We start from the raw sequence: 57,671 nt of genomic DNA, 5'->3' as shown, positions 1-57,671 counted from the left end.
GGTGATGAATGCGGCGACATCAGCCATCGTGACCAAGAGCCCGCTCGTGGTGCGCACCTCCTTCACCACCTGGCAGACCTCAGCGCCGATGGCCAAGGTCGCCAAGGAGCGCGGCGCCAGGAAGGCGATCACGGTGGTGAGCGATTATGGTCCCGGCGTCGATGCCGAGAACGCTTTCAAGACCAGCTTCACCGGCGTGGGCGGCGAAGTCGTCGGCACGATCCGCATGCCCCTGTCGACCAACGATTTCAGTCCGATCATGCAGAGGGTGAAGGATTCCGGTGCCGATACCCTGTTCGCCTTCCTGCCGTCGGGGCCGACCACGCTCGGCTTCGTCAAGGCCTATAACGAGAATGGCTTGGCCAAGGCGGGCGTGAAGCTGCTCGCGCCCGGAGACCTCACCCAGGAGTCGGACCTGCCGGCGCTTGGCCAGGCGGCGGAGGGCCTGCTGACCACCTTCCACTATGCCGTCTCGCATGACTCGGCCGAGAACAAGAAATTCGTCGAGGCTGCGCGAAAGGCCATCGGCAACCCGGGCGAATTGTCCTTTCCCGCCGTCGGTGCCTATGACGGCATGCATGTCATCTACAAGATGATCGAGGCGACGGGTGGCAAGCAGGACGCCCAGAAGGCCGTGGATGCCGTGAAGGGCCTGGCCTGGGAGAGCCCGCGCGGACCTGTCTCGATCGACCCTGAAAGCCGCCACATCACGCAGAACATCTATCTGCGCGAGGTCGCGAAGGCCGGGGATGGCAGCTACTACAACAAGGAAATCGCTACCTTTGAGAAGCAGGGCGATCCCGGCCTTGCTGCTTCGAAATAGGAGCCGCGCACCGCGCGCCCTCGATGAGGCGCCCGGCGGCGTTTGGACGAGGGCATTTTCTGGAAAGAGCCTGGGTTCAATTCAGAAAATACATTAGGAAAAGAAGATAGGGTGAATGAAGATTTGAAAAAATCATCCTTCCTTTGATGTTGGACGAAGTCATGCAAACCATTCTCAGCGTGGGTATCGATGCCCTTGCCTATGGCATGGTGCTGTTCGTCATTTCCATCGGACTGTCCGTGACCATGGGGCTGATGCGGGTGATCAACCTTGCCCATGGGGCCTTCGCCATGATCGGCGGCTATATCGCTTCCTACGCCGCCCAATCGCTTGGCCTGGGATATGCCCTGGCCATCATGCTGGCCATCGCCGGCACGGTGGTGATCGCCCTTCCGTTGGAGCGTCTGCTCTACCGCCGGCTCTATGGCGCACCCGAACTCACCCAGGTGCTGATGACCATCGGCATCACCTTCTGTGTCATCGGTGTCGCCAATTACGTCTTCGGCCCCACACTCAAGACCATCCCCTTGCCGGAGATGCTGAGGGGGCCGGCGGATCTCGGCTTTCGCTTCATCGCCGCGCATAAATTGTTCGCCATCGCCTGTGGCCTGGGTGTCGCCCTGGCCCTTTGGTATCTCATCGAGAAAACCGGTTTCGGCATCAAACTGCGCGCCGCGGTGGACAATGCCTCCATGGCTGCTTCGCTGGGCGTGCGCACCGGGACCGTCTACGCCGTCAGTTTCGCGATCGCCGTCGGCCTTGCAGCTTTTGGGGGCATTGTCGGTGCCGAACTCCTGCCGATCGAGCCCTACTATGCCCTGCGCTACATGGTGACCTTCCTGGTCGTGGTCTGCGTCGGCGGGGCGGGCTCGATCCCCGGCGCCTTGCTGGCCTGCCTGGTACTGGGCCTGGTGGACACCGCCGGCCGCTATCTCCTGCCTGAATATGGCGAATTCTTCTTCTATCTTGCCGTGATCGCCATCGTCTGCGTCTTCCCGCGCGGCCTGATGGGCAGGAGCGCCTAAATGGAGATGGCGGAGAACAAACCTATGGCCGGCCGGGGAGAGATGCCGCAAACCAGCTGGCTGAGACGCGACCTGGCCGGCCTTGCGGCCATCCTGGCCTTCGCCGCCATCGGCTATGCCCTCTTTCCGGACAACCTGGCCCTGCTGACCCGCATCCTGGCGGTGGCACTGCTCGTGCTTTCGCTCGATCTCGTCACCGGCTTTTGTGGTGTCGCCACACTGGGGCATGCAGCCTTGTATGGTGCCGGCGCCTATGCCGCGGGCATGGCTGCCGTGCAGTGGAACGTCACCGATCCCTCGGCGATGCTCGCCATCTCGGCCGCGGGCGGCGCGCTTGCCGGCCTGGTCTCGGGGGCGGTAATCCTGCGCGGGCACGGGCTCGCACAATTGGTGCTGTCGATTGCGGTCGTCCATCTCTTCCATGAGGTCGCAAACAAGGCCTCGGCCTATACGGGCGGCAGCGACGGGTTGTCGGGCATCGCCCCCGATCCCGTCTTCGGCCTGTTCGAGTTCGATCTGTGGGGGCGTACCGCCTATGGCCTGGGCGTCGCCCTTCTCGTCATCGTCTTCGTCCTGCTCAGGCTCGTGGTGCGTTCGCCCTTCGGCATGCTCTGCCGCGGTATCCGGCAGGACCCTGTCCGCGTCCGCGCCATGGGCGCCTCGGTGCAGGGCACGCTTTTGAAGATGTATGTGATCTCCGGCGCCGTGGCCGGCCTGGGCGGCGGGCTCAACGCCCTTTCCACCCAGGTCGTCGGCCTCGACAGCCTGAGCTTCACCCTCTCGGCCGAGGCCCTGGTCATGCTCGTGCTCGGCGGCACCGGTTCGCTCTATGGGGCGCTCGTCGGCACCATTGCCTTCATGGGCTTCGAGGATTTCGTTTCGGCAGCCAATCCGTTCCATTGGCTCACCATTGTCGGCGCCTTGCTGATCGCAGTCGTGCTGTTCGCGCCGCGTGGCCTCTACGGCTCGGTGGCCATGCTGCTTGCCCGTTTCAAGGGTAGGCACGGATGAGCGCGGTCTTCCAGACCCTCGATCTGAAGAAATCCTTCGGCGGCCTTGCGGTGACGCAGGGCCTGTCGATCACCTTGAATACCGGCGACCGTGTCGCCCTGATCGGCCCAAACGGTGCCGGCAAGACAACCTTCGTCAATCTGGTCACCGGCCACCTCGTGCCCAATTCCGGCACGGTGATGCTCGCCGGCAGGGACGTCACCGGGCTTGGGCCGACGGCGCGGGTCCGCCGGGGCCTCGTGCGCTCCTTCCAGGTCACCCGGCTCTTTCCTGACATGACGCCGCAGGAGCATCTGGCGCTCGCCGTGCTGCAAAGAACGGGCCGCGCCGGCCGCTTCTTCGGCCATTACCGTGCGAAGCCGGACATCATGGCCGAGGTTGACGAATTGCTAGCCACGCTCGGCCTCACAGCTATTGCCAGCCGCCCGGTGGCCGAGATCGCTTATGGCCAGCAACGCCTGCTCGAGATTGCGCTGGCTCTGGCGCTCAAACCCAAGGTTCTCCTGCTCGACGAGCCGGCTGCCGGCGTGCCGCAAAGCGACACCCCCCGCATCGAGGCGGCGCTCGCCGGCCTGCCGCCCGATCTCGCCGTGCTGATGATCGAGCACGACATGGACCTGGTCTTCCGCTTCGCCAAGCGCGTCATCGTGCTCGCCGCCGGTGCCATCATCTTCGATGGTTCTCCCGAGAACGTGACGAAGGATGCCCGGGTCCGCCAGGCCTATCTTGGAAACTATGCCCAGGAGAAGCAGTCAGCATGACCGCGACGCCGCTTGAAATCAGCGACCTCAGCGCCGGTTATGGCCCGACCTGCGTGCTGGAGAACATTTCCTTCGCCGTTCCCGCCGCTGGGCGCCTGGCCGTGCTCGGTCGCAACGGCATGGGCAAGACGACGCTGCTCGCGACCATCGCCGGCCAGACGCGGCGCTATGGCGGCACGCTGCAGCTCGGAGGCAAGGATATCGGCCCGCTCGATAGCGCCGCGCGTGCCCGCCAGGGCCTCGGCTATGTCCCGCAGGCCCGCTGCATCTTCGCCTCGCTGACGGTGGAGGAGAACCTTTTCGTCGGGCTCAAGAACCGCGGGCGACAGGCGATTGAGGAAGCCTATGCGATGTTTCCGCGCCTCAAGGAGCGCCGCAGGAATCTCGGCTCGCAGCTCTCGGGAGGCGAGCAGCAGATGCTCACCACGGCCCGCACCATCCTGGGCAAGCCTACGCTGCTGCTGCTCGACGAGCCGCTGGAAGGCCTGGCCCCCGTCATTTGCGAGGAGTTGATGGCCGTATTCTCGCGTCTCGCCGCCGGGGGCGAGATGACTATCCTGCTGGTCGAGCAGCGCATCCAGACCGCGATCGACTTTGCCGATCATGTCGTCATTCTGGAGCGGGGCCGCATCGCCTGGTCCGGCGCCTCGGCCATGCTCTCCGAGCAGCCGGAGGTGATCGAGCGGCTGCTCGGGGTCGGCGGGCTGCATGGAGCATGACCCGCCGCCTGGACAATTCCCAATTCGTCAGGCTTCCAGCTGCACCACGCGCATGTAGGGGGTCAGCGTGGTCTAGCCCTGCGGAAAGCGCTCGCGGGCCGCTTCGTCGCTGAGGCTTGGCGAAATGATCACCGGCTGGCCGGGTTCCCAATTGACCGGGGTGGAGACCTTCTGGGCGTCGGTAAGCTGCAGGCTGTCGATCGTGCGCAGGATCTCGGCGAAGTTGCGCCCGGCGCTCGGAGGATAGGTCAGGACCAGCCTTACCTTCCTGGCCGGGTCGATCACGAACACGGCGCGCACGGTGACATTGGCGTCGGCCTCGGGGTGGATCATGCCGTAGAGATGCGCCACGGCGCCGTCCGCGTCGGCGATCAGCGGGAAATTGAGGGCATGGCCCTGCGTCGCCGCGATATCCTTGCCCCAGGCGGCGTGGGCGTCCAGCGGATCGACCGACAGGCCGAGCACCTTGACGTTGCGCCTGTCCCATTCAGGCTTGAGGCGGGCGACCTCGCCGAGTTCGGTGGTGCAGACGGGCGTGAAATTGCGAGGATGGCTGAACAGGACACCCCAGGACTCGCCCAGCCAGTCATGGAAGCTGATACGCCCTTCCGTGCTGCTCTGGATGAAATTGGGGGCGATCTGGCCGAGCTGAATCGACATGGTGCTCTCCTTCTTGAAATTGGGGAATGGTGCGGCCTCAGCTGTTGAAATCGCCTCCGGCCTTGACCTCGCGGACATAGCCGGCGCGGATGACGAAATCGCCGAAGCGTTCGCCCTGACGCCGTTCCCTGGCGAAATGGCCGAGCGTCTTGTCGAGGGCTGCGAGAATGGCGGCCTCGCCGACATTTTCGAGATGCATCTTGTTCAGCCGCTGCCCGTGGAAGCCGCCGCCGAGATAGAGGTTGTATTTGCCCGGCGCCCGGCCGGTGAGACCGATCTCGGCGATATAGGGGCGCGAGCAGCCATTGGGGCAGCCGGTCATGCGGATGGTGATCGGCTCTTCCGCAAGACCGTGGCTGCGCAGGATCTCCTCCAGCTTGTCGAGAAGTTGGGGCAGATAACGTTCGCTTTCGGCCATGGCGAGACCGCAGGTCGGCAAGGCCACGCAGGCCATCGAGTTGAGCCGCAGCCCGCTCTCGCCCTTGCTGGCGCCCAGCCCATATTCGGCGAGCGGCGTCTCGATGCCGGCCTTGGCATTCGGCGCGATCTCGGCGATGATCAGGTTCTGGTTGGGCGTGAGACGGAAGCTGCCGCCATGCATCCGCGCCGCCGCGCGCAGGAAGTCCATCAGGGCCCGGCCAGGATGGTTGGCGATGCGGCCATTCTCGATGAACAAGGTGAGGTGATGGCGGCCGTCCTCGCCCACCTGCCAGCCCAGCGCATCGCCATTGGAGGCAAAGTCGAAGGCGCGGGCCGGCTGCAGGCCGAAGCCGAGCCGTCGCTCGATCTCGGCCGTGATCCAGTCGAGCCCGCGGTCGTCGATCGTGTATTTGAAGCGCGCATGCGAGCGGTCCTTGCGGTCGCCGTAATCGCGCTGGAGGCCCATCACGGCATCGCAGACCGCCAGCACCTTGTCGGCCTTCACGAAGCCGATCACGTCGGCAAGGCGCGGATAGGTCGCCGGCGCCTGGTCGGTGCGGCCCATGCCGCCGCCGATGGCGACGTTGAACCCGGCCAGGCGTCCCTGTTCGGCAATGGCAATGAAACCAAGGTCCTGCGCATAGACGTCGATGTCGTTGACCGGGGGAATGGCGAAGCCGATCTTGAATTTGCGCGGCAGATAGGTACGGCCATAGAAGGGCTCCTCCGGCTCGGAGGAGGCCACGCGCACCTCACCATACCAGATCTCGTGATAGGCCCGCATCCGGGGAATGGCATGATCGCTGGCCTGCCGGGCGTGCCGGTAGACCTCGGCATGCAAGGCCGACAGATGCGGGTTCACCGAGGCCATCACCCCGCGTGAATCGTCGCCGCAGGCCGCGATCGTATCGAGCAGCACCTCGTGCAGGCCCTGGAGAGTCGCCTTGAGGTCGTGCTTGAGCAGCCAGTGGAACTGGAATGTCTGGCGCGTGGTCAGCCGCAGCGTCTCCCCGCCATAGGCCCGCGCCAGTTCGTCGAGCTTGAGCCATTGCGCCGGCGTGCACACGCCCCCGGGCAGGCGTACCCGCGCCATGAACTGATAGGCCGGCTCCAGCTTCTGGCGGCGGCGCTCGTCGCGCAGGTCGCGGTCATCCTGCTGGTAAATGCCGTGGAACTTCATCAGCTTGGTGTCGGTGGGCGTGACCGAGCCGGTCAGCCGGTCGAGCAGGCTGGTCTTGACGGTGCCGCGCAGCTGGTCGCTCTGCGCCTTCAGGGTTTCGTCGGGGCCGAGCTTTTCCAAAGGTTGCGACAGGTCGCGGCTGCGGTCGGTGGGGGCGAGGAGATCGGTCATGGCGGCCTCAATAGACGTCGCGTTGGTAGCGGTGCTCGCGCTGCAGGCGCTGCAGATAATCGTCGGTGGCATCCGCGCCGAGGCCGCCTTGCGTGGCGATGATCGAGCGCAGGGCCTGGTGCACGTCGGGCGCCATGTGGCTGGCATCGCCGCAGACATAGAAGCAGGCGCCTTCCTCCAGCCAGGAGAAGACCTCACGCGCCTGTTCCTTCAGCCGGTGCTGGACATAGATCTTGTCATGGCCCTCGCGCCGGCCGTCGCGGGAGAAGGCGACGTCCATGCGGGTCAGCAGCCCGGCGGACAGCATGGCCAGCCATTCGCTCTGGTAGAGGAAGTCGGTGCGGAAATTGCGCTCGCCGAACACCAGCCAGCTGCGTCCGCCGGCGCCTCGTGCCTCGCGCTCCTGCATGAAGGCCCGGTAGGGCGCCACGCCGGTGCCGGCGCCGACCATGATGATGGGCACGTCGTCGGCCGGCAGGCGGAAATGCGGATTGGCGTGTATATAGACGGGCAGCGCCTCGTCAGGCTGGGCGCGATCGGCCAGGTGCCCGGACGCAACGCCGGAACGGGGCTCGCCCGCCAGCTCGTAGCGGACGGTGGAAACCGTCAGATGGGCTTCGTCCGGCGCGGAGGCGAGGCTCGAGGCGATGGAATAGAGCCGGGGCTGCAGGGGCCTCAAGCCGGCGATCAGGGCCTGAGGGGCAAGGCCTCTGGCAGAAAAGCGGCGGATCGCATCGAGAATATGGTGCCCGCGCATGAAGGCAGCCCGATCTTCGACCGAGGCGGGATCACAGAGGTGCCTCAGGACATCGGCACCGGTGATTTCAGCCCAATGCTCGATGAAACGCGGGGTGAGGGCGGTGATTTCGAAATATCGGGCAAGGGCCTCCTGGATCGGAAGGGGCCTGTCCTTCACGGTGACCGTGGCCGCGGCGTCATAGCCGAGTTCGCCGATGACCGCCTCGACCAAGGCTGGATCGTTGCTCGGCATCAGGCCCAGGCAATCCCCCGGCTCATAGGCCAGTCCGGAGCCCTCCAGCGAAATTTCGACGTGGCGGGTTTGCTTGGAGGAACCGCGCCCGCTGAGGACGAGGTTGTCGAGGATACGCGCGGCGAAGGGATGCCGCTTGTCGAAACCGGTGATGGCGTGCGGTTTCGCCGCTACCGAGGGGGGAACTGCCGTAGAGGCCGGCTTGGCGATATGGCCGAGCACACTCGTCATCCAGGCCGAAGCCGGTTCGTCATAGTCGACATCGCAGTCGACACGCGGGAGCAGCCTGATGGCACCGAGTTCCTCGAAACGCCGGTCGAGCCGCTTGCCCGCCTCGCAATAGCGCTCATAGGTGGAATCGCCGAGCGCCAGCACCGCAAAGCGCAGCCCTGCCAGCTTGGGCGTCTTGCGGCTTTCGACGAATTCGAAGAAATTCGCCGCCGGCTGCGGAGGGTCTCCTTCGCCATAGGTGCTGGCGATCAGAAGGAGGTCCTGCTCGTCCTTCAAGCCGCGCAGCTTGTAGCCGGCCATGTCGAACAGCTGGGGCGAGAGGCCTTCGGACCGGGCGCGCTCGGCCAGGCTCGCAGCGAGGGCGGCACTGTTGCCGGTTTCGCTGCCATAGAGGATGGTGAGCTGGCGGCTCGACGCGATTTCCTGCTGCGTTGGCAGGAGAGGGGTGTGCGTTCCCCAGTCGCCGGCCTTGAACTCGATCCCCGCAAAGAAGCCGCTCAGCCACTGCAGCTGGCGGTTGTCGAGTGTCGTGGCCAGTACCTGGATCTGCTGCCACTGGCTTTCGGTCAGTCCGGGGCCGCGGAATTCGGTCACGCTCATGGCGGGTCTATCCCAGAGGGAGGCCTGCCACATGGACGGCAGCACCAATCAACAAATATCAGATGTGATTTTTTTGATCACCGAAACAATCCTGGCATTTGATTTGAATGCATACAAACGCATTTTCTTACCAAATAAATCCAAGTTTGATGCACTTAAATTCAGATCGCGGAGAGGAGCCAAGCCCAATCGGAGCGTCGCGCCTATCGGATCATGTCGAAATTGATGTCACCGTAGCCGGCAAACACATCCGGATGCTGCTTTCGCAGCAGGCGGAGGTTTTCGAACAGGCTGTCGAGCTGGAATTGGAGGGCGGTGACGCTGGCCTGTTCGCTTCTGGTTCTCAGGCCTTGGTAGATCGCGTCATGCTCGGCCATCACGACATCGAAACTGTTCTCGAAGGCAAAGGCGAGCCGCCTGACGCGATCGAGCTGTCCTGTCGCGGCACGGAGGATGCGCCAGCTGTGGCTGACGCCGGAGATTTCGCAGATCAGCTTGTGGAAGGCGTTGTCGAGAGCGAAGAATTCATCGGTATCGTGCCGTCTGGCGGCTTCGCCCTGCAGCGACAGGCAATGCTCGAAATCCCTGGCCCGGGCTGGGACGAAGTGTCGAGCCGCAAGGCGGGTTATCCGGACCTCGAAGGTTTCCCGGACGATCTGACCGGTGAGCACTTCGCCGATGTCGATCGCGGCGACGAGAGTTCGGCCGTCCGGCTCGATGATGACGAAACGTTCGCTTGCCAGTTGCAGGATGGCATCGCGCAAAGGTGGGCGCGGTATCGAAAGCCGGGCGCAGATCTCCTTTTCCTGGATTGGTTCCCCGGGGGCCAACACCATGGCGATGATGGCGTTGCGCAACAGTTCATGGACCTGGAATGTCTCGGACAGGCCTGTATCCAGCTTGACGGCTTTGAACAAATCGAGGGCCGATGTCATCGCCTGCCCCTCTGCGCCGGATTGATGCGGCGGACTAATCCGCTCTTTCCTCAATAAAACACCTCGCGGGGGTGGATTACAATTGCAGATATCAGGCGATCGATCACATTTCCGCGGATAAATTCTACAAATATACTATAAAATCATTTCATCTCTCAAAGCATGGGCATGTTCAGAGGCCTTGCCGCCGTAGGGCGCCGGCTCTGTGGGGGGGAGTCAAGAGGCAGCGCTCGATGAATTGGCCAGTGGCTGGTTACTTCGTCGCGCTATTGCTCGCCAGGTGGACAAGCGGTTCGGGTGGGACGGATCAGGCCAAGGCAAGCAATGCGCCGCCCGCCGACAGCAAGGCTACGACGATCCAGGGTGGTATTTTCCAGACCGTGAGCAACAGGAAGCCGGTCAGCGCGAGCGCAAAGTCCCGCGGCGAAAGGACCGCGCTGGTCCAGACGGGGGTATAGAGGGCCGCAGCGAGGATGCCTACGACCGCGGCATTGGCCCCACGCATGGCGGCCTGTGCCGCAGGACGTGACCGCAGCGTGTCCCAGAAGGGCAGCATGCCATAGGCCAGCAGGAGGCCCGGTGCGAAGACGGCAACCAATGCGATCAGCGCGCCCGCAATGCCGTTCGGCGTGGGTGTCATGACGGCGCCGAGATAGGCGGCGAAGGTGAAGAGTGGCCCCGGTACCGCCTGGGCCAGGCCATAGCCGGCAAGAAAAGCCTCGTTGCCGACCCAGCCTGGTGCCACCACCTCCGCCTGCAGCAGCGGCAGGACGACATGGCCGCCGCCGAAGACCAGCGCTCCCGAACGGTAGAAGGCATCGAACAGCGTCATTGCGCCGGAGAAGGCGGTATCCCGGCCGACCATACCCGCGAGCAAGGCGGGAAGGAGGAAGCAGGCCGCGAACAGAGTCAGGGCGAGGATGCCCTTGCGCCGCGATACCGCAAAGCCGAGGCGCCCGACGGGGACGCTTTTTCCGGTGCGACAGAGCCAGAGCCCGGCGAGTGCACCGATCGCGATGGCGCCGATCTGGTTGAGCCAGCCTGCCGTCAGGGCGGTGAGGATGACAGCCGCCAAGGCAATGGCGACGCGTTCCCTGTCCGGCGTGAGGGTTTTGGCCATACCCCATATCGCCTGGGCGACGACGGCGACTGCCACCAGTTTCAGGCCGTGGAGCATGCCTGCCGCCAGGGGACCGGCCAGCGCCGATGCGCCGAGGGCAAAGGCGGTGAGGATGATGGCCGAGGGTAGGGTGAAGGCGAGCCAGGCTGCAAGCCCACCCAGCAAGCCGCCCCCCCGCAGGACGCCCAGGCAAAAACCGACTTGGCTGGAGGCGGGGCCCGGCAGGAATTGGCAGAGTGCCACGAGGTCGGCATAGCCAGCCTCGCCGATCCAGCGGCGGCGCACGACCAATTCGTCACGGAAATAGCCGAGATGGGCAATCGGCCCGCCGAAAGAGGTCAGTCCGAGCTTGAGGAAGACGCCGAAGACTTCGAGCGGCGAAGCGTTGCCTGGCCCTCCCCCTTTGGCCGCCAGGTCTTGCTCCTTCTTGCCGGCTTCGGAGGGCTGCGGAGGCCGCTTGGGAGGAACTGGTGGTCCGTCGGCCGTCATTGCCACAGTGCTCGTTTCTTCGAAAATCACTATCGATTCCCGATGATAGAGACGGCAGGTTTCGGGTCAATGACGGCACCGACGACTTGCGGCGGCACGCCTCTCAGCGCGCGCCCCAGGTATCGCTCAGCTTGTAGCCTTCGGGCCAGGGATCGGAGGGGTCGAGCATGTGCTGGTGGGTGCCGGTGATCCAGGCGCGGCCCGAAATTTCGGGCAGCACAGCCGGGCGGCCGCCAACCTGCGTGGTGCCGACGATGCGGCCCGTGAAGGTCGAACCGATCACCGATACCGCTGTCAGGCTGTCTTCCAGGGTCATCTGCCCGCGGGCGTGTAGCACGGCCATGCGAGCCGACAGGGCCGTGCCCGTCGGCGAACGATCGACCTTGCCGGGCTGGATCGCCACGGCCGCCCCGGCGCGCAAGCCCTCGGCCGTGCGTTCGACGGCGCCGGCGAACAGGCAGAAGGAGAAATGGCGCCAGTCGGGATTTTCGGGATGATGGAAGCCGAGCGCCGCGTTGGCCGCATTGGTGATCTTGACGCCGAGCGTGGCGATGTCGTGGGCCTCGTCGGGCTTGAGCGAAAAGCCCAAGGCGGCCGCATCGACGATGACGAAACTGTCGCCGCCATAGGCGGTGTCGACGGTGAGCGTACCCAGTCCTTCGACTTCAAGCTTGGCATCAAGTTTGTCTGCGAAGCTTGCGAGATTGCGTACGAAAATACGCTCGGCCTTGCCGTTCCGGCACTCCGCGCGCACGCGGACGAGCCCGCCGGGAGCCTCCAGGGTGATCTCCGTCACCGGCTCATGCATCGGCAGGATGCCGCTGTCGAGCAACACGGTGGACACGCAGATCGAGTTGGAGCCGGACATCGGCGGGGTGTCCTCCGGCTCCATGATAATGAAGGCGGCATCGGCTTCCGGGTGCTTGGGCGGCACCAGCAGATTGACGTGGCGGAACACGCCGCCGCGCGGCTCGTTCAGCACGAAATTGCGCAGGGTCTGGTCGCGGGCGATCCAGCGGCTCTGTTCCCAGATGGTATCGCCGGGCGGCGGGGTGACGCCGCCGACGATGACGTCGCCGACCTCGCCCTCGGCATGGGCCGAAATCACGTGAATAGTCTTCGTGCTGCGCATGGAAGGGTCCTCAGGAAAGCCAGTTCGGCAGACGTTGGGGGGCGTGGCCGGTCAGGGCCGCAGTCACGCAATCGGCAAGGCTGCCCAGGCGCACGGCGCGGCCGGACAGGCCGGGACCGTAATGGGCGTATTTGCCGGAATTCGTCATCACGGCACGGGTCCGTGTCGGAAAGACCGGCTCGGAAATCGAGCACCAGCACAGATCCGGCAGGACCTGCACGCCGCTGTCCTGCAGGCGCGCGAGGGTGCCGTCGCTTTGCGCTTGGTCGATGACCTGCTGCCCGGCGGTGACGATGACGGCTACATCGGCACGGCGCTGGCGGCCCGCCAGCACCTCGGCAAGGCTACGGCATTCGTCGAGCGAGGCATGCGGGCTGCCGATGGCGACGAGCTCCACCTGTTCCGGCCCCTCGTTGAGGCGCTGCCAGGCGGCGGCCATGTCGGCACGCGTGATGACGACATTGTCGGCTTCACCGGCCACGGCGCCATCGGCCTCTGGCGTGACCCCTTCGACATGCAGCATCGGTGCCGCCGAAGTGGTGCCGAAGGCGGCGCAGAGTGCCTTGAGGTCATCCCGCGAAGGACGGGCCGGGGCCAGGCCGCGCAACAGTGGGATGCGCTCGGGTGCGGCACGGCCGGCGAGATAGCCGATCAGCGGCCAGAAGGCATCGTCCACCTGGTCGGGGAGTTCGACATCGATGATGCGGCGGGCCCTGCGGTGCTGGTCGAGATAGACCCCCGACAAGGGGGCACGCCCGGTCACCGCGATGCACAGGTCGAGGAAGTCGGGATGCTTGGCGGTCCGCGCGCCGAGCACGGTGTTGGCGAAGATCACCGCATTGGATTCGGCCCAGGCGATGGTTTCGCCCGCATGGGGAGCGCTGTCGAGCAGATAGGGCGAGCAGGTGAAGGTCGGCCGGCAGCCCATGCGGACATAGGCATCGGCAAGGCGCGCGGCCGGCGCGCCGAAGGCGGGCGGCACGCCCTGCTCCTGCCAATGGGCGCGGTCGACCGAAATGGCGTTCATGGTGGTGGGCACGCGGACACGCGCTCCCATCTCGGCCATCTTTTCGGCAAAGGTCAGGTTGGCCGGGCTGGCATAGATGCAGCCGTCGATATGGCCCTGGGTGACGTCGACCAGCCTCTGTGCGCCCTGCTGGGCCGCCATGGCGCAGATGATGCGCATGGCCTGCTGCATCGCGGGCCCATCCCGCCCATCCAGCATGGCGCGATCGGCCTCGGTGAGGTCGAGCCTGGCGATGGCGGGGGGAGCGAGGGGCAAGGAAAGGCCATCGGCCTCGATGCCCGTCTCGCTGATCCGCACGGACTTTGTGCGTGCCAAGGCTGCGAAAGCCTCCGGTGCCAGGCGCAGCACGGGCAGGGGTTTGCCGAAGAGCTCGGCGGCGATCAGGGCGCCCAGGGTCAGCACGTCCTCGGGTTCGCAGAACACCAGCGCCGCCGGTGCCCGCGCGTTGAGGACCAGGTCGAGCAGCACGCCCGAACCCGTGCAGGAGCCCCGGCTGGAGGGCATCATCAGGATGCCGCCGGTGAGGCAGGTCCCGTGCAGGGGGTGGTGCACGTCGATCACGCGGCCCGTGGCGGGATCGACCCCGCCCCAGAAGCTGAGCGCTTCCTGGCTAGCAATGACGGGCCCGTGGGCGGTGCCTGCCAGGATATTGTGCGAGGAAAGGGAGGCGCTCATTTCACCACCAAGCCAGCTCACTTGACCACGAAACCATGGGCGAAGGGGTCGCGGTCATCGATGAAGATGGTGTTGATGCCGGTCATGCGCGCCCAGCCCGCGACGGAGGGGATGATGGCGTCGCGGCCGGCGACCTTGGCCGCCGCCTCGACCCGGCCCTTGAACAGCGAGCCGATGATCGATTCATGCACGAATTCGTCGCCGACCTTGAGCTTGCCCTTGGCGGCGAGCTGGGCCATGCGCGCGGAGGTGCCGGTACCACAGGGGGAACGGTCGATCGCCTTCTCGCCATAGAACACGGCGTTGCGGGCATGCGCGCTTGCCTGCGTCGGCTTGCCCGTCCACTGGATGTGGCTGAGGCCCTGGATCTCAGGGTGCTCGGGGTGGACGAATTCGTATTTGGCGTTCAGCGCCGCGCGCAGCTTCGGGCTCCAGCCCACCAGTTCGCCGGCAGTATGGTCGGCCATATCCCGGAAATTTTTCTGCGGCTCGACGATGGCGTAGAAATTGCCGCCATAGGCGACATCGACCACGATCTCGCCCCGGCCCTCGACCTCGGCCGTCAAGCCCTCGGCATGGAGGAAGCCGGGCACGTTGGTAAGGCGCACTTCCTCAACGAAGCGGCCTTCCTGGCGATAGGTGATGTCGACCTTGCCGGCGGGGGCATCGATCGAGAGCTTGCCCGGTTCACGCGGCGTGATCAGGCCGTGCTCGATGCCCATGGTGATGGTACCGATGGTGCCGTGGCCGCACATCGGCAGGCAGCCGGAAGTCTCGATGAACAGCACGGCGACATCGCAATCGGGCCGGGTCGGCGGATAGAGGATCGAGCCCGACATCATGTCGTGGCCGCGCGGCTCATACATCAGTCCGGTGCGGATCCAGTCGAATTCTCGCAGGAAATGGGCGCGCTTTTCCAGCATGGTCGCGCCTTTGAGAAGCGGGCCGCCGCCTGACACCAGGCGGACGGGATTGCCGCAGGTGTGGCCGTCGATGCATGAGAACGTATGGTTGGCCATGGCAGGACCTTTTCGTCAAAAACGCTGAGGCGAGAAAGAAGCGATATCGATGGCGGGCGTGTGGCCGGTCAGCAGATCGGCGACGATCCGCGCCGTCCCGGCCGATTGGGTCAGGCCGAGATGGCCATGACCGAAGGCGTGGATCACGCGCGGCGTCGCGCTGGAACGGCCGATGGCGGGCAGGCTGTCGGGCAGGGAGGGACGGAACCCCATCCATTGCACGCCGCCTTCCGGCTTGAGGCCTGGCAGGAAGGCCTGCGCCTTCCTGAGCATGGCTTCCGAGCGGCGGAAATTCGGCTTGAGGTCCAGGCCACCGAGCTCCACGGCACCGCCGACGCGGATGCCGGTCGACAAACGGGAGACGACGAAGCCATGCCCGCCGAAGGTGATCTGGGTGTTGAGGTCGAGGGCGCCAGGCGGCAAAGTGGTGTTGTAGCCGCGCTCGGTTTCGAGCGGGATGGCCTCGCCGATGGTTCTGCTGATCCGGTGCGAGAAGGCGCCCGCTGCCAGCACCACCTGGGCGGCCCGCCGCACACTGCCATCCGCGCCGAGGATCTCGACGCCGTTTTTGCATGGGCGCAGCGCCTTGACCTCGGCCCGCTCGATCAGCCCACCCTGGGCGCGCAGATGGTCGGCTAAGGCGAGGGTATAGAGCTTGGGGTCGGCGATGGAGTACCAGCCGGGTGTGAAGGTCCCGTGGGTAAAACGCGGGGCGAGCCCCGGCTGGATCGCGGCCATGCCGGCGGCGTCGAGATGACGGAACTCGATGCCGTGGGCGGCGCGGGCAGCCCAGCCCGGCAGCGAGGCCTCGAGTTCAGCCTGGCTCTCATACACCTGCAGATTGCCTTCCTTGCGCAGCATCGGCAGCGTGCCGGTCTGGGTGAGGAAGGGCTCGAGTTCCGCCTTGGAGAGATCCATCAGGGCGGTCTGGGCGGCGGTCGAATGGGCGACGCGTGACGCCGAACAGGCCCGCCAGAAGCGGAACATCCAGGGAGCAATCTTCAGGACATAGGCCGGCGGCACACTTAGGGGGCCAAGCGGATCCAGCAGCCATTTCGGCGCCTTCTTCAGGATACCGGGCGAGGCGAGCGGCAGGATGTCGGTGAAGGCGAAGGCCCCCGCATTGCCGGCGGAAGCGCCGGCGGCAGGGCCTTCCCGATCCAGTACCATGACCGACAGCCCGCGCGCCTTGGCGGCGATGGCGGAGGAAAGGCCCACCACGCCGGCGCCGATGACGATGACATCGAGATCGGGGTTCACCGCACGCTCGCCAGGAATTTCTGGGTTTCGGGGTTTTGCGGCGCGCCGAAGAGCTGCTCCGGCGTGCCGATCTCCGCCATCACGCCCTGATGGAAGAAGGCCACCCGGTTGGAGACGTCGCGGGCGAACGCCATTTCATGGGTGACGCAGATCATCGTCATGCCCTCTTCGGCCAGCATCTTGAGCGTGTCGAGCACTTCGCCGACGAGCATCGGGTCGAGCGCTGATGTCACCTCGTCAAACAGCATATATTCGGGCGACATCGCAAGGGCCCGGGCGATCGCCATGCGCTGCTGCTGGCCGCCGGACATGCGCGTGGGATAGACCGAAAGCTTCTCGGCCAGCCCGACATGGCTGAGCTGCTTGACCGCGATTTCCTCGGCCTTGGCCTTGGCCATGCCGAGCACCTTGCGCGGGGCGAGCATGACGTTTTCCAGAACGGTCAGATGCGGAAAGGCATTCCATTGCTGGAAGACGATGCCGACCTTCTGGCGCAGCCTGTTGAGGTCGGTGCTCTTGGCATGGACCTCGGTGCCGTCGATGGTGATCCGGCCCGCATTGATCGGTTCCAGCCCGTTGATGCAGGTCAGCAGCGTCGACTTGCCCGAGCCGGAGCCGCCGATGATGCTGACCACCTCGCCCTTGTCGACGGTGAGGTTGATGCCTTTCAGCACTTCGAGAGCGGCGAAGGATTTGCGGACGTTCTGAATCTCAATCATTGGGGGACCACCGTCTTTCGAGATAGCCGCCGAGACGGGCGATGGGAAAGCTGATGAGGAAGTAGATGGCGCCACAGATCATCAGGATGAACAGGGGTTCCTGCAGGCGGGTGACGAGGATCTGCGAGGCGCGCAGGAGCTCGATCAGGCCGAGCCAGAGCACCAAGGCGGAGTCCTTCATCACGCCGAGCGTCAGGCCGATCCAGGAGGGCAGCGAGACGCGTATGGCCAGCGGCGCTACGATGTAGCGCATGTCCTGCCACCAGCTCATGCCGAGCGAGCGGGCGGCCCGGCGGGTGGTCGTCGGGACAGAACCGATGCCGCCGCGCACGATCTCGGTGCAGTAGGCAGCTGTATATAGGCTCAGCACCACGCAGGAAGTGGTGAAGGGCGGCCAGCCCAGCCGCGCGATCGACTGGAAGGCGTTGGCCAGTACGAGCTGGATCAGCAGCGGGACCGAGCGGAAGATGTCGAGCAGGAAGGTCAGCGGCATCGACCAATAGGGGCCGAGCTGGACGCGGATCACGCCGAAAAGAATGCCGAGGATGGTGCCGGCGGCAACCGAGACTGCGGTGACCGCCAGCGTCATGCCGGCGCCTTGGGCGAGAAAGGCGAGATCGCTCCAGGTGAGGGCGGTGTTGAACATGATCAGCCCTCTCAATACCGGAACATGCGCCAGGCGACCGCCCGGGCTGCCAAAGTGACGGCCTTGGCGATCAGGTAGTAGATCACCGCGGCCAGCGCGAAGAATTCGAAGGTGCGGAAGGAACGGGCGTTCAGCTCCTGCGTGACGCCGGCAAGGTCCGTGTTCATGCCCACGGTGACGCCGAGCGAGGTCATCAGGATGGCCCAGACCATCTGGTTGGTGGCGGGCAGGAAGGCGACGCGCAGCATCTGCGGCACGACGATCATCCGGAAGGCTTGCAGCGAGGTCATGCCGAGCGAGCGGCCGGCCCGAGCCTGCGTGTCGGGAATGGCCTTGAGGGCGCCGCGGAAACTCTCGGCCAGGTAGCCCGCATTGTTGAAGGCGATGCCGGCGAGCAGCGCGGCAAACGGTGTCAGGTGGAGGCCGAAATTACCGAGGCCGAAATGGGCCATGTAGATCTGGAACAGCGCCGGCGTGTTGCGCGCCACCTCGACCCAGGCCGTGGCGAAGCCACCGAGCAGGCGGTTGCCGGACAGGCGGAACAGAGTGAGGAGGATGGCGATGGCGAGGCCGATCGCCATCGACAGGAGCGCGATCTGCAGCGTCACCAGGGCACCGTCGAGCAATTGCGGCAGCGCCTTCAGGGCCTGGTTCCAATGGAAGGCATATTTGAACATGCCGTTTCACCTCTCGAGCAGGATCGGCGGCGCGCCGCTTGCCAGCGCGCCGCCGGTGAAACGGTCAGATCAGCGATAGGAGCCGTTGACGGTGAGATTGGGAACGTTCTCGTCCACCCACTTCTTGTAGAGTTCGGCATAGCGGCCGGTGCGAACCTGCTGGTTGATGAACAGGTTGAGATAGTTGATCAGGCCGTATTCCTCGCGATTGGTGAACAGCGACACATAGTCGATGTCGAAGGGCGCCTTGCCGACCACGGCGATGCCGGGGAACTTGCCGGTCTTCACATTGGCCTGCGCGACCGTGGAGGTCGAGACGGTGGCGTCGAGCTGGCCCTGGCTAAGGGCGAGGAAGACGTCGGCCTGGGTCTGGTAGGGACGGAACTCGCCGGAGCCCCAGGCCTTGACCTGCTTTTCCAGCGCGATGGCTTCATAGGTGCCGGCAGTGGCGCCGACGACCTTGCCCTTCATGTCCTCAAAGGACTTGACGCCCGACTTCTCATTGGCCGTCACTGCCATTTCGAAGGCGAAGTAGGGAATGGTCATGCCGACGGTCTTGGCACGCTCCAGCGTGTCGGAGGTCGAGGCGACGCCGACATCGACGCGGCCGGACATCAGGGCCGGGATGCGCTCGGGGAAGGGGGTCTCGACGATCTCGGCCTTCACGCCGAGGGCCTTGGCCAGATCGTTGCAGTAATCGACGTCGAAGCCGATCGGGTTGTTGTTGGCATCGCGCGCGCCCATGGGCGGGAAGTCGAGCACGACAGCGCAGCGCAGCGTTCCCGAAGCGATGATGTCATCCAGTTTGTCAGCCTTGGCGGGGCTGACCATGGCGATGGCGGCCATGAGGCCGAAGGCGGCAACCGATTTCCTCATTCTAACGCTCTCTCCCTGCGTTGGCCCGTGTTTTTCACGGCGGGGCCACTATTGCGTTTTCACGTGCGAAATCAACTAAAAATACAATATGAATACAAAAAGAATTTTATGTGTGGGCATAAATTATTCCGGCAACGCTCTCATCCTGGCGAGCGGAGAGGGGCACGGTCTTCGGCCGTGCCGGGGATGATGGATGCTCTCATTCGGAGACGATCGGAGCGCGGACGGTTTACCTCAGCTGTCCAGATCGTCCGGCAACAAGCCCTGGGGCAGGTTCTGATAGGCCACCGGCCGCAGGAAGCGTCGGATCGACAGGGTGCCGACGCTGGTCGCACCGAAATTGGTCGAGGCCGGATAGGGGCCGCCATGCACCATGGCATCGACGACCTCGACGCCGGTCGGAAAGCCGTTGACGAGCACGCGCCCGGCCTTGCGCTCGAGGATGGGCAGCAGGCGGCGCGCGGCGGCGAGATCCGCCGGTTCCATGTGAATGGTCGCGGTCAACTGCCCCACGAAGGCGCGGGCCAATCGCTCCATGTCTTCCTGGGACGATGCCCGCACCACGAGGCCAAGCGGCCCGAATACCTCCTCGCCGAGCGCGTGGTCGGCGACAAAGCGCTCGCTCGAGGTTTCGAACAGGCTGGGCGAGGCCTCGCGCCCGGACATCGGCGTCGCCAGCAGGGCGCGCACGGCATTGCGTGCGGTCATGCGGGCCTGGCCTTCATGATACGAGCGGGCAATGCCGTCCGACAGCATGGCCTGCGGCGATACCTTGCCAAGAGCCTCGCTGGCGGCGGCAGTGAAGCGGTCGGCATCGGGCCCGTCGATTACGATGGCGATGCCGGGATTGGTGCAGAACTGGCCGGCCCCCATCGTGAGGGATGCCGCCCAACCCTGGCCGAGGGCCTCGGGCCGTGCCTTGAGCGCTTCGGGCAGCAGGAACATCGGATTGACCGATCCGAGCTCGCCAAAGAAGGGGATTGGTTCGGGGCGGGCTGCGCATAGATCAAAGAGCGCCCGGCCGCCGGCGAGCGAGCCGGTAAAGCCGACGGCCTTGATCAGGGGGTGCCGTACGATGGCCTGGCCGATCTCGCGACTATTGCCCTGGATCAGGGAGAAAACACCCGGATGCATACCACTCCGGCGGATGGCGGCGTCGGCCGCTTCGGCTACGATCTCGCCCGTTCCCGGATGGGCCGAATGCCCCTTGACTACCACGGGGCAGCCGGCCGCGAGCGCGGCGGCGGTATCGCCGCCGGCGGTCGAGAAGGCGAGGGGGAAGTTGGAGGCACCGAACACCGCGACCGGGCCAATGGGGCGCTGCATCATGCGGATCTCGGGCCGCTGCGCCGGCTGGCGATCGGGCAAGGCCATATCCACGCGGCGGTCGAGATAACCGCCCAGCTCGATATGGTCGGCAAAAAGCCGGAGCTGGCCGGTGGTGCGGGCTCGCTCCCCCTGCAGGCGCGCTGGAGGCAGTCCGGTTTCCTGGCTGCCGATCTCGGTGATCGCCTCGCCTCGAGTCTCGATCTCGTCGGCGAGAACACGCAGGAAGGCGGCGCGCTCCCAACGCCTGGCATAGCCGAAATGCCAGAATGCTTCCTCCGCCGCTTCGCAGGCCCGATCCACCAGCGCGCTCGTGCCGATCGAAAACTGGTGGGCCGGCCCATGGGCGGGGGCCGATGCGAAGAAGCCTTCGCCCTCGACCCAGTCACCTGCGACAAGATGCTTGCCTGTGGGAGTGAAACCCATATGCCATTCCTTCCATCACTGTAGCGGGGCCGTGCGAGCGCGAATTTTGAAACGAGCTTGTCGATTTTGTGTATACACTATGTATTTTAATCATCAAGCCGTGATATCGACGGCCACGCAGATGACCGGGAAAGGCATGCCATGACAGACAGCCGTCTTGTGACGACGAAGGAACTGAGCGAGCAGGTGGAGGCGATCTTCCGCAAGGCCGGCTTCAATGCCGACCAGGCCGGAGCCGTGACGCGCGTGATCGTCGCCGGCGAGCGCGATGCCTGCAAATCACATGGCATCTATCGCATCGAGGGCGCCTTGCGCACGGTGAAGGCCGGCAAGGTCCGCCCCGACGCAGAGCCGGTTCTGTCGGCAGAGGATGCCTCCGCCGTCGTCAAGGTCAATGCCAAGGGAGGCTTTGCCAATCCGGCCTTCGAGCTCGGCCTGCCCCTGCTGGTCGAGCGCGCCCGCACCTATGGCCTGGCCGCGCTGGTGATCAATGACTGCACCCACTTCTCGGCGCTCTGGCCTGAGGTGGAGGCCGTGACGGAGCACGGCCTCGCTGCCCTCGTGATGTGCCCCAGCTACTCCGCCGTGGCGCCCACCGGCGGCAACAAGCCCTTGCTCGGCACCAACCCCTTCGGCTTCGGCTGGCCACGTCAGGGCAAGCCGCCCTATGTCTTCGACTTCGCCACCTCCGTGGCGGCGCGCGGCGAGATCGAATTGCACCGGCGGGCCGGCAAGCCGTTGCCCGAGGGCTGGGCGATCGACGCCGAGGGCAGGCCGACGACGGATCCGGTGGCCGCCCTCGCCGGCGCCATGCTGCCCTTCGGCGGCCACAAGGGCTCGGCGATCGGCACGATGGTCGAACTCCTGGCCGGCATCATGATCGGCGACCTCACCAGCCCCGAAGCATTAGAGGCGCTCGGCACCACGACGCTGGCACCGGCCCATGGCGAACTGATCCTGGCCTTCTCGCCCGAGAAATTCGCTGCGGGGCGGCCCGGTGATCCCTTTGCCCGCGCCGAGACCTTGTTCGAGGCGATCGTCGGGCAGGGCGCCAGGCTGCCGTCCCAGCGTCGCTTTGCGGCACGCGCCAAGTCGCAGGCGGAAGGCATCGTCCTCAGCGGTACGGAAGTCGAACAGCTCGACCGGCTCTTGGCCCTCGGCCTGGCTGCGGTGGATTGAAGCCAACTCTTCCTGGGACCGCCAGCAGGATGCTGGCGGTCCCAGGGACACATGTCTTCAGTCGGTCAAACATTATGTAGCCTGGTCATCACAGGCCAGCCTTTGGGAAATCGACTCTCCTGCTATCCCAGGTAGACATATCTGCCTGGGAAGATGGATCGCGATAGCCCCCACAAATGCAAAGGCCCTCCTATCCGGAGGGCCCTTTCAGTTCGGCAGTCTTACAAGGCCGTCAGGCGGCGCATTTCTGCACGGCGCCGGGGAGGCGACTCCACTGGGCATACCAAGTGTCGAACAGCTTGAGCTGGGTCTCGGCATAGCCGCGCTGGCTGTCGGAGAGCACGTCGGTCTCGTTGAAGTTGAGGGTGTATTCCTTGTCGCCCTTCACCACCATCATGTGCTTGAAGAAGAGGACGAGGTCCGGCCCTTCATCGAAGGAAGAGAGCACAGCCAAAGCCTGCTCCAGTTCCTGTGCGCGCTGGCGGGCGTCGACGTCGCCGGCAGCAGCGGCCTGCGACAGCTTGCACAGATGGATCACTTCCTTGGGCAGGACATTGCCGATGCCGGTGATCGCACCGGTGGCGCCGCAATTGACGAAGCCGTGGAACACCGCGGTATCGACGCCGATCATCAGCGAGACGCCGTCGTCGCGGCTGGTGATGTTTTCCGCCGCATAGCGCATGTCGGCCGGGCCACCGAATTCCTTGAAGCCGACCAGGTTGGGGTGCTCGGCGCGCAGGGCGAAGAAGAGGTCGGCGCGCGTGGCAAAGCCGTAATAGGGGCTGTTGTAGATCACGGCCGGCAGATCGGGGGCGGCGGTGAGGATGGCCTTGAAATGCTGCTTCTGGGCCGCGACGACCGAACCGCGTGACAGGACGCGCGGGATCACCATCAAACCCTGGGCGCCGACCTTCTGGGCGTGGGCGGCGTGGGCCACCGCCGAAGCGGTATTGACTGCGCCGGTGCCGACGATCACCGGGACGCCGGCCTTGACCAGGCGCTCGACGCCTTCCATGCGCTGGGCATCGGTGAGAAGGGGCCAGTCACCCATCGAGCCGCAATAGACCACGGCCGACATGCCGTCGGCGATGAGCTGCTTGCCCTTGCGCACGAGGGCCTCGAAATCCGGGCTGCGGTCCGCCTTGCACGGGGTCATCAGCGCAGGAATGACACCGGAGAAAATCTTGGCCTTCATCTCGAGCTCCTCTGTTGGCCGGGGGATAGGCTTGATCGCAGTCCTGCATGGGTGCCGATTCCTATCGTCGGCCCCTTCATACGCTTTTGTATTTTATTTGTCGACAAGAAATCGACAAATGGCGCTGCGAAATAGGTTACAGCGTCACGATCTTCGTTCTAACGCCTTGTTTCAAAACTTCTTTACACCTTATGGCGCGGCTCCGACGACGGCGCTTCAGAGTGCGATCTCCAGCCGGCGGTCGCGGACCAGCAATTTGCGGATCTGCTCGACGATCTGCTCGGCATGGATCTTGGCGAGTTTTTCGGCAAGGTCGACGTCGCGCGCCACGATTGCCGCGATCATGTCCTCATGCTCGTCGACGAAGCGCTGCGGCAGCCGGTCGTCGAAGGACTGGTAATAGAGGCGCAGGAAGCGCCGGCCCTCGTCGAGCAGCCTTTTGAACAGGCCGGCGAAATAGGGATTGCGGCCGGCTTCGGCAATGGTCGAGTGGAAAGCAGCATTGGTGGCAATCATCGCCAAAGCATCCTGGGCCGCGACGGCCGCCGCGAATTCGGCCTGTTGGGCACGGATCACCTCGAGATCCTGGGCGCGGTGATGCTCGGCCGCCAGCCTCGTCGTCACCCGGTACATCAGCACCAGGGCGTCGAAAAAAGGCGACATGTTGAGGAAGTCGATGCTCGATACCATGGTCGAGCGATTGGGAAGGGTGTCGATCAGTCCTTCTCCCGCCAGCCTTACCAGCGCTTCGCGGATTGGCGTGCGCGACATCTTGAACCGCTCGGCCAATTGGACTTCGTCGATCGGGCTGCCCGGCGGCAGCACCAGATCGAGGATCTCGTCGCGCAGGAGGTCATAGACCATCTTCACACCGGAGCCACGCTTGCGCTCCGCGGAGCCACCCTTGCTCTCAATGGCCGCACCACCCGCTGATTTCTTCTTCATTTCAGAATCCTCTTGTCGACAAGAGGGATAAAGGCGGGCGCTGAGACGATCAACCGTTTCACGACGAAAGACGAGGCCATGCCAGGGCAGGCAAGGGCGCCGGGCACAAGGAATGTAATTCAGGGGAACAAGAATAATAATTATATTTCAATATATTGAATATGTTTTCGAAACAAAATTCTTATGATTGAAAGGCTATCCTCGTACGGCGGCACGGAAGGCAGCCGCGAGTGCGGCGAGTGCCTGGCGCGGCCGTTCATGCCTGACCCGGCTATGCAGCAACACCGGCAGACGCGGCAATTCGGGCAGGCCAAGCCTGGCGCCAACCTCGACAGCCCCGAGAGGCAGCATGCGCGGTGCCAGGGCAGCAATGCCGAGCCCGGCCATCACCGCTGCCGTCACCGCGGCGACCCCGCCGCCGACGAAGCTCTCGCGCCAGGGCAGACCGACGTCATCGAGCAGCCGGCCTGCCATCGCGCGTACGCCGCAGGGTTCGGCCATCGTCGCCAAAGGCAGCGGCTCACCCGCCCGCTTCTGCCAGTCGGGTGCGGCAAACCAGCCGAATTTCTCCTCGGCAATCACCTCGCCATCGCTTCGGCCGGCATGGAGGCGCACGATCACACTGTCGAGCTCGCGCCGGTCGAAGCTCTGCAAAAGGTCTCCTGAGGACCCGATGCGGATCTCGATCAGAAGCTGCGGGTCCTGGGTGTTCATGCGCGCGATCAGCGCCGGCAGGTCGGGCCCGGCGACATGATCGCTGAGGCCGATGGTAAGACGCTGGCGCGTGGTCGCAAAGACGGCGAGCGCACGCTCATGTCCGGCCAGGAGTTCTCGGGCCGGTTCGAGAAAGGCGGCGCCCTGGGGTGAGAGCTGTACATAGCGGGGGGTCCGCTCGACGAGGCGGCAGCCGAGCCTTTCTTCCAGCCGCTTCAGTTTCAGGCTGACGGCGGCCTGCGTCGTCTGCAGAACCTCGGCAGCCCGCGTAAAGCTGTCGAGGTCGGCAATATGCACAAAAGCCCTGACGGCATCGAGGTCGAGCGGGCGCTCCATCATTTCCATCGCTTATTACTGATATCAATATCCATAGAATATCAAAATGAAGGAGCGACATCTAGGCTCGGATCGTATCACAGAGGAGAGACCCCATGCCGCTTACACACATCGCGATGCGTGCCGGAAAGCCGCCAGCCTATCGCCAGGCGATCTTTGATGGCCTCTACCAGGCCATGCGCGAGACTTTCGACGTACCCGAGGACGATCAGTTCATGACCATCACCGAGTGTGAGGCCGAAAATTTCCGCTACGGCGCCCACTATTTCGACGTGGCCCGCAGCGACGACCTCGTGCTGATCCAGCTCACCGTGAGCAATACGCGCAGCGAGGCGCAGAAAAGGGCCCTGTTCCGCCGGATCGCGGAGCGCCTTGCGGAGAATCCCGGAATTCGGCCGGAAGACGTCTTCATCAACCTCGTCGAGGTTGCCAAGGTGAACTGGTCCCTCGGCCACGGCCTGGCGCAATATGGCTGAGGCGATGGCTGATACCAACGCCACGATGTTTGACTCACGCGTCATTGCGAGCGTAGCGAAGCAATCCAGGAGCCATGGCCACCGCGTCCGGAAGTCCTGGATTGCTTCGCTGCGCTCGCAATGACGCTGCTTGGTCGGTCAAGCATCAATACCGTTGGTATTGCGGCATATCGAGCTTCAGGCGTCGCCATCGTCCCTAAGATGATCGGCGAAAGTCGATCCACGATACGCCTGCCGAAACAACCCTGCCTCGGTCAGCTGAGGTACGAGATCCTCGAGGGCCAGCCGGAGCGCTTCGGCCGATCCGCCCGGCAGGATGACGAAGCCGTCGATCGCGCCGGCGCTCGCCCATTGCCGGACCTGCCCGGCGGCGTCCTGCGCCGTTCCGATGACGCGCCAATGTGCCGAGCCGATCACCTCGGGTCGGGTCAGGAGTTCGGTGACCGTCGGCTGTTCGTTGCGGATCAGGCGAAGCAGGAGTTCCGCATGGGTGCGGCTGCGCGATGCCTGGGTCACCTCGGGCAGATCGGCCGCAGTGACGCGGCGGTCGTCGGGCCAGCGCGAGAGGTCGAGGCCCGTCATGTCCCGGATGGCCTTGAACCTGCGCCCCGTATCGGCGCGGGCATGGGTCTGTGCAAAGAGTGCCCGCGCCTCACTCCGATTGGAAGCGAGATAGAGGCTGAGGCCCGGCAGCACGCGAATGTCGTCGGCTCTGCGGCCATGGCCGAGTGCGCGCTGCCTGAGATCGCTGCGCAACTCCAGCGCGGCTGCCATGTCGGGGGTCGAGGCGAAGATCGCGTCGGCGACGGAAGCAGCGAAATCGCGACCCGTCGGCGAAGCGCCGGCCTGGATCAGCGGAATCGAGGATGTGCCATAGGCCGGCAGATTGAGCGGCCCCTTGACGCTGAAACGGACGCCCCGTGATCGATCGGCCGCACGAGGGCTGAAACGGCATAGCGGCCGCTCTCGCGATCCTGCTTCAGGGCGTCCTGCGGATAGCTCGCCCAGAGCCTGCGCACGATTTGCGTGAATTCGGCGGCACGCTCATAGCGTTCCCCGGCCGAGGGCATGGCCGGCAGGCCGAAATTCTCGTTGCCGTCCAGTGCCGTGACGATGTTCCAGCCGACCCGGCCCTTGCTCAGCCAGTTGAGGGATTGCAGTTGGCGCGCCACCACATAGGGCGAATTGAAGGCGGTGGAGATGGTGGTGAGCAGGCCGATATGGCTGGTTTCACGCGCCATGGCCGCCAGCAGGATGGTGGGATCGAGGCTGCCGAAGCCGGGGCCGGTTTCAAGCGCGTGGGGATCGAGGAAAAGCGTGTCGGGCCGGAAGACGAAATCCAGCCTGGCCGCCTCAGCCCGTTTGGCAATGTCCAGATAGAATTCATCAGAGTAAATATTCTCGATGTCGCTGTCTAAGCGCCGCCAACCATCGCCACTCAGCCAAGTCGGAGCCAAAGAAAGCCCGATATGCAATCTTCTTTTGATTTACATACCTTGTTGTTTGACCTCCAATCGGTGCAGTATTGAATTATTTTAAAGTATCTCTATTTCAATTTTAGAATTGCGTGATGATTTACCGTAACTTAATCTGTATTCAAGCGTGATTTACGTTGGATGATTACACGGTGCTCAGGACGAACAATGTGGTGGCCGGCTATGGCGGGCAACCAGTCTTGCGGGGCGTGTCGGTCGATTTCGAACCTGGACGCTTGAATGCCCTGATCGGACCGAATGGGTGCGGAAAATCGACCCTGCTGAAGGCGATCATGCGCTTCCTGCCCGTCGGGGCCGGCGAGATCACCCTGGCGGGACAGCCGATCCGGACCATCGGGCGCAAGGCGTTTGCCCGCGAGGCGCCACGGCCTTCGACATCGCCGGCGCCTATCTTTTCGATTTCGGCCTCGATGCCCAGGGCTTTGCGGCCCTCGCCGGCGCCCTGGCCGGGTTTGCCACCAGCCTGCTGGTGGCCCGGCTTGCCGGACTGTCGCATGATCCGCGCGGCCTGGCGTTCATCCTGGCCGGTGCGTTGGTCTCGATGTTCTTCATCGGCATAGCCAATGCCTTTCTGCTCTCCGATCCGGCCCGGCGCATGGATTTCCTCGGCTGGGTGAGCGGCAACATCAACCATGTCTATGCCGATCGCCTGTTGCGCTTCTGGTGGATCGGCCTGATCGAGTTGGTTGGGCTGCAATTGCTGGCCCGGCCGCTCACTGTGATCGCCCTCGGCGACGGCAAGGCCACTTCGCTCGGCGTCGACGTTATCAGGGTTTCGCGCCTCGCCCTGGCGGCTGTGGCGCTCGCCGCCGGCTCGGCCGTGGCGATCTGCGGCCCGATCGGCTTCGTCGGCCTGGTGGTGCCGCATCTGGTCCGGCCCTTCGTCGGCGGCGGCTTCAAGCTCGGCCTGCCGGCCTGCGCCGTCTGCGGCGCAGGCCTCACTTTGCTGGCGGACCTTGCCGCGCGCGAGGCCTTCAAACCCTATGTCCTGCACACCGGCGTGCTCATGGACCTCATGGGCGGCGTGGTCTTCGCCATGATCGTCCGGCGCTATTATCTCGGCGCGGCCGCGAGGAGCCTGTCGTGAGGCTGGCGCGGGCTGTCGACGGCAAGGTCGTGCTGCGCTGGCCCGGCGGCCTGCAGATCCGGCTCGGCAATCTCTATGCGGGCTTCTTCCTGATCCTGGCTGCCATCGCCTTGACGGCACTGTCGCTCGGCACGGGATCGATCAAGGCCGGGCTGGGCGACCTTGCCGCTGCCCTCGGCGCCGCGCCGCTCGATCCCGACAAGGCCTATGCCTTGTGGGATGTCCGGCTGCCCCGCATTGTCACAGGTTTTCTTGCCGGCTGGCTGGTGGCGATGGCCGCCTCGATGCTGCAGTCGCTCACGCGTAATCCTCTCGCCGATCCGGGGTTGCTCGGGCTCAGACAGGGCTCGATGATCATGATCATGCTGCTCCTGATCTATGTCCCGACGGCGCCGGCGGCCCTGGTCCCCCTGGCGGCGCTGGGGGGAGGGCTCGGCGTGGCGCTGGCGCTGCTTTTCCTGGTCGGGCGCGAGCGTTCGAACGGCCTCGCCATCCTTTTGATGGGCATCGCGATCGAGACCGTGCTGTCCTCGATCGCCTCGCTGCTCATCCTCTACACGCCGAGCGAAACCTCCTACGCCCTGTCGAGCTGGCTGGCGGGGTCGCTGTTCCAGGCGAGCTGGGCGGGGATCGCCGCCCTGGCCCCCTGGTTCCTGCTCAGCCTTCCCGCCGCCTTCCTGGCCGGGCACGCCCTCGGCTCCTATGAGCTCGGCGAGGAGATGGCGATGGCGCTGGGCGAGCCGATCGGCTGGTCGCGGCCGATCGTGCTCGTGCTCGCAGTGCTGCTGGGGGCAGCCGCCGTCACCGCCGTGGGCCCGCTGATGTTCCTGGGCGTGCTGGCGCCCCAGCTGGTCGGCTTCCTCTCACCCGCGCTGGCGCGGGCGAGGCTCTTCCTGGCGGGGCTGATGGGCTGACGAGGGCAGTGGCCAGCGAGATCGCCATGCCGCTCGGACTGGGCCTCACCCTGGTCGGCGTGCCGCTCTTCATCCTCTCCCTGCGCCTGCGGGCGCTCAAACTGTTTCAAACACACTGAAAGGCAAGACCATGCGCAACACTATGCGATGGGCCGTTTTGATCCCGGCCATGCTGGCAGCACAGATGGTTTTGGCCGGCGCGCAGACGGCACTGGCAGGGGGCCGCGCGGTGACAGACAATACCGGGCGTTCCGTCACCATTCCCCAGGATCCGAAACGGATCATCGTGTTGCATGAGCCGCTTCTGGGGCTGCCGCTTCTGGACCTCGGCGTCAACGTCACGGGCAGCTATGGCCGCTCCGACGACGCGCGGATGCTCGCCGCCGTCGACTTCATCGACACGGTCCTGGCGAAAAAAGGCCCCAAGCCGACCGGCATCGGGGCGGTCGGCCAGATCGATCTTGAAAAAGTGCGTAAGCTCGATCCCGACCTGATCATCGGCACGGAGCGCGATGTCGACAAGGCCGGTCAGCTCTCGGCGATTGCCCCGGTCTATCTGCAGAAGGCCAGTACCGGCAGGACGCGCGGCATCGGCGTCGAGGAGGATCTGGCCAAGCTTCTCGGTCGGCAGGAAGAATTCGCAGCGCGGAAAAAGGCCTATCTCGACCGTGTCGCCGCCCTCAGGGCCAAGCTGCCGCCCAGCGAGCGGGAGCGGACCTACATGGCAGTCATCGTGCATGACCAGGTCAACCTGGTCGGCGAGATCTCGGGCGCGATTCAGGCCCTGGAGGATCTCGGCTATCGTCCCGCCAAGGTGGACGGCATGGGAGCCGGCAAGGGCCTCGGCTCGATCTTCGCCACGCCGCTGAGCCCGGAGATCTTCGGCCGCGCCGATCCCGATCTTCTGGTGATCATGAACAGCTATGCCGAGAAGGACCGCTCGGAAGCGGCGATCCGAGCCCGCCTCGACAAGATCATGCCGGGCTGGGACAAGTTTCTCAAGCCGGCCCGGGAAGGGCGCGTTCTCTATCTCGACTCCGGCGAGGTCGCCACTCCTACCATTGCCAGCGCAGAGCATACTCTCGACGCCATTGGCGCCAGGAAGGAGTGATGCGGGGCTACCATAATACCATGATGCGTAAAGGCTGATCCGTCATTGCGAGCGCAGCGAAGCAATCCAGGAGCTTGAAGGCATAGAGTTTACGGCTCCTGAATTGCTTTGCTTCGCTGCGCCCGCAATGACGGAATTGGTGAGTCATACTTTATGCAGGCTTGTATAAAGTATGAGCCCGACTCTTCCTGGGAGCGCGGACGTCCTCGTCCGCTCTTGGAAATGTCGCGTCCTGGGATGGCAGGAGCGGACGAGGACGTCCGCGCTCCCAGGAAAGCCCCTCCCACGATAGGTCGGTATTCTTGATACTCGCGATGCGCTGAGGCGGAGATCGGCTCAGCATTCCGGCAGGTTGACGGCAAGCCCGCCGGTCGAGGTCTCCTTGTATTTGAGGTTCATGTCGATGCCGGTCTGGCGCATCGTCTCGATGCAGTTGTCGAGCGGCATGAAATGCTTGCCGTCGCCGCGCAAGGCGAGGCTGGCGGCGCTTACCGCCTTGATCGCGCCGAGCCCATTGCGCTCAATGCAGGGGACCTGCACCAGGCCCTTGGCCGGATCGCAGGTCATGCCCAGATGATGCTCCAGCGCGATTTCGGCCGCGTTCTCCACTTGCTCGTTGGAGCCGCCGAGCGCAGCGCAAAGCCCGGCAGCCGCCATGGCCGACGCCGATCCGACCTCTCCCTGGCAGCCGACTTCGGCTCCCGAGATCGAGGCGTTGTATTTGATGATGCCGCCGATGGCGGCCGCGACCAGCAGAAAATCGCGGATGCCCTCATGGCTCGAGCCGCGGCAATGGTCGCGATAATAGCGGATCACGGCCGGCACCACGCCGGCGGCCCCGTTGGTGGGCGAGGTGACGACGCGTCCGCCGGCGGCGTTCTCCTCATTGACCGCCATGGCGTAGATCGAGATCCAGTCATTGACGACATGGGGTTGTTCGAGATTGCGGCCCTGTTCGGCCAGAAGCTGCTGGTGAATGGTGTGCGCACGGCGTCGCACGGACAGGCCGCCGGGCAGGATGCCGTCCTGCCGCAGGCCGCGGTCGATACAACCATCCATTGCGGCCCAGACCGCATCGAGCCTGTCGTCCAGCGTGCCGCCGTGGACGACGCCTTCGTTGGCCCGCTTCATCTCGGCGATGCTGAGATTGGAGGAGGCCCCCATCGCCAGCATTTCGGCAGCGGTGCCGAAGGGATAGGGAAAGCCGAGCGCACCCGGTTCGTCGGACGAGGCCGCATCCCTGCTGCGCTGGGCTTCGAGTTCTTCGGCCGACAGCACGAAGCCGCCGCCGATCGAATAATAGGTCCGGCTGAGAAGCAGCTCGCCATTCGCATCCGTGGCGGCGATGATCAGGCCATTGGCGTGGCCGGGCAGCGGCGGCCCATAGTCGAAAACGAGGTCGGTGTCGGGGACAAAAGTGAGCGGAGGCAGGCCGGGAAGCCTGATCACGCCCGCTTCACGGAGTTCGGCCTCTTTTTCCTGCGCCAGGTCCGGGTCGATGGTGGCAGGCAGGAATCCCATCAGCCCGAGGATGACGGCACGGTCGGTGGCATGGCCATGGCCGGTGAAGGCCAGAGAGCCGTGCAGGCTGACCTTGAGCCGCACGTCCGTCATGGCGGGCTCGCGCTCCACCAGGGTTCTCAATTCGTCCAGGAAGCGGGCCGCCGCCACCATCGGCCCCATGGTGTGGGACGAGGACGGGCCGATGCCGATCTTGAAGATGTCGAAAATCGACAGAAACATGCCTGGCTCTCTACTCAAGGCAGGCGGTCCCGAGGACCGCCCGCATCCAGCGTGGTCATTAGCCCTTATTCGGCCGCCTCGACATAACTTTCGAGGGGCGGACAGGAACAGACCAGGTTGCGGTCGCCATAGACATTGTCGACCCGGTTGACCGGCGACCAATATTTGTCGACCCGGAAGGCGCCGGCCGGATAGCAGGCGATCTCGCGGCTGTAGGAGCGGTTCCACTCGCCCACCAGATCTTCCACGGTGTGCGGAGCGTGCTTGAGCGGGTTATCCTCGGGATCGAGCGTACCTGCCACGATCGCCTCGGCTTCCGCCGCGATGCCGAGCATGGCCGCGATGAAGCGGTCGAGCTCGGCCTTGGGCTCGCTTTCCGTTGGCTCCACCATCAGCGTCCCCGCCACCGGCCAGCTCATGGTCGGTGCATGGAAGCCGCAGTCGATCAGCCGCTTGGCGATGTCGTCGACGCTCACGCCGGCGCGATCCTTCAGGACGCGGGTGTCGAGGATGCACTCATGCGCAACGCGTCCCTTGGCCGAATAGAGGATCGGATAGGAGGCCGAGAGGCGGCTGGCGATGTAGTTGGCATTGAGGATCGCCACCTTGGTCGCCTGAGTCAGGCCCTCACCCCCCATCATCAGGCAATAGGCCCAGGAGATCAGCAGGATCGAGGCCGAGCCATAGGGGGCCGAGGACACGGCACCCTTCTCGCCGGTTTGGGGCGGGGTCGGCAGATAGGGCGTCAGATGGGCCTTGACGCCGATCGGCCCCATGCCCGGACCACCGCCGCCATGCGGGATGGCGAAGGTCTTGTGCAGATTGAGATGGCTGACGTCCGAGCCGATGTCGCCGGGGCGGGCGAGCCCGACCATGGCATTCATATTGGCACCGTCGAGATAGACTTGGCCGCCATGGGCATGGGTGATTTCGCAGATCTCGCGCACCGTCTCCTCGAACACGCCATGGGTCGAGGGATAGGTGATCATGCAGGCGGCGAGATTGGCCGAATGGGCTTCCGCCTTGGCGCGAAAATCGGCGAGGTCGATGTCGCCATTGGCGGCCGCGCCGACCACCACCACCTTCATGCCGGCCATTTGCGCCGAAGCCGGATTGGTGCCGTGGGCCGAGGTCGGGATCAGGCAGACGTCGCGATGGGTGTCGCCGCGCGCCCGGTGATAGGCCTGGATGGTCAACAGGCCGGCATATTCGCCCTGCGCGCCGGAATTGGGCTGCATCGAGAAGTCATCATAGCCGGTGATCTGGCAGAGCTTGGCCTCGAGATCGGCGATCGCCTCGGCATAGCCCTGGGTCTGGCCATCGGGCGCGAAGGGATGCACGTCGGCAAATTCCGGCCAGCTCAGCGCCGTCATCTCGGCGGTGGCGTTCAGCTTCATGGTGCAGGAGCCGAGCGGGATCATCGAGCGGTCGAGCGCGAGATCGCGATCAGCGAGACGGCGCATGTAACGCGTCATCTCCGCTTCGGCCCGGTTCAAATGGAAGATCGGGTGGGTCAGGTAGGCCGAGGTCCGTTCCAGGGCGTCGGGCACCCGGTATTCATGGGTGAGGTCGTCATCCCTGCGGTCGATGCCGAAGGCACGCCAGATCGCTTCGGTGTGGCCGCGGCGGGTGCGCTCGTCATAGGCGATGCCGATCTTGCTGGTGCCGACCCGACGCAGATTGATGCCTTCGGCTTCGGCCGATTTCAGGATGGCGCCCTGGACCGCGCCGACCTCGACCGTCACCGTGTCGAAGAAGGTCGAGGGCTCGATCTTGTAGCCCTGGCTCTCCAGGCCCTTGACCAGCCGTACCATCTTGCGATGGACGCGCTCGGCGATCGCCCTGAGCCCGGTCGGGCCGTGGAACACCGCATACATCGAGGCCATCACCGCCAGCAGCGCCTGGGCGGTGCAGACGTTGGAGGTGGCCTTTTCGCGGCGGATATGCTGTTCGCGGGTCTGCAGCGACAGGCGATAGGCGCGGTTGCCGCGCGCATCGATGGAAACGCCGACGATGCGGCCGGGCATGCTGCGCTTGAGCGCGTCGCGCACCGCCATATAGGCGGCATGCGGGCCGCCATAGCCCATCGGCACCCCGAAGCGCTGGGTCGAGCCGATGGCGATGTCGGCACCCATTTCGCCCGGCGCCTTGAGGATGGTCAAGGCGAGCGGATCGGCAGCGACGCAGGCCAGCGCTTCGGCGCCGTGCAGAGCCTCGATCACGCCGGTGAAGTCATGCACATGGCCGTAGGTGCCGGGATATTGGAAGATCGCGCCGAACACGCCGGCCGGATCGAGATCGGCGAAGGGATCGCCGACCACGACATCCCAACCAAGCGCGGCGGCGCGGGTCTCGATCACTGCGATGGTCTGGGGATGGCAATGGTGATCGACGAAGAAGGCATTCGCCTTGGACTTGGCGGAACGGCGGCACAGCGCCATCGCCTCGGCCGCGGCCGTGCCTTCGTCCAGCAGCGAGGCATTGGCGACGTCGAGCGCGGTCAGATCCGAGATCATGGTCTGGAAGTTCAGCAGGGCTTCCAGACGCCCCTGGCTGATTTCCGGTTGATAGGGCGTGTAGGCGGTGTACCAGGCCGGGTTCTCGAAGATGTTGCGCTGGATCGCCGGCGGCGTGACGGTGCCGTAATAGCCCTGGCCGATCAGCGAGATCATCACCCGGTTCTTGTCGGCGACCTCGCGCAGGCGGTTGAGGACGCCGTGTTCGGAGAGCGCCGGCCCCCAGGCGAGAGGCGTCTTCTGGCGGATGCCCGCCGGCACGATGGCGTCGATCAGCGCATCGAGGCTGTCGGCGCCGACAGCCTTCAGCATCTCCGTCATTTCGGCCGGGGAGGGACCAATATGGCGCCTGTTGGCAAAGTCATAGGGATCATAGGTGGTTTCGGTATGAGACATCGTGTCCTCTCAGAGCAAAGCGCGTTCACACCGAACGCTTATTTGCTCTAACTCCTTGTTCCGACGCGTCTTTGCGATTCTTGACGATGGCGCCAAATCACAAAACGCTTTAGCCGATATGGGCTTTGTAGGCGGCCTCATCCATCAGGCCCGCCGCATCGTCGGCATTGGCGAGCTTGAGACGGAAGAACCAGCCACCGGCCTGCGGATCGGAATTGACGAGAGACGGGTCGTTGACGATGGCCTCGTTCACTTCGACGATCTCGCCGTCGAGCGGGCAATAGACGTCCGAGGCGGCCTTGACGGACTCGACCGTCGCGGCGACGTCACCCTTCGACAGGTGCTTGCCGACCCCGGGCAGCTCGACGAAGACGAGGTCGCCGAGTTGCTCGGCGGCATGACCGGTGATGCCGACCGTGGCGACGCCGCCGGCGATATCGAGCCATTCGTGATCTTCGGTGAATTTCGTCATGGTGGGCCTCTCAGCTGCGCTTGTAGCGCGGGGTGATGAAGGGAAGGGTGGCGACGACGACCGGCAGGCGCCTGCCGCGAACCTCGGCGAAAAGCCGGGTGCCCGGTTCGGCACTTGCAATTGGAACATAGCCCATGGCGACGGGAGCGCCGAGGGTGGGACCGAAGCCGCCGGACGTGACGCGGCCTATCGGCGCCGGCGCCGTTTCGTCGGTGAAGAGTTCCGCGCCGGCCCGGATCGGCGCGCGGCCTTCGGCGGCCAGCCCGACGCGTCGACGCGACGCCCCATGTTCGAATTCGGGCAGGATCACTTCGGCTCCCGGAAAGCCCCCCGCGCGGGCCCCGCCGGTACGCCGCACCTTCTGCACAGCCCATTCAAGGGCCGCCGCAACCGGCGTCGTCGAGGTGTCGATGTCATTGCCATAGAGGCAGAGCCCCGCTTCGAGCCGAAGGCTGTCGCGTGCGCCGAGCCCGATGGGATGCACGTCGGGATCGGCGAGCAGGGCCTTGGCCAGTTCTTCCGCCTGGGCTGAGGGTACCGAGATTTCGTAGCCGTCCTCGCCCGAATAGCCGGAGCGGGATACCAGGCAGGAGGCGCCGAGAATGGTCAGTTCCCGCACATCCATGAAAGCCATGCCCGCGGCCTGCGGCGCCAGTTTGGCCAGTGCTGCCTCGGCGGCGGGGCCTTGGAGGGCGATGAGCCCGCGCTCCGTCAGTTCCTCGATCTCACAGTCCTCGGACAGATGGGCACGCAGATGGGCAATGTCTTGGCTCTTGCAGGCCGCGTTGACGACCAGGAAGAGATGGTCGCCGCGATTGGCGAACATCAGATCGTCGAGAATGCCGCCCTTGGCATCTGTGAAAAGCCCGTAGCGCTGTCGCCCCGGCTTCAGCCCGAGCACATCGACCGGCACCAGTCGCTCCAGCGCCAGCGCCGCATCTTCGTATTTCCCGGATTTCGCGCGGAGCACGACCTGGCCCATATGGCCGACATCGAACAGCCCGGCCAGGGCACGGGTGTGGAGGTGTTCCTTCGCCACGCCTTCGGGAAACTGCACGGGCATGTCGTAGCCTGCAAATTCCACCATTCTGCCGCCGAGCGCGACATTGAGCGCGGTCAGTGGCGTCTTTCCAAGGTCATTCCGGTCAGCTTCATTCCGGTCGTCCATGGGCATGTCCTCGGTGGTGTTCTTGTCAGATCAAGTATCGCAAATGCTGGTCTATGCGTAGGCCTGGCATCCCGGGGCGCCGGCTGCGCCAACCTCTCCGGATGACCTGGATATGCCAGATCGTTTGACATTGCAGAAATTCATAGTTCAAATGCTAGAATTGATATTTCTCATGATAAAGCCATGCAGAACATTCCCACGGAACTCCTGCGCACCTTCGTGAAGGCCATCGATTCAGGCAGCTTTACGCGCGCCGGTGCATTGGTTGGCCGCAGCCAATCGGCGGTGAGCCTCCAGGTCCGCCGGCTTGAGGAAATCGTGGCTGCGCAGCTCTTCCAAAGGGATGCGCACAAGCTGCAGCTCACCCAGGAAGGAACGCTGCTCGCCCAGTTCGCCCGGCGCATCCTGGCCTTGAACGACGAGGCGCTTGCCAGCATGCGCCAGCCCAAGGTTGCCGGGCGCATCCGGCTGGGCGCCCCCTATGAATATACCGCTTCGCTGCTGCCGGACTTCCTGGGCAAATTCGCCCAGTCCCATCCGAATGTGATGCTGGAAGTGACGAGCGACCTCAGCAAGAACCTGCTCAGCCGCCAGGCCGACGGCGACCTCGATCTCGTGATTGCCTTGCATGACGAGCCGAACCTGACGGAGGGACGCCAGATCTTCACCGAGCCGCTGGTATGGATGACGAGCGCCGACCATGAGCGCCACACCCAGAGCCCTTTGCCCCTGGTGGTGGCACCGCCGCCCTGCATCTACAGGCGCCGCATCCTGGAAACATTGAACGGGCTCGGCAGGCCTTGCCGGATCGCCTATCTCAGCTCGAGCTATGACGGCATTTCCGCCGCCGTGCGGGCGGGGCTGGGCGTGACGGTGATGGCCGAGAGTGCGGCGCCGTCGGGCGTGCGCATGCTCGGCGAGCGCGACGATTTCCCGCCGCTCGGCCATCTAGAACTCAGGCTGCACCGGCTTGCCGGCAATTCGAGCGAGGCGATCATTCGCCTCGAAGACTATATTGCCGAAAGCTTCGCCGATACCGAACTCGGGCGGGGCGGCCGGCCGCGACCCTTGCCCCTGTCGGAATAGAACCGCTTCCGATACGAATACCTTCCCCGGAATACGTCTGGGGACAGGAAAGACGGTAGGAAGACACTTCAACGCTTCTTCAACGCCTCGGCCAAGGCCGCGCCGAAAGCGCCCTGCGCAGCCGGCTTTTCGGGCCGGGGCTGGTTGGGACGGGGAGGATTCGGCCTGGCCTTGTCGTCGCGTCTTGCGGGCTTGTCGGAGGCGCTCGCCCCATCCCGCCGCATCGAGAGGGCAATCCGCTTGCGCGGGATGTCGACCTCGACCACCCGTACCTTCACGACGTTGCCGGCCTTCACCACCTCATGCGCATCCTTCACGAAACGGTCGGCCAGTTGCGAGACATGGACGAGGCCGTCCTGGTGCACGCCGATGTCGACGAAGGCGCCGAAGGCGGCGACATTGGTGACCGTGCCTTCCAGGAGCATGCCGGGCCTGAGGTCCTTGATGTCGTCGATGCCGTCGGCGAAGGTCGCCGTCTTGAATTCGGGGCGGGGATCGCGGCCGGGCTTGTCCAACTCGGCGATGATGTCGCGCACGGTCGGCAGGCCGAAGCGCTCATCCACGAAGGCTTGCGGATCGAGCTTCCTGAGGGCGGCGCTGTCACCCATCAGCGCGCGCACGTCGCGCCCGCAGGCAGCGACGATTTTCTTGGCGACGCCATAGGCTTCCGGATGTACCGATGAAGCGTCCAGCGGCTCGCTGCCATTGGGGATGCGCAGGAAGCCGGCGCATTGCTCGAAGGCGCGCGGGCCGAGGCGGGAGACCTTGAGCAGGTCCTTGCGGCTGGCGAAGGGGCCATTGGCATTGCGATGCACAACGATGCCCTCGGCGAGCGAGGCGCCGAGGCCCGACACCCGGGCGAGCAGTGAGGCCGAAGCGGTGTTGAGGTCGACGCCGACCGCGTTCACGGCATCTTCCACCACCCCGTCCAGCGAGCGGGCAAGGCGGTATTGGTCGACATCGTGCTGATATTGCCCGACGCCGATCGATTTTGGTTCGATCTTGACGAGCTCGGCCAGCGGGTCCTGCAGCCGGCGGGCGATCGAGACCGCACCACGCAGTGATACGTCGAGATCGGGAAATTCGGCAGCGGCCGTTGCCGAGGCCGAATAAACCGAAGCGCCGGCCTCGCTGACGATGACTTTCAGCGGCTTGGGCGCCGGCAGGGCGGCGAGCATGTCGACCACCAGCTTTTCCGTCTCGCGGCTGCCGGTGCCGTTGCCGATGGCGATGAGTTCTATGTTGTGGCGGCGAACGAGGGAAGCGAGTTCGGCCTGGGCTCCGCGTAAATCGTTCTTCGGCTGGAAGGGGTAGACGGTGGTGGTGGCGAGCAGCTTGCCGGTACCGTCGATCACCGCGACCTTGACGCCGGTGCGGATGCCGGGATCGAGGCCCATGGTGGCGCGCGAGCCGGCCGGCGCCGCCAGAAGCAGGTCCTTGAGATTGCGGGCGAACACCCGGATCGCCTCTTCCTCGGCCCGTTCGCGCAAATTGCCCATCAGGTCGACATAGAGGTGCAGGGAGAGCTTGACCCGCCAGGCCCAGCCGACGACCTCCATCAGCCAGCGGTCTCCGGGAAGACTGCCCGCGATCGCACAGGCCTGGGCAATCATGCGCTCCACGGGCTTCACTGCGGAGGCATCGTCGGCATCGACCTCGATGTCGAGCGACAGCACCTCCTCGTTGCGGCCACGCAGCATGGCGAGCGCGCGGTGGCTGGGCACACCCGACCATTTCTCGACATGGTCGAAATAATCGGAGAATTTCGCGCCGGCCACCTGCTTGCCGTCGATGACGCGGGCGCGCAGGAACGCATGTTCTTTCATATAGGTGCGCAGCCGGCCGACTAGCTCGGCATTTTCGCTGAAGCGTTCGACCAGGATGTCACGAGCGCCTTCCAGGGCCGTCTTTGTGTCGGGAACCTCGTCGCCGAGATAGGCCGCCGCCAGTTCCGTCGGCACAGCCGCCCGGTCGATCAGGATGGCCTCGGCGAGCGGCCCCAGCCCGCGCTCGCGAGCGATCTCGGCCTTGGTGCGACGCTTGGGCTTGTAGGGCAGATAGATATCCTCCAACTCCGCTTTGGTGGCGGCAGCGGCGATCTTGGCCTCGAGTGCGTCGTCGAGCTTGCCCTGCTCGCGGATCGAGGAAAGGATGGTCTCGCGCCGGGCCTCGAGTTCGCGCAGATAGGCGAGGCGCTCGGCAAGATCGCGCAATTGGGTGTCGTCGAGCCCGCCGGTCACTTCCTTGCGGTACCGTGCCACGAAGGGCACCGTCGCCCCCTCGTCGAGCAGGGTGATGGCTGCCGTCACCTGCTGCGGCTTGGCATTGATCTCGGCTGCAATGATCGAGGCCAGGCGTGCGCTGGCGTTCGTGGCGTGTTGTTTGCCGTTCATGCGCTCCTCGTTCGAAGATGAGTCGCGCACCATAGGCAAGGCGGGGCGGGACCGCCATGCTTCCGATTGGAGCGCAGTGCTTCTCCACAGCCCGCCGATTTTGATGGCGCCTCTCTTCCTGCCAGCTTTTCGAGGATGCGATGCAGATGGACCAGGCGACGTTTCGTGATTTCCCGAACATGCTTGCCTCAATAAAATCGATGTGATTTATTCGCGCGGCGTCACTGCGCCACCATGAGGCGGAACCGATCCGCCCGATCGAGGAAACACCCCAGGGAGAAACAAGATGCGCAAGCGTCTGGTTACCGCGCTGCTCGCCTCGGCCGTTGCCTTCGCAACCGCCTCGTCACAGGCCGAAGACCTCGTCACCAAGAGCCGGATCGGGCCGGCCGATGCTCCGAAATCACTGACCTTCCGGCTGACGGGCGACGGGCCCGACAGCACGGACCCGGTCTGGGCGGAGGGCTACAAGAAACTGTTCGGGGAGTTCATCCAGCGCCATCCCGGCTGGAAGATCGAGCTCGAACGCATGTCCGACAATATCGGCCAGGAGCAGGCCCGCATGCTCGAACAGGCCAAGGCCGGCCGCGGGCCCGATTGCGCTGCGGTCGATTCCTTCGTGCTGGCCCTTTTCATCGGTGCCGGCGTGCTCAAGCCGCTCGATGCCTATTTTACCAAGGACGAGGTCAACGATCTCTTCCCCTTCGTGCGCCAGGGCATCACCGGCAAGGACGGCAAGATCTATGCCTGGTGGTGGGATACCGATCTGCGCGTGCTCTACCGCAAGAAAGACATCGTGCCGGAAGCCCCAAAGACATGGGACGAGTTGAAGGCAGCAGCCCTCGCTTCGAAGGAGAAGGGCATGGAGGGCCTGCTCTTCAATGCCGGGCGCTGGGAGGCCACCACCTTCGACTGGCTCGCCAATTTCTGGAGCCAGGGCGGTAAGCTCGTCGACGACAGCGGCAAGCCCGTGTTCGCGGACGGCGAGAATCGCGAGAAATTCCTCAAGGCGGTCAAATACTTCAAGGATCTCGTTGATTCCGCCGCCGCACCCAAGCGCGTTACCACCATCATGAATTACGACGAGTTGAACGCCGCGGCGGCGGCCGGGACGACGGCCTTGTTCATCGGCGGCAACTGGCAATATGGCCAGCTCAAGACCATTCTCGAACCGGAAGCCTTCGAGCAATGGACCTTCTCGGAGATCCCGGGACCAACCGTCGGGCAGAACTCGACCGGTACTGGCGGCTGGACGGTCGGAGCCTTTGCCAACGATCCCGACAAGGTCGCCATGTGCGCTGCGATCGCCAAGGAGGTCTATTCGGGGCTGGGCAATGCCCTGCAGCAGCAATTGCCGACCTCCAAGGCGCAATATGACAAGTTCGACGTCTTCAAGACCGAGGCGAACAAGGCCTTTGCGGCGGCGCTCACCCACGGCCAAGCCCGGCCGGGGGTACCGATCTATGCGGAAATCTCCAACCAGATCCAGGTGATGATGGGCGATGTGCTGGCCGGCACCAAGACGCCCGAAGCGGCCCTCGATGCTGCCAATGCCGCTGTGCAGGCGGCCTATGCCCGGCAGAAGTGAAAAAATGAGGTGGGTGGCATTGCGAGAGACCAGTGGTTCGGCCCTACCAATTGCGGACGGACCATTGGTTGCATGCACCTCGCGGTTCCCGAGCAAGGCGCGGCAATCCTTCCCCGACTTCGGGGAAGGTGGCGCTGCGCAGCAGCGACGGAAGGGGGAGGGTGGTGCTCACCGAAGAAATATAGGCGGATCTGCGCCACTCGCCCCCACCCGAACTGGCTTCGCCAGTCCACCCTCCCCGAAGTCGGGGAGGGATCGTTGCGCCTAACTCTTCGCAGCCGACAGGCCTGATCAGAAGAGTCGTAAGCAGGAGAGGGACGCCATGTCGACGACCAGGGCCGTCATCGCCGCCGTGCCGCACCGCCGCAGCGGCCTCGGCCTCGGCCGGCGGATCGACACCAATCCCTTCGCCTGGCTGGCGCCGGCCGTGCTGCTGCTCGCCGCCTTCTATCTCTACCCGATCATCGACGTCTTCCGCCTGTCCCTGACCAATGCGACGCTGCTCAGTTCCGAGGAGCGCTACACGCTCGATACCCTCTACGCCATGCTCGGCAATGCCGCGCTCGGTGACATCCTCCTCACCACCTTCGTCTTCTGCGTAGCGAGCGTGATCGGCCAGCAGGCGGTCGGCTTCGGCATTGCCCTGGTGGTGGTCCGCGGGGAACGCCGCCGGCTTCCCGGCATGACGATGATCCGCACCATCGTGCTGATCGCCTGGGTCATTCCCGGAATCGCCAACGGCCTGATCTGGCAGATGCTGTTCTCCGAGGCTCCGTTCGGCGCCATCAACAGCGTGCTTCGCCTCCTGCATGTCGCACCCGTCGCCTGGCTGTCCGATCCCACCAACGCCATGATCTCGGCCATCATCTCCAATGTCTGGCGTGGCACGGCCTTCTCGATGATTGTGTTCTATGCCGCGCTCAAGGGCATCGACCCTACGCTCTATGAGGCGGCCAATGTCGACGGCGCCAATGGCTGGCAGAAATTCCGCTTCGTCACCCTGCCGATGATGCGCAGTGCCATCCTGGTCAACTCGATCCTGATCACCATCCAAACGCTCAACACCTTTGACGCCATCATCTCGCTCACCGGCGGCGGGCCGGGCCGGGCGACGGAAGTGCTCTCGCTCTTCACCTACAACACCGTCTTCCGCAACTACGACCTCGCCGGCGGCAGCATGCTGTCCGTGCTGATGCTGGTGATCAGCCTGGCACTTGCCCTGTTCTATGCCGCCTTCCTGCCGCGCTGGGAGGATCGCACATGAAGGGCGAGCGTCGCGAGAAATGGGGCGATGTCGCCACCTATATACTGGCCGGGTTGATCGCCGCCTTCTTCCTGACGCCGCTCCTATGGCTGCTGTCACTGGCGCTGCGCTCGCGCCAGGAGGTCTTCCTCGGGGCTGCCCGCTTCATCCCCAAGCGCCCGACGCTCGCCAATTTCGCACAAGTGCTGAGCGATCCCGCCTTCCTGGTCTACCTGTGGAACGGGCTGAAGCTCTCCGCGCTCGGGGGGCTCGGCTGCCTCGCAGTGGCGGCGCCTGCCGCCTATGCCTTTTCGCGCTTCTGGTTTGCTGGCCGCTCGGGCCTGATGATGGCGATCCTCGCCTTCCAGATGGTCTCGCCGCTGGTGATCCTGGTGCCGCTCTATCGCTATATGAGCGATCTCGGCCTGCTCAACAGCCATTTCGGCGTGATCATGGTCTATATCGCCGTGGGCATTCCCATGTGCACCTGGCTGCTCAAGAGCGCCATCGACGCCATTCCGCGCGAATTGGAGGAGGCGGCCGCCATCGATGGCTGCAGCCGCTTCGGCATCTTCTGGCGCATCACTTTGCCGCTGATCACGCCGGGCATCGCCTCGGCCTTCATCCTGATCATGATCCTCAACTGGTCGCAGTTCCTGATCCCCTTCCTGCTGCTCAACAAGGATCCGCAGCTGCCGATTTCGGTGGCGATCTTCAATTTCGCCGGCACGTCCAATGCCTCCACCACCCAGGTACTGGCGGCTGCCTGCCTGGTGGCGGTGGTGCCGGCCATCATCGCCTTCGTGGCGCTGCAGCGCATGGTGGTCGGTGCGCTGACGGCGGGGGCGGTTAAAGGCTGATGTCGAAAATCAATCATAACATTTTGTTTTTACTGGGAGTTCTATAATGTCTCTTACGATCCAACAGCGGATCGCCCGCCTCGATGTCCGCGTGCTCGAGCTCGGCTTTTGGCGCGAGCGCGAGAAGGTCGCCATCGAAGGCTGGACCTTCGATGGCGAGCCGATCGCCCTCGGCGCCGACTGGCCTCGTCGCGAGGGCGTCGCACATTTCGCCGCCAAAGCCGAGGTGCCTCAATCCTGGCCGCTGGAGGAGACCCGCCTGATCCTCGATCTCGGCGGCGAGAGCTTGGTCACCCTGACGGACGAGGCCAGTCAGAAGCGTTATGGCCACGATCCCTATCACCAGGAATATCCGGTGCCGGGCCAACGCTTCTCGATCGAGACGGACAGCGTGGCCCGGCTGCCTTTCGGCGAACCCGTGCCCGAGCCACGCCTGCTGGCAGCGCGCCTGGCGCGCATCGAACCCGCCGTGCACAAGCTGCGCCTGCTGCTCAAGCAGGTATCAGAGGTGGCGCACTTCTTGGGTGAGCACGAGGTGGTGCCGCATCTGGTGGACGTGGCGGAGCGCACCTTCGCTGCGCTCGACTGGCCCTCGGCCACCACGGACTATGTCGCGCGCATGGGCGACTACACTCAACAGCGCTCGATCTGGCAATTGCCGGTGCTGAAACCGAATCCCGACGGGCTGCGACAGGACCATCGCGCCAGCGTGGCGGCGGCCCATGACGGGCTGGTGGCCGAATTGCGTGCGCTCAAAGCCCGCTTTCCCCAGCAGGGCAAGCTCGGCATCACCGGTCATGCCCATATCGATCTCGCCTGGCTTTGGCCCTATGACGAGACCCGGCGCAAGGCCCGGCGCACCTTCCACACCGCCCTCCGCCTGATGGAACAATTTCCGAGCTTCGTCTTCAACCAGTCCACGGCCGCCTATTACGCCCAGATCGAGGAGGACGATCCGGCCCTGTTCGCCGATATCGTCGCGGCGGTGAAGAGGGGCCAGTGGGAAACCATCGGCGGCATGTGGGTCGAGCCCGATACCAACATGCCGACCGGCGAGAGCTTCGTGCGCCAGATCCTCTACGGCCAGCGCTATTTCCAGCGCCAGTTCGGCGTGCGACATCGCGTCTGCTGGCTGCCGGATTGCTTCGGCTTCTCGCCGGCCCTGCCGCAACTGCTCAGGCAGGGCGGCATGGATTCCTTCTTCACCATCAAGGTGAACTGGTCTGAGACCAATCGCTTCCCGCACGACCTCTTCTTCTGGGAGGGCCTCGATGGCAGCCGGGTGATCGCCCACACCTTCGACAATCCGCTGCACGGCTATAATGGCTCGACGGAGCCGGCAGCTGTCATCCCGACCTGGAAGAATTTCCGCCGCAAGGACATCCATGACGAGAGCCTGCTCGCCGTCGGCTATGGCGATGGCGGCGGCGGCACCACGCCCGAAATGCTGGAACGCCAGGCCCAGCTTGCCGATTTCCCAGCAATTCCGGCGCTGAGTCCAGTTCGCGTCGAAGATTTCTACGCGCGTATATATGACAACGTCCCGGCAGAGAAAATCCCGGTCTGGTCGGGCGAGATCTATCTCGAACTCCATCGGGCCACGCTGACCACGCAAAGCCACACCAAGCGCCTGCACCGCCATGCCGAACGGGCACTGATCACCGCCGAGACCGTCGCCTCGCTGGCGGCGCTGCTCGGCGGCCCGCTGCCCGAAAGCCTGGAACCGGCCTGGCGCAAGGTGCTCAAGAACGAGTTCCATGACATCCTGCCGGGTTCGGGCATTCGCGAGATCTACGAGGATGCCGAACGCGAGCTCGGCGAGGCGCTGGCGACGGGCCAGCAGGCTCAGGAATCCGGGCTCGAAGCCGTGGTGGCGCAACTGCCGAAGGGCGGCTCGGCCGAGATGCTGGTGGTCGTCAATCCCGATCTCCATGCGCGGCCTATCCGCTGCGAAATCGACGGGGCTCCCTTTGCGACGGAGGGCACGGTGCCCCCGCTCGGCATCGTCGTGCTCGATCATGCCGGGCTGCGTGCGCCCGATGGCCTCACGGTTTCGAAGACGGGCCTCGAGAACCGCTTCGTGCGGGTTGTCCTCAATGGCGACGGCACGCTCGCCAGCCTCTACGACAAGCGTGCCGGGCGCGAGGCCCTGGCCGGCCGTGGCAACCAGCTCTGGGCCTATGCCATGGACAAGCCCCGCAACTGGGACGCCTGGGACATCGAGGACGACTATGCCGCCAATGGCCAGGAACTGACGGCGGTGGACGCGATCGAGGTCGTCGAGACCGGCCAGCATCGCGTTGCCGTCAGGATCGTCAGGCGCTTTCGCGACTCCACCATCACCCAGACCCTGCGGCTGTGGGCGAACTCGCCGCGCCTGGAAATCAGGACCGATCTCGACTGGCATGACCGTCGCGTCTTGCTCAGGACCCTGACGCCGGTGGCGGTGCGCTCGGATTTCGCGACCTTCGAATGCGCCTTCGGCGTCGTCAGGCGCTCGACCCGCGACAACACCTCCTGGGACAGCGCCCAATATGAAGTGCCGGCGCATCGCTTCGCCGATCTTTCGGAGCCCGGCTTCGGTGTCGCCATCCTGAACGACGCCAAATATGGTCACAGCGTCAAGGGCAATGTACTCGGGCTGAGCCTGGTGCGTGCGCCCATCTATCCCGATCCGCTGGCCGATGAAGGCGAGCAGAGCTTCCTTTATGCGCTCCTTCCGCATCAGGGCAGCTGGCATGAGGGGGGGGTACGCGAGGAGGCGCTCGATATGAACCAGCCAGTGCTGGCGCTTGCCACCACCGGTCTTCAGCCCGTATCGCTCCAGCCTCTCGCCATCGAGGGCCTCGCGGCCGGGCTCGGTGGTCTCAAGCGGGCGGAAGAGGGCAGGGGGCTCGTCCTGCGCGTCTACGAGCCTGCCGGCGCCCGTGGCTCCTTCACCGTCAAGCCGGCCGCGGGCTGGCGGCTCGGCGAGGCCGTCGACATCCTGGAAGAGCCTGTGTCGCGTGCAGGCGGGGTGGATCTCAAGCCGTTCGAAGTCCGCAGCTGGGTGCTGAAGAAGGAATAATGTCATGAGCGCGGACGTCCTTGTTCATGAGCGCTAACATTGCGAACAAAGCCGCGGGATCGCGGAGGGTCGATCTCCTCTGCTCCATCAAGTGGTGGGGCGAGATCGACCCTCCATCCTCCCATAGACTCTGCAAAGTTTGTGCTCCCGGGCATCTGCCGCCACGGTTGACAAGACGGGATAGCGTGCGGCTTGATCGGTCCGGATATGAAGTCCTCCCTCCTGCCGGGCGAACTCGCCGGCTCCAATTCCGGCCACGCCGCCAGCCACAACCAGGCCGTTATCCTGCGCACCATTCGTTGGAGCCAGCCGATTTCGCGCACGGAACTGGCGCGCCGTTCCGGTCTCAGCAAGCAGGCAGTCGCCCGCATCACCGAAAAGCTGCTCGACGACGGGCTGATCATCGAGGCGCGCCGGCGCTACGGCATGCGCGGGCAGCCGGCGATCGAGCTCGAGATCAATCCGGAAGGCTGTTTTTCGGTGGGCATCGGCCTCGGGCGTGATCATCTCACCATCGTTGCCGTCGATGCGCTCGGCACTGTGCGTGACCGGTTGCATCGGGAGGTGCGCTATCTCTTGCCCGATGCCTTCTTCGCCGAGGTGAAGGAAGCCCTGAAGACTTTCCGGCGCCGCCATGCCATCGACGAGAATCGGCTGGTCGGCATCGGCCTCGCGATTCCCGACCTGCTGGGCGAGATTCCCTTCATCGGCATGCCCGAGGCCTATTCCATCTGGGAAGAGACGGATATCCGCGCCCGCTTCGCCGCCTTCACGGAACAGCCCGTCTTCATCGACAATGATGCGACGGCGGCGGCGATCGGCGAGCTCACCTATGGGCTCGGCGTGGAGATCCGCAGCTTCTTCTATATCTTCATCGGGGCGGGGCTGGGCGGAGGCATCGTGCTCGACGGCGCCTGCTATCACGGGTCGAGCGGCATCAGCGGAGAAATCGGCTGGCTGCCGCTGTCGCCGGCAGGCGGGCGGGAAGGCGACGGCGTGCAGCCGCTGGGCCAGCTCGTCTCGCTGCTGCAGCTCTACGACTTTCTAGCCCGGCACGGCATCGCCGTCACACAGCCCCAGCAATTGCTGGGGCTCGACGAGCGTGGCAAGGATCTGGTGGTGATCTGGCTGCGCATGGCAGCCCGGCATCTGGCCGAGGCAGCCATCGATATCGGCCTCCTGATCAATCCCGATGCGGTGTTGATCGGCGGGCGTCTGCCGGTGACCCTGATGGACAAGCTGCTGCTCTTCGTCCACGAGGAACTTGCTCGCGACCCCAGGCCGATGCCGCCGGTCTATCGTGCCGGCGGCTCCGAGGACGCTGCAGCGCTGGGAGCCGCAACCATGCCGCTCGCCCATGCCCTCAGGTTGGAAGCGGCCGATCCGGCACAGCGAACGCGCTCGCCGCTGCGAGCCCGGGATCTTCGCTGAGAGCGACCAATGTCGCCGCGCTCTTGCCCGAAGCCGCCGCTTCTTTTTTGACACGCCATTTAACGCAGCTGGAAGGGCCGGCGCATGTCCGGCAGCAGGATGTCGAGGAAGGGGATCGCCGCGATCCCCTGTACGACGCCCTGATCGGACAATGTGCTGCAGCGAATTTCCGGCAGCCAGAAAGGGTGCGTCGGGTCGATCATCCGGCTTCGGCGCAGCATCTGCAGGCGTGTGGCAAGCGCTTCCAGCAGCGGCGTCGGCAGGCGGCCCCCCACCACGATCAGGCGCGGACCGATGAAGGCGGCCATGGCGATGATCATGTCGGTGAGATGCTCGGCGGCCTCATCGAGCCATTGCTGCACGGCGGCTTCCGACAAATCGTGGCTGGGCAGGCGGCTGGTCGCCGCCACCTCGTCGAGATAACGCCCGTCGCGGCCGGTACGCATCAGCCCGACCAGGCCCGCCTTGTGCTCGGCACCGTCGAACACCGTGCCGGCGATGATCATGCCGGCCCGCACGGTCGAGCCGAGCAGGATGAAAACGAAACTGTCATCTGCCTTGGCGACGCCACCCTGCCGCTCGCCGATGGCTGCGGCGACGGTGTCGCGTTCGACGATGGCGCGATAGGGCGAGAGGGCGGCCCTGATCGGCTCGGCCTGCTCTCCTGCCGTCAGTCCGATGCCGTGAAGGCGGCCGCCGGGCGCTACCTGCGACAGGCGGCTGACGGCCTTGCGGATCCAGCCGGCGGTTTCCGTCGCATCGCCGACGGGGCCGTCCTCGGTGAAGAGCGGTGTGCCGGCCAGATCGGTGGCAATCAGCCGCGCACGCTCGCCGGCAAGATCGACGCCGATCGATACAGCGCTGCCCGGCCGTATGGCAAAGCAGGTGGAGCGCGCCGAACTACGGATCTCGATCAGGCCGTCGCCCGTCAGGCGGCGCAGGATGTTGGCGATGCCGGGTACGGTGAGGCCGGTGACATGGGCGAGTTCGAGCCGGGTCATCGCGGCGCCGCGCCGCAAAGCCTCCAGGGTGACGCGCAGATTGTGATCCGCCGCCTGCACCAGGTTGAAGCCCGAGGTCTGGTCGCGCCTTTCGGGAAAGCGCGCGGGAAGCGGGGGACTGCGATCGATCGGCATGATCTCTTAATTTGGGACGGCGCGATACGGAGGCGATGACGATAGCCTATTGGCGCTCGCCGGGGCAGGTCCATCACCAACTTCCTGCGAATGCCGCGGCAGCCAGCAGTATTCCGGTCAGGATGTTCGACAGGAAGAGGCGAAAATTCAGCTCCGGCCTTTGAAGGTCGATGCACCAAATCTGCCAGGCCAGATGGGCGGCGATGACCGCCATCACGGCGGCATAGGACGCTGACATGCCCAGCAGCCAGCCTCCGAGCGACCATGACATGATGGCGAGGGCATAGAACAGCCCGATGCAGGCCTTGCCGTTTCGACCGAACAGAATCGCGGTCGATTTCAGGCCTAGACGCGTATCGTCGGCAACGTCGACATAAGCATAAACCGTATCATAGCCAATCTGCCAGGCGATGGCGCCGATCCACATGACGATAGCCCCGGCTGGAATCGTACCGGAAACTTCGGCCCACGCCATTAACATGCCCCAATTGAACGCTGCGCCCAGGACGGCCTGAGGCCAATGGGTGAAACGTTTGCAAAGCGGATAGATGAACACGAGCGGCAGCACACCTAGGGCGACGAGGCAGGTGTAGGGCGTCAAGAAGAGGAGAAGCAGCGCAGCCAGGGCAAGTTCTGTGGCAAGGAACCCCATGGCGTTGCCTGTCCCGAGCTGACCACTCGCCAGCGGGCGAAACCTGGTCCTTTCCACATGCCCGTCAAATCTACGATCCGCGATGTCGTTGATCGTCGAGCCGGCGCTTCTCATCGCCAGCGCTCCAAGAGCGAAGACGGCCAGGAGCCAGGGTTCGGGGCGTCCGTGGGAGGCCTGAACCAGCGCGGCCAAGCAAGGAAAGAGCGTGAGCCAGATGCCAACCGGCCGATCGAGCCGGGCGAGTCGCGCATAGGGGCGCCAATCGGCCGGCAACCAGCGATCGACCCAATCGCCGGCATGGATATCAGTCAAATCTGGGCGACCTGAAGTCATCATGGCGTGAGGCGGCTCCGTCGCGAAATTGCCGGTCGAAGCTAAGCGTCCGTGCCCATCGCTGACAAGCGGCCGACACTGCGCCCGTTCGCCGCCGGGGTGTCGAACTCGCGCTGCCCTTCGTCATCACCGCGGGCACAACGAGGCTCGAAATCGGCCGCGATTCACGGCCGGTCGAGTGCTGCTTTGTTTCGAGGTAGCCCGATTTCCCTGGGAGGCGCCGGCCTTCAACGCGGCCCGGGACTGCGAATGAACAGCCAGGAGCCGAGCCTATCGGCTCCACCAGGCTGGTCGTCCTCGAGCCAGCCGCATTTGCGATAGAAATTTCGCGCTGCCTGGTTCCGTGTCTGGCACTTCAGCGACAGCGCCGGACCGTATCGTTTCACGGCCTCGCCGAGCAAGGCGGCCCCGATGCCGCAGCCGGCGAGGTCGTGATCGACATAAAGGTGATGCAGGAAATTCTCCGGCTTATAGATGGCGGCAAAGCCGGCGACCTGATTGCGCGCCTCGGCCACCAATATCCGTTCGCCCTTCGTGACCTCATCGAAACCGGGGCCGTCGAAGACCGGCCAATCGGCCCAATAAAAGGCCAGGCGCCCGGCCTTGGACAGGATTCGGGCGCAAGGCTCGCGATCGCCCGAGTTGAACTCGCGGATCATGGCATCGATCGGTACGCAATCCTCTCGTCTGGGCGATGGGCGGGGGCGGACTGCCCTCGCCGACCCGGGAGCAGATGCGTTAGAGCGCAAGCCTTGCCTGCGCTCTCACACCTTGTCCTGAGCGTCTTCGCCATTCCTGCCGATTCCGTCAAACCGCAACCGGCTCAAGACAAGTGACAGCCTCACTCGACGTCGAACTTCACGCCCTGGGCGAGCGGGAGGGTGCGGCCATAATTGATGGTATTGGTAGCGCGCCGCATATAGGCTTTCCAGGCGTCGGAGCCGGACTCGCGCCCGCCGCCGGTTTCCTTCTCGCCGCCGAAGGCACCGCCGATCTCGGCGCCGGAGGGGCCGATATTGACATTGGCGATGCCGCAATCGGAGCCGCGTGCCGACAGGAAGGTTTCGGCCTCGCGCATGTCATTGGTGAAGATGGAGGACGACAGGCCCTGCGGTACGTCGTTATGCGCGTCCAGCACGGCATCGAGATCGCTGTATTTCATCACATAGAGGATGGGCGCGAAGGTCTCTTCGAGCACGGGGCCGACCTGGGCCGGCATCTCGACCAGGGCCGGAGCGGCATAATAGGCATCCTCCAAACCGAGATCCACGCGTCCGCCGCCATGCACGGAGCCGCCGGCTTGCCTTGCGGCCGCAAGCGCCTTCTGCATGGCCTTGAAGGCCGCTTCGTCGATCAGCGGACCGATGAGCGTGCCTGCGTCAAGCGGGCTGCCGATCGAGACCGAGGCATAGGCGCGCTTGAGGCGCGGCACCAGGGTGTCATAGACGCTGTCATGCACGAAGAGGCGGCGCAGGCTGGTGCAGCGCTGGCCGGCCGTGCCCATGGCGGCGAAGGCGACGCCGCGCAAGGTGAGGTCGAGATCGGCCGAAGGGCAGACGATGGCGGCGTTGTTGCCGCCAAGTTCCAGGAGAGACCGGGCGAAACGCTGGGACAGGCGCGGCCCCACCGCGCGGCCCATGGCGGTGGATCCGGTGGCCGAGACCAGCGGAACCTTGGCATGGTCGACGAGGATCTCGCCAAGCTTGCGGTCGCCATAGAGCACGCCATGCAGGCCGGCCGGTGCCGCGTCACCTCCCGCCGCGAAGCGCGCCAGGGCACGCTCGACCAGCGCTTCGGTCGCCAGCGCAACCAGCGTGGTCTTCTCGGAGGGCTTCCACACCACGGCATTGCCGCAGACCAAAGCGAGCGCCGTATTCCAGGACCAGACCGCCGCCGGGAAGTTGAAGGCCGAGATCACGCCGGTGACACCCAGAGGATGCCAGGTCTCCATCATGCGATGGTCAGCCCGCTCGGTGGCGATGGTCAGGCCGTAGAGCTGGCGCGACAGGCCGACGGCGAAGTCGCAGATGTCGATCATCTCCTGGACTTCGCCCAGGCCCTCGGACGTGGTCTTGCCGACCTCGATCGAGATCAGCCGGCCCAGCGCCGACTTGTGGGTGCGCAGTTCCTCGCCGAGCAGGCGGACGAGCTCGCCGCGCCGGGGCGCAGGCACGTTGCGCCAGGCAAGGAAGGCCTTATGGGCAGCCTCGATGCGCGCGAGCGTTTCATCGGAACTGGTTTCCTTCACGACGGCCAGGGTCTCGCCGGTGATCGGCGAACGGGCCTGGATGCTGCCGCCGGTATAAAGCTCGGCCTTGACGCCGACCTCGACGAGCAAAGCGATGGCGTCCGAGGCGACGCTGAGAGGCTCGGCCGGGCTACGGCGCTGGGAAGACGAGGCGGTCATCGTGGTCTCCTTGCTGGAAAAACGAAACGGGTTGTTACGATCGGGCCGGGCTCTCGACATGAGCGAGCAGGGCCTGGGCCGGGTGAAGCGGTGAAAAGCCGGCGCAGCGCTTGGTCTGGCAACGGCAGGAAAAACCGGTGGCGAGAACGTTCGAGGGCGCGAGACCGGCAAGGCGCGGGCCCCAGCTCATCGCGAACAGCTCCTTCGACATCCCGGCATGCTCGGCCTCGTGCCCGAACAGGCCGGCCATGCCGCAGCAGCCGGTGGCGGGCAAAGCCAGTTCGAGCCCGAAATGGCGGAAGATCCGCGTCCAGGCCTGGCCGGTTCCGGGCCGGGCCGTCTTTTCGGTGCAGTGAGGAAAGAGGTGATAGGGCCCGGATTGGGAGAGGGCGCGCGGTTGCCCCAGCCGCCCGCTTTCGAGCGACTCGATCAGGAATTCGTCGAGGCTGCGGATCGGCAGCGCTTCGCCAAGGCCCGGACCGGCATATTCGTGATCGCGCATCAGCACGGTGACCGGCTCGATGCCGACGACCGGCAATCCCGTGGCCAGCAGCCGGCTGTGATAGGCCTTGGCTGCACCGGCGACCTTGTCGAATTCATCCAGCATGCCCAGGACATGCCGCGACTTGCCGTTGGCCGCCGCGGCCGCCCGATGCACGCGATAGCCCAATTGTGCCAGCAGGCCGGCGACGGCATCGACGACGACGCCATCGAAGGAACTGGTGAAGCTGTCCTCCAGGAGAATGATCTCGTCAGGCCCGGCGCCGGCCGCCAGCCTGGTAAGGTCGCGCTGCTCCAGGCGCGGCGCCGAGGCCGGCACGGACAAGGGCGGCAGGTCGGCGAGGCCTGCCCGGTGGACCAGGCCGGAGGCCGTCAGCAGGCGCAGGCCGAGATTGGCAGCCTTGGGAAAGCGCCGGGCCAGGGCCAGTCCGGTTTCCATCGAGGCGACGATCCGGTGACGCAGCGGCCGACGGCGGCGCTTGAAATAGCGATGCAGGAAGCGCGCCTTCATCGTGGGAATGTCGACCTTGACCGGGCATTGGCTGGAACAGGCCTTGCAGGACAGGCAGAGGTCCAGTGAAGCCTTGAGCTCGTCCTCGATCTCGGCGGCGACCTGAGTTTCGGCGGTCGAGGTCGAACGCGCCCATTCGCGCAGCATCGCCGCCCGTCCCTTGGGCGAGTGCCGACGGTCGCGCGTGAGCTTGTAGGACGGGCACATCGCATCGTGTCTGTCCCAATTGAAGCAGGCGCCATTGCCGTTGCAGGCGATCGCCTTGTCGTAGTCGCGCTGCAATGGGGCGGCGATGGTACGGTCCTTCTCGCCGCGCAGCGGCACTCCATCGATGCGCTCGACAGGATGAAGGACGGCATCGGCGCTGGCGAGCTTGCCGGGATTGAGCAGGTTGAGCGGATCGAAAACCCGCTTGAGGGCGCACAGCTCCTCATAGAGCCTGCCGCCGAAGAAAAAGGGCGAATATTCGCCGCGATAGCCTCGGCCATGCTCGCCCCAGAGCAGCCCGCCATATTTCCGGGTGAGGGCGGCGACGGCATCGCTGATGGGCCTGATCAGCGCGGCATCCTCGGGCAGGCGCATGTCGAGGGCCGGGCGCACATGCAGGCAGCCGACATCGGCATGGCCGAACATGCCATAGGCAAGGCCGTGGCTGTCGAGAATGGCGCGGAATTCCTCGACATAGGGCGCCAGCTTCTCGGGCGGAACGGCGGTATCCTCGACGAAGGGCGTGCCCTGCTTGCCGCCGCCGAGGCGGCCGAGCAGGCCGACGGCCTTTTCGCGCAGGGACCACAGGCTGGCGATGGTCGTGGCGTCGGTGACGATTTTCCAGTCGAGGACGATGCCGGGCTGCTCCGCCAGCAGGCGCGACAGCCGGGCCAGGCCGGCCTCGACCTCCTCCCGGCTTTCGCCGACGAATTCCACGAAGTTCAGCCCGCCCACCGGCTGGCCGTCATTGCCGCCCAGGGCGTTCTCGATCGCATCCCAGACCACATCCTGCCTGGCGAGGGACAGGATCGTGTCGTCGATAATCTCGATTGCGGCCGGTTCCGCCTCGAGCAGGCGCTGGACGTCGACGAGGGCGCCCTGGAAACTGTCATAGCGGATCGGAACCAGCGCCCGGCAGACGGGACGCTTGCGCAGCCGCAGGGTGAGGCGGGTGGTGAAGGCAAGGGTGCCTTCCGAGCCGGCCAGCAGATAGGACAGGCGGAAGCAGCCGTCCTCCCCGAGCACCTGCTTGAGATTGTAGCCGGTGAGGCCCCGGTTCATCTCCGGAAAGGTCGAGGCGATCAGCCCCTCGTTCTGCTCGATGACCCGCAGGACTTCGCGATGGATGCGGCCTGCAGCGTCTTCCCGCTTTGCCAGCCTGCGCGCCTCGGCGATGGTCATTGCCTCGACTTGGAAGGTCTCGCCATTGGCAAGAACGATCTCCATCGCCTCGATATAGTCGGAGGTCTTGCCATAGATGCGCGAGCCCTTGCCGGAGGCATCGGTCGCGACCATGCCCCCAAGGGTGGCACGCGAGGCGGTGGAAACGGTCGGCGGAAAGAACAAGCCGTAAGGCTGGAGATAGTCGTTGAGCTGGTTGAGCACCACGCCTGGCTCGACCGTCACCCTTTGCCGTTCGAGGTCGAGCGCGAGGATGCGGTTCATGTGACGGGAGGTGTCGACCAGCACCCCGCGCGTCAGCGACTGGCCGTTGGTGCCGGTGCCGCCACCACGCGGAGACAAGGGCACGCCGTGCTCGGCCGCCAACCCGACGATGCGGGCGATATCCCCACCGCCGCGCGCAAACAGCACCGCAGCCGGCTCGACCTGGTAGATGCTGTTGTCGGTGGCATGAACGATGCGAGTGGCACGATCGCGCGCGATGTCACCGGCAAGGCCGGCGGCTGCCAACGCTGACAGGAAGGCATCGAGCCCCGGGGGGACAGCCTTCTCGTCGACCTGCACTCTCATATTCATGGCCGCACCGGTCCCTATGCGATGGCCATCATCGCCAAATGGGGATTGCCGAGCTGCGCGAGGGCCAGATCCAGCGATCGTTTTTCGGTCGCGGCATAGAGGACGAGTTCGTCCTGGACGGGTGCGCCGAGAGCGTGTTCGAACTCGGTGCGGTTCGAGCGCTCGCCATAGTTCTGCTGCTCGTCGGTGCCCAGGTTCGACTGGAAGATACCGGCGGCGCTGACGGGCAGGAAGTCCTCGTAGACGATCGGGTCGAAGCGCAGGAAGCCGGCTTGGACCAGTTCGTCGATGGTTGCGGCAAGCTGCTTCCGCTCTCTCGCTGCAAGACCTTGCGCGGTCGCCGAATAGCGGAAATAGGCCAGGCCCTGGGCGCGCAGCTCGGACCATTCGTCGGGAAAGGCGCGGAAACGCTCGGCGAGTTCCGACTGGTAGTCGCCGGCATTGGCACCGCTCTGGCCGACGCGCACGTCGGAGCGCACACCGGACAGCAGGGTGTCGTAGAGCCGGCGTCCCTTCGGGGTCAGCGCGATGCCGCGCTGCTCGATTTCGCCGAAGCGGGCAGTATGCGTGCCTGCGCTGGCGTCGCCACCTTCGTTCCGGAACTCGATCGGCTCTTCGAGCGCCTTGAAGCTGGTCTGGCGCAGCAGGATGGCGCATTTGCGCCGGGGGGGACCCTCGATGACGGCCTTGGGAGTGATGCCGCGGGCGGGCATGCCGGCCTGCACGGCGTCGATATCGAGGGTGCGCGGCGTCAGGTGGTTGATATGCGGGCCCTTGAAGCTGACGACGTCGGCGATCAGGCGATGGGCATCGTGCAGCTTCTCATAGGTGCCGAGTGAGACCGTGGCTTTGGCGTGCCAGCGGAAGGTCTCGAGCGCTTCGGCGACAAACTCCTGCGCTTCGTCCGGCGTCAGGCCGCCTAACATTTCGAAGCAGGCCACCAGTTCGAGCGCGCGCACCGTGAAGATGCGCCGCGCCGCCAGGATGCGGGCTGCCTCGGTGCGCAACGCCGCGTCCTCGATCAGTTCCAGCCTGAGCAGCGAGGTGAAGACGCGGAAGGGATTGCGGCGCAGGCTGGCATCGTCGATCGGGCGGAAGGCAGTGGAGTGGACGGGAACACCGGCGACCGAAAGGTCGTAGTAGCCAACGGGAAACATGCCCATCACGGCAAAGATGCGGCGAATGTCGAACAGCTCCCGGGCCGTACCAAGGCGGATGGCGCCATGGCGCTCGAGGCTCAGGCGGGCCAGTTCGTCATGGCGCGTCAGTGTTTCCCGCAAGGCGCCGTCGTCGGCGAGGGTGACCTCGTTGACGTCGGCGACCAACTCCATCAGCGTGCCGTATTGCGGCACCTCGCTGCGATACATCCGCGACATGGCCGTCGAGAACAGGGTCCGGATCTCGTCCGGATGCAAGAAGGTCTGGTTGGCCATGTCCCGGGCTCCCGTTGCGGCTCGATTGGGCGACGATCTCATTCGCAATCGTCATGTTGTCGAGCTTCATGCGCCAGTGGACACGGGTTGGATAGCAATGTTATCTCAACAGTTCATACCGAATGGGAATGAGTGTGGTTGCGAGTCAAACGGGAGCCCAATGAAACGACATTGCTGTTGGAAGTGCCCATCGATAGTCCAGTCTCTGGGGCGGCTCATGTCGGTTCGCGGGTGAAGCGATGCAAGGGCCACGCCGTTTCCTGCCCTCGATCTCCCTGCTCTGTGCCTTCGAGGCGGCGGCGCGCACGGGCAGCGTGACAGCCGCAGCCAGGGAACTCAACCTGACGCAAAGCGCCGTCAGCCGGCAGATCAAGCTTCTCGAGGAGCAACTCGAAGTC

The 57,671-nt window shown here is 64.9% G+C and carries 44 protein-coding genes and 3 pseudogenes (2 of these 47 cut by a window edge); 18 read left to right on the top strand and 29 right to left on the bottom strand.

Features of this window, described 5'->3' with window-relative positions:
- From U1R88_RS15805 to U1R88_RS15785, 5 genes are all read left to right on the top strand, one after another.
- Positions 1-823, top strand: the 3' portion of a protein-coding gene (locus U1R88_RS15805) for an ABC transporter substrate-binding protein (RefSeq protein WP_425545444.1). It extends 314 nt beyond the left edge of the window; the window shows 823 of its 1,137 coding nt (coding positions 315-1,137); its start codon lies off the left edge, out of view; its stop codon occupies positions 821-823.
- Positions 824-984: 161 nt separating this feature from the next.
- Entirely contained in the window at positions 985-1,848 is an 864-nt protein-coding gene (locus U1R88_RS15800; RefSeq protein WP_322432085.1) for a branched-chain amino acid ABC transporter permease, read from the top strand.
- Between the two features lie 24 nt (positions 1,849-1,872).
- Positions 1,873-2,859 carry a branched-chain amino acid ABC transporter permease gene (locus U1R88_RS15795; RefSeq protein ID WP_322432084.1) on the top strand — a complete coding sequence of 329 codons (987 nt, stop codon included), beginning with the start codon at positions 1,873-1,875 and terminating at the stop codon, positions 2,857-2,859.
- Positions 2,856-3,620 (top strand): ABC transporter ATP-binding protein, encoded by a 765-nt coding sequence (locus U1R88_RS15790; protein ID WP_322432083.1) that lies wholly within the window; start codon positions 2,856-2,858, stop codon positions 3,618-3,620. The genes U1R88_RS15795 and U1R88_RS15790 overlap by 4 nt, the downstream gene beginning before the upstream one ends.
- The gene (locus U1R88_RS15785; RefSeq protein ID WP_322432082.1) at positions 3,617-4,339 is read left to right on the top strand and encodes an ABC transporter ATP-binding protein; all 723 of its coding nucleotides are present in this window, start codon (positions 3,617-3,619) and stop codon (positions 4,337-4,339) included. The genes U1R88_RS15790 and U1R88_RS15785 overlap by 4 nt, the downstream gene beginning before the upstream one ends.
- A 72-nt stretch (positions 4,340-4,411) precedes the next feature.
- Here U1R88_RS15785 and U1R88_RS15780 read toward each other — a convergent pair whose 3' ends face one another.
- From U1R88_RS15780 to U1R88_RS15715, 14 genes are all read right to left on the bottom strand, one after another.
- Entirely contained in the window at positions 4,412-4,999 is a 588-nt protein-coding gene (locus tag U1R88_RS15780) for a peroxiredoxin (protein ID WP_322432081.1), read from the bottom strand.
- A gap of 37 nt (positions 5,000-5,036) precedes the next feature.
- The gene (gene cysI / locus U1R88_RS15775; RefSeq protein WP_322432080.1) at positions 5,037-6,770 is read right to left on the bottom strand and encodes an assimilatory sulfite reductase (NADPH) hemoprotein subunit; all 1,734 of its coding nucleotides are present in this window, start codon (positions 6,768-6,770) and stop codon (positions 5,037-5,039) included.
- Between the two features lie 7 nt (positions 6,771-6,777).
- On the bottom strand, positions 6,778-8,592 hold the full coding sequence (locus tag U1R88_RS15770) for an assimilatory sulfite reductase (NADPH) flavoprotein subunit (RefSeq protein WP_322432079.1): 1,815 nt from the start codon (positions 8,590-8,592) through the stop codon (positions 6,778-6,780).
- A gap of 203 nt (positions 8,593-8,795) precedes the next feature.
- The gene (locus U1R88_RS15765; RefSeq protein ID WP_322432078.1) at positions 8,796-9,527 is read right to left on the bottom strand and encodes a GntR family transcriptional regulator; all 732 of its coding nucleotides are present in this window, start codon (positions 9,525-9,527) and stop codon (positions 8,796-8,798) included.
- 307 nt (positions 9,528-9,834) lie between these two features.
- Entirely contained in the window at positions 9,835-11,136 is a 1,302-nt protein-coding gene (gene chrA, locus U1R88_RS15760; RefSeq protein ID WP_322432077.1) for a chromate efflux transporter, read from the bottom strand.
- A 103-nt stretch (positions 11,137-11,239) separates the two neighbouring features.
- Entirely contained in the window at positions 11,240-12,268 is a 1,029-nt protein-coding gene (locus U1R88_RS15755) for a trans-3-hydroxy-L-proline dehydratase (protein ID WP_322432076.1), read from the bottom strand.
- Positions 12,269-12,278: 10 nt separating this feature from the next.
- On the bottom strand, positions 12,279-13,970 hold the full coding sequence (gene lhpI, locus U1R88_RS15750) for a cis-3-hydroxy-L-proline dehydratase (RefSeq protein ID WP_322432075.1): 1,692 nt from the start codon (positions 13,968-13,970) through the stop codon (positions 12,279-12,281).
- A 17-nt stretch (positions 13,971-13,987) separates the two neighbouring features.
- Positions 13,988-14,989 (bottom strand): 4-hydroxyproline epimerase, encoded by a 1,002-nt coding sequence (locus U1R88_RS15745; protein ID WP_322432074.1) that lies wholly within the window; start codon positions 14,987-14,989, stop codon positions 13,988-13,990.
- A 15-nt stretch (positions 14,990-15,004) separates the two neighbouring features.
- Positions 15,005-16,249 (bottom strand): NAD(P)/FAD-dependent oxidoreductase, encoded by a 1,245-nt coding sequence (locus tag U1R88_RS15740; protein WP_322432073.1) that lies wholly within the window; start codon positions 16,247-16,249, stop codon positions 15,005-15,007.
- Positions 16,246-16,968, bottom strand: a complete 723-nt coding sequence (locus U1R88_RS15735) for an amino acid ABC transporter ATP-binding protein (RefSeq protein ID WP_322432072.1) — start codon at positions 16,966-16,968, stop codon at positions 16,246-16,248. The genes U1R88_RS15740 and U1R88_RS15735 overlap by 4 nt, the downstream gene beginning before the upstream one ends.
- Positions 16,961-17,614 carry an amino acid ABC transporter permease gene (locus tag U1R88_RS15730; protein ID WP_322432071.1) on the bottom strand — a complete coding sequence of 218 codons (654 nt, stop codon included), beginning with the start codon at positions 17,612-17,614 and terminating at the stop codon, positions 16,961-16,963. Before U1R88_RS15730 ends, U1R88_RS15735 begins: the two co-directional genes overlap by 8 nt.
- Before the next feature lie 11 nt (positions 17,615-17,625).
- Positions 17,626-18,291 carry an amino acid ABC transporter permease gene (locus U1R88_RS15725; protein WP_322432070.1) on the bottom strand — a complete coding sequence of 222 codons (666 nt, stop codon included), beginning with the start codon at positions 18,289-18,291 and terminating at the stop codon, positions 17,626-17,628.
- A 69-nt stretch (positions 18,292-18,360) separates the two neighbouring features.
- Positions 18,361-19,167, bottom strand: a complete 807-nt coding sequence (locus U1R88_RS15720) for an ABC transporter substrate-binding protein (RefSeq protein WP_322432069.1) — start codon at positions 19,165-19,167, stop codon at positions 18,361-18,363.
- 234 nt (positions 19,168-19,401) lie between these two features.
- Positions 19,402-20,919, bottom strand: coding sequence for an aldehyde dehydrogenase (NADP(+)) (locus U1R88_RS15715; protein WP_322432068.1), 1,518 nt, complete (start codon positions 20,917-20,919; stop codon positions 19,402-19,404).
- 141 nt (positions 20,920-21,060) lie between these two features.
- Here U1R88_RS15715 and U1R88_RS15710 point away from each other — a divergent pair, with 141 nt between their 5' ends.
- The gene (locus U1R88_RS15710) at positions 21,061-22,098 is read left to right on the top strand and encodes an Ldh family oxidoreductase (protein WP_322432067.1); all 1,038 of its coding nucleotides are present in this window, start codon (positions 21,061-21,063) and stop codon (positions 22,096-22,098) included.
- Between the two features lie 232 nt (positions 22,099-22,330).
- Here the strand turns inward: U1R88_RS15710 and U1R88_RS15705 are convergent, their stop codons facing one another.
- The 3 genes from U1R88_RS15705 to U1R88_RS15695 form a co-directional block, all read right to left on the bottom strand.
- Complete coding sequence (locus tag U1R88_RS15705; protein WP_322432066.1) at positions 22,331-23,293, bottom strand: dihydrodipicolinate synthase family protein; 963 nt, start codon at positions 23,291-23,293, stop codon at positions 22,331-22,333.
- Between the two features lie 216 nt (positions 23,294-23,509).
- Complete coding sequence (locus tag U1R88_RS15700) at positions 23,510-24,238, bottom strand: GntR family transcriptional regulator (protein ID WP_322432065.1); 729 nt, start codon at positions 24,236-24,238, stop codon at positions 23,510-23,512.
- Positions 24,239-24,433: 195 nt separating this feature from the next.
- Positions 24,434-25,291, bottom strand: coding sequence for a LysR family transcriptional regulator (locus tag U1R88_RS15695; RefSeq protein ID WP_322432064.1), 858 nt, complete (start codon positions 25,289-25,291; stop codon positions 24,434-24,436).
- A gap of 92 nt (positions 25,292-25,383) precedes the next feature.
- On the opposite strand from U1R88_RS15695, the gene U1R88_RS15690 reads away from it, so the two are divergent.
- Positions 25,384-25,764 carry a tautomerase family protein gene (locus U1R88_RS15690; RefSeq protein WP_322432063.1) on the top strand — a complete coding sequence of 127 codons (381 nt, stop codon included), beginning with the start codon at positions 25,384-25,386 and terminating at the stop codon, positions 25,762-25,764.
- A gap of 177 nt (positions 25,765-25,941) precedes the next feature.
- On the opposite strand, the pseudogene U1R88_RS15685 reads toward U1R88_RS15690, so the two are convergent.
- A pseudogene (locus tag U1R88_RS15685) lies at positions 25,942-27,251 on the bottom strand (NtaA/DmoA family FMN-dependent monooxygenase).
- Positions 27,252-27,391: 140 nt separating this feature from the next.
- Here U1R88_RS15685 and U1R88_RS15680 point away from each other — a divergent pair.
- From U1R88_RS15680 to U1R88_RS15665, 4 genes and pseudogenes are all read left to right on the top strand, one after another.
- Positions 27,392-27,553: pseudogene (locus U1R88_RS15680) on the top strand (ATP-binding cassette domain-containing protein); the annotation flags it as partial.
- The gene (locus tag U1R88_RS15675; protein WP_322432062.1) at positions 27,502-28,347 is read left to right on the top strand and encodes a FecCD family ABC transporter permease; all 846 of its coding nucleotides are present in this window, start codon (positions 27,502-27,504) and stop codon (positions 28,345-28,347) included. The pseudogene U1R88_RS15680 and the gene U1R88_RS15675, both read left to right, overlap by 52 nt.
- Positions 28,344-29,380, top strand: a pseudogene (locus U1R88_RS15670) (FecCD family ABC transporter permease). The gene U1R88_RS15675 and the pseudogene U1R88_RS15670 overlap by 4 nt, the downstream one beginning before the upstream one ends.
- 50 nt (positions 29,381-29,430) lie before the next feature.
- Positions 29,431-30,372, top strand: coding sequence for an ABC transporter substrate-binding protein (locus U1R88_RS15665; protein ID WP_322432061.1), 942 nt, complete (start codon positions 29,431-29,433; stop codon positions 30,370-30,372).
- 336 nt (positions 30,373-30,708) lie between these two features.
- Here the strand turns inward: U1R88_RS15665 and U1R88_RS15660 are convergent, their stop codons facing one another.
- From U1R88_RS15660 to gcvT, 4 genes are all read right to left on the bottom strand, one after another.
- On the bottom strand, positions 30,709-32,115 hold the full coding sequence (locus U1R88_RS15660) for an L-serine ammonia-lyase (RefSeq protein WP_322432060.1): 1,407 nt from the start codon (positions 32,113-32,115) through the stop codon (positions 30,709-30,711).
- Between the two features lie 65 nt (positions 32,116-32,180).
- Positions 32,181-35,027, bottom strand: coding sequence for an aminomethyl-transferring glycine dehydrogenase (gene gcvP / locus U1R88_RS15655; RefSeq protein WP_322432059.1), 2,847 nt, complete (start codon positions 35,025-35,027; stop codon positions 32,181-32,183).
- 109 nt (positions 35,028-35,136) lie between these two features.
- The gene (gcvH, locus tag U1R88_RS15650; RefSeq protein WP_322432058.1) at positions 35,137-35,499 is read right to left on the bottom strand and encodes a glycine cleavage system protein GcvH; all 363 of its coding nucleotides are present in this window, start codon (positions 35,497-35,499) and stop codon (positions 35,137-35,139) included.
- 10 nt (positions 35,500-35,509) lie between these two features.
- A complete protein-coding gene (gene gcvT / locus U1R88_RS15645) occupies positions 35,510-36,667 on the bottom strand; it encodes a glycine cleavage system aminomethyltransferase GcvT (RefSeq protein ID WP_322432057.1) in 1,158 nt (385 codons plus the stop codon).
- Positions 36,668-36,850: 183 nt separating this feature from the next.
- Here gcvT and U1R88_RS15640 point away from each other — a divergent pair, with 183 nt between their 5' ends.
- Positions 36,851-37,753, top strand: coding sequence for a LysR substrate-binding domain-containing protein (locus U1R88_RS15640; protein ID WP_322432056.1), 903 nt, complete (start codon positions 36,851-36,853; stop codon positions 37,751-37,753).
- 68 nt (positions 37,754-37,821) lie between these two features.
- Here U1R88_RS15640 and U1R88_RS15635 read toward each other — a convergent pair whose 3' ends face one another.
- Complete coding sequence (locus tag U1R88_RS15635; RefSeq protein ID WP_322432055.1) at positions 37,822-40,146, bottom strand: Tex family protein; 2,325 nt, start codon at positions 40,144-40,146, stop codon at positions 37,822-37,824.
- A gap of 286 nt (positions 40,147-40,432) precedes the next feature.
- On the opposite strand from U1R88_RS15635, the gene U1R88_RS15630 reads away from it, so the two are divergent.
- The 5 genes from U1R88_RS15630 to U1R88_RS15610 all read left to right on the top strand — a co-directional run bounded on the left by U1R88_RS15630 (position 40,433) and on the right by U1R88_RS15610 (position 48,335).
- Positions 40,433-41,734, top strand: coding sequence for an extracellular solute-binding protein (locus tag U1R88_RS15630; protein WP_322432054.1), 1,302 nt, complete (start codon positions 40,433-40,435; stop codon positions 41,732-41,734).
- A 322-nt stretch (positions 41,735-42,056) separates the two neighbouring features.
- Positions 42,057-42,998 carry a carbohydrate ABC transporter permease gene (locus tag U1R88_RS15625; protein ID WP_322432053.1) on the top strand — a complete coding sequence of 314 codons (942 nt, stop codon included), beginning with the start codon at positions 42,057-42,059 and terminating at the stop codon, positions 42,996-42,998.
- The gene (locus U1R88_RS15620; RefSeq protein ID WP_322432052.1) at positions 42,995-43,837 is read left to right on the top strand and encodes a carbohydrate ABC transporter permease; all 843 of its coding nucleotides are present in this window, start codon (positions 42,995-42,997) and stop codon (positions 43,835-43,837) included. Before U1R88_RS15625 ends, U1R88_RS15620 begins: the two co-directional genes overlap by 4 nt.
- Before the next feature lie 46 nt (positions 43,838-43,883).
- Positions 43,884-46,904 carry an alpha-mannosidase gene (locus tag U1R88_RS15615; protein ID WP_322432051.1) on the top strand — a complete coding sequence of 1,007 codons (3,021 nt, stop codon included), beginning with the start codon at positions 43,884-43,886 and terminating at the stop codon, positions 46,902-46,904.
- Positions 46,905-47,111: 207 nt separating this feature from the next.
- Positions 47,112-48,335 carry an ROK family transcriptional regulator gene (locus tag U1R88_RS15610; RefSeq protein ID WP_322432050.1) on the top strand — a complete coding sequence of 408 codons (1,224 nt, stop codon included), beginning with the start codon at positions 47,112-47,114 and terminating at the stop codon, positions 48,333-48,335.
- Positions 48,336-48,394: 59 nt separating this feature from the next.
- On the opposite strand, the gene U1R88_RS15605 is transcribed toward U1R88_RS15610, so the two are convergent.
- The 6 genes from U1R88_RS15605 to hglS form a co-directional block, all read right to left on the bottom strand.
- Positions 48,395-49,471: an ROK family transcriptional regulator gene (locus U1R88_RS15605; protein ID WP_322432049.1), complete on the bottom strand. Its 1,077-nt coding sequence runs from the start codon at positions 49,469-49,471 to the stop codon at positions 48,395-48,397.
- Between the two features lie 73 nt (positions 49,472-49,544).
- Complete coding sequence (ubiA, locus tag U1R88_RS15600) at positions 49,545-50,459, bottom strand: 4-hydroxybenzoate octaprenyltransferase (RefSeq protein WP_322432048.1); 915 nt, start codon at positions 50,457-50,459, stop codon at positions 49,545-49,547.
- A 224-nt stretch (positions 50,460-50,683) separates the two neighbouring features.
- The gene (locus U1R88_RS15595) at positions 50,684-51,115 is read right to left on the bottom strand and encodes a GNAT family N-acetyltransferase (RefSeq protein WP_322432047.1); all 432 of its coding nucleotides are present in this window, start codon (positions 51,113-51,115) and stop codon (positions 50,684-50,686) included.
- A gap of 182 nt (positions 51,116-51,297) precedes the next feature.
- Complete coding sequence (gene amaB / locus U1R88_RS15590; protein ID WP_322432046.1) at positions 51,298-52,863, bottom strand: L-piperidine-6-carboxylate dehydrogenase; 1,566 nt, start codon at positions 52,861-52,863, stop codon at positions 51,298-51,300.
- A gap of 34 nt (positions 52,864-52,897) precedes the next feature.
- The gene (locus U1R88_RS15585; RefSeq protein ID WP_322432045.1) at positions 52,898-55,840 is read right to left on the bottom strand and encodes an FAD-binding and (Fe-S)-binding domain-containing protein; all 2,943 of its coding nucleotides are present in this window, start codon (positions 55,838-55,840) and stop codon (positions 52,898-52,900) included.
- Between the two features lie 14 nt (positions 55,841-55,854).
- Complete coding sequence (gene hglS, locus U1R88_RS15580; protein ID WP_322432044.1) at positions 55,855-57,273, bottom strand: 2-oxoadipate dioxygenase/decarboxylase HglS; 1,419 nt, start codon at positions 57,271-57,273, stop codon at positions 55,855-55,857.
- Between the two features lie 239 nt (positions 57,274-57,512).
- Between hglS and U1R88_RS15575 the strand changes: the two genes are divergently transcribed.
- Positions 57,513-57,671, top strand: partial view of a LysR family transcriptional regulator gene (locus U1R88_RS15575; protein ID WP_322432043.1) — the start only. 741 nt of this gene lie beyond the right edge of the window; only the first 159 of its 900 coding nucleotides appear in the window; its start codon is at positions 57,513-57,515; its stop codon lies beyond the right edge, outside the window.

Source organism: Labrys sedimenti (assembly GCF_034424805.1).
Lineage (GTDB): Bacteria > Pseudomonadota > Alphaproteobacteria > Rhizobiales > Labraceae > Labrys > Labrys sedimenti.
Note: the sequence above shows the minus strand (reverse complement) of the source record. Positions and strands in the feature narration are given on the sequence as shown.

Bases quoted from the DNA above. Each gene is read 5' to 3' on its own strand.
- U1R88_RS15800 (WP_322432085.1), top strand. From the start codon at position 985: ATGCAAACCATTCTCAGCGTGGGTATCGATGCCCTTGCCTATGGCATG.
- U1R88_RS15795 (WP_322432084.1), top strand. From the start codon at position 1,873: ATGGCCGGCCGGGGAGAGATGCCGCAAACCAGCTGGCTGAGACGCGAC.
- U1R88_RS15790 (WP_322432083.1), top strand. From the start codon at position 2,856: ATGAGCGCGGTCTTCCAGACCCTCGATCTGAAGAAATCCTTCGGCGGC.
- U1R88_RS15785 (WP_322432082.1), top strand. From the start codon at position 3,617: ATGACCGCGACGCCGCTTGAAATCAGCGACCTCAGCGCCGGTTATGGC.
- U1R88_RS15780 (WP_322432081.1), bottom strand. From the start codon at position 4,999: ATGTCGATTCAGCTCGGCCAGATCGCCCCCAATTTCATCCAGAGCAGC.
- cysI (WP_322432080.1), bottom strand. From the start codon at position 6,770: ATGACCGATCTCCTCGCCCCCACCGACCGCAGCCGCGACCTGTCGCAA.
- U1R88_RS15770 (WP_322432079.1), bottom strand. From the start codon at position 8,592: ATGAGCGTGACCGAATTCCGCGGCCCCGGACTGACCGAAAGCCAGTGG.
- U1R88_RS15765 (WP_322432078.1), bottom strand. From the start codon at position 9,527: ATGACATCGGCCCTCGATTTGTTCAAAGCCGTCAAGCTGGATACAGGC.
- chrA (WP_322432077.1), bottom strand. From the start codon at position 11,136: ATGACGGCCGACGGACCACCAGTTCCTCCCAAGCGGCCTCCGCAGCCC.
- U1R88_RS15755 (WP_322432076.1), bottom strand. From the start codon at position 12,268: ATGCGCAGCACGAAGACTATTCACGTGATTTCGGCCCATGCCGAGGGC.
- lhpI (WP_322432075.1), bottom strand. From the start codon at position 13,970: ATGAGCGCCTCCCTTTCCTCGCACAATATCCTGGCAGGCACCGCCCAC.
- U1R88_RS15745 (WP_322432074.1), bottom strand. From the start codon at position 14,989: ATGGCCAACCATACGTTCTCATGCATCGACGGCCACACCTGCGGCAAT.
- U1R88_RS15735 (WP_322432072.1), bottom strand. From the start codon at position 16,968: ATGATTGAGATTCAGAACGTCCGCAAATCCTTCGCCGCTCTCGAAGTG.
- U1R88_RS15730 (WP_322432071.1), bottom strand. From the start codon at position 17,614: ATGTTCAACACCGCCCTCACCTGGAGCGATCTCGCCTTTCTCGCCCAA.
- U1R88_RS15725 (WP_322432070.1), bottom strand. From the start codon at position 18,291: ATGTTCAAATATGCCTTCCATTGGAACCAGGCCCTGAAGGCGCTGCCG.
- U1R88_RS15720 (WP_322432069.1), bottom strand. From the start codon at position 19,167: ATGAGGAAATCGGTTGCCGCCTTCGGCCTCATGGCCGCCATCGCCATG.
- U1R88_RS15715 (WP_322432068.1), bottom strand. From the start codon at position 20,919: ATGGGTTTCACTCCCACAGGCAAGCATCTTGTCGCAGGTGACTGGGTC.
- U1R88_RS15710 (WP_322432067.1), top strand. From the start codon at position 21,061: ATGACAGACAGCCGTCTTGTGACGACGAAGGAACTGAGCGAGCAGGTG.
- U1R88_RS15705 (WP_322432066.1), bottom strand. From the start codon at position 23,293: ATGAAGGCCAAGATTTTCTCCGGTGTCATTCCTGCGCTGATGACCCCG.
- U1R88_RS15700 (WP_322432065.1), bottom strand. From the start codon at position 24,238: ATGAAGAAGAAATCAGCGGGTGGTGCGGCCATTGAGAGCAAGGGTGGC.
- U1R88_RS15695 (WP_322432064.1), bottom strand. From the start codon at position 25,291: ATGATGGAGCGCCCGCTCGACCTCGATGCCGTCAGGGCTTTTGTGCAT.
- U1R88_RS15690 (WP_322432063.1), top strand. From the start codon at position 25,384: ATGCCGCTTACACACATCGCGATGCGTGCCGGAAAGCCGCCAGCCTAT.
- U1R88_RS15665 (WP_322432061.1), top strand. From the start codon at position 29,431: ATGCTGGCAGCACAGATGGTTTTGGCCGGCGCGCAGACGGCACTGGCA.
- U1R88_RS15660 (WP_322432060.1), bottom strand. From the start codon at position 32,115: ATGTTTCTGTCGATTTTCGACATCTTCAAGATCGGCATCGGCCCGTCC.
- gcvP (WP_322432059.1), bottom strand. From the start codon at position 35,027: ATGTCTCATACCGAAACCACCTATGATCCCTATGACTTTGCCAACAGG.
- gcvH (WP_322432058.1), bottom strand. From the start codon at position 35,499: ATGACGAAATTCACCGAAGATCACGAATGGCTCGATATCGCCGGCGGC.
- gcvT (WP_322432057.1), bottom strand. From the start codon at position 36,667: ATGGACGACCGGAATGAAGCTGACCGGAATGACCTTGGAAAGACGCCA.
- U1R88_RS15640 (WP_322432056.1), top strand. From the start codon at position 36,851: ATGCAGAACATTCCCACGGAACTCCTGCGCACCTTCGTGAAGGCCATC.
- U1R88_RS15635 (WP_322432055.1), bottom strand. From the start codon at position 40,146: ATGAACGGCAAACAACACGCCACGAACGCCAGCGCACGCCTGGCCTCG.
- U1R88_RS15630 (WP_322432054.1), top strand. From the start codon at position 40,433: ATGCGCAAGCGTCTGGTTACCGCGCTGCTCGCCTCGGCCGTTGCCTTC.
- U1R88_RS15625 (WP_322432053.1), top strand. From the start codon at position 42,057: ATGTCGACGACCAGGGCCGTCATCGCCGCCGTGCCGCACCGCCGCAGC.
- U1R88_RS15620 (WP_322432052.1), top strand. From the start codon at position 42,995: ATGAAGGGCGAGCGTCGCGAGAAATGGGGCGATGTCGCCACCTATATA.
- U1R88_RS15615 (WP_322432051.1), top strand. From the start codon at position 43,884: ATGTCTCTTACGATCCAACAGCGGATCGCCCGCCTCGATGTCCGCGTG.
- U1R88_RS15610 (WP_322432050.1), top strand. From the start codon at position 47,112: ATGAAGTCCTCCCTCCTGCCGGGCGAACTCGCCGGCTCCAATTCCGGC.
- U1R88_RS15605 (WP_322432049.1), bottom strand. From the start codon at position 49,471: ATGCCGATCGATCGCAGTCCCCCGCTTCCCGCGCGCTTTCCCGAAAGG.
- ubiA (WP_322432048.1), bottom strand. From the start codon at position 50,459: ATGATGACTTCAGGTCGCCCAGATTTGACTGATATCCATGCCGGCGAT.
- U1R88_RS15595 (WP_322432047.1), bottom strand. From the start codon at position 51,115: ATGATCCGCGAGTTCAACTCGGGCGATCGCGAGCCTTGCGCCCGAATC.
- amaB (WP_322432046.1), bottom strand. From the start codon at position 52,863: ATGACCGCCTCGTCTTCCCAGCGCCGTAGCCCGGCCGAGCCTCTCAGC.
- U1R88_RS15585 (WP_322432045.1), bottom strand. From the start codon at position 55,840: ATGAATATGAGAGTGCAGGTCGACGAGAAGGCTGTCCCCCCGGGGCTC.
- hglS (WP_322432044.1), bottom strand. From the start codon at position 57,273: ATGGCCAACCAGACCTTCTTGCATCCGGACGAGATCCGGACCCTGTTC.